This is a genomic window from Janthinobacterium sp. GW821-FHT03A03, from assembly GCF_059421435.1.
Genome location: NZ_JBWKUZ010000027.1, coordinates 1 through 57,339, shown reverse-complemented (window position 1 = coordinate 57,339; position 57,339 = coordinate 1). Strand labels below are relative to the sequence as shown.

Annotated in this window: 51 protein-coding genes and 1 riboswitch (1 of these 52 only partly in view); of the genes, 16 read left to right on the top strand and 35 right to left on the bottom strand. The window is 62.8% G+C overall.

Going from position 1 to position 57,339, the window contains the following annotated elements:
- From thiD to AC07VI_RS27360, 8 genes are all read right to left on the bottom strand, one after another.
- Nucleotides 1-35 carry the 5' end (the start) of a bifunctional hydroxymethylpyrimidine kinase/phosphomethylpyrimidine kinase gene (thiD, locus tag AC07VI_RS27395; RefSeq protein ID WP_492996252.1) on the bottom strand. The gene continues 730 nt to the left of window position 1, outside the view, so the window shows 35 of its 765 coding nt (coding positions 1-35); the start codon lies at nt 33-35; its stop codon lies off the left edge, out of view.
- On the bottom strand, nt 35-829 hold the full coding sequence (locus AC07VI_RS27390) for a thiazole synthase (RefSeq protein WP_086144895.1): 795 nt from the start codon (nt 827-829) through the stop codon (nt 35-37). The genes thiD and AC07VI_RS27390 overlap by 1 nt, the downstream gene beginning before the upstream one ends.
- A 25-nt stretch (nt 830-854) precedes the next feature.
- On the bottom strand, nt 855-1,058 hold the full coding sequence (gene thiS / locus AC07VI_RS27385) for a sulfur carrier protein ThiS (protein WP_071079564.1): 204 nt from the start codon (nt 1,056-1,058) through the stop codon (nt 855-857).
- A 20-nt stretch (nt 1,059-1,078) separates the two neighbouring features.
- On the bottom strand, nt 1,079-2,992 hold the full coding sequence (thiC, locus tag AC07VI_RS27380) for a phosphomethylpyrimidine synthase ThiC (RefSeq protein WP_086144896.1): 1,914 nt from the start codon (nt 2,990-2,992) through the stop codon (nt 1,079-1,081).
- Between the two features lie 78 nt (nt 2,993-3,070).
- A riboswitch (TPP riboswitch) is annotated at nt 3,071-3,186 on the bottom strand.
- A 108-nt stretch (nt 3,187-3,294) separates the two neighbouring features.
- On the bottom strand, nt 3,295-3,549 hold the full coding sequence (locus AC07VI_RS27375) for a hypothetical protein (RefSeq protein WP_086144897.1): 255 nt from the start codon (nt 3,547-3,549) through the stop codon (nt 3,295-3,297).
- Between the two features lie 38 nt (nt 3,550-3,587).
- Nucleotides 3,588-4,394: a response regulator gene (locus AC07VI_RS27370; protein WP_099375340.1), complete on the bottom strand. Its 807-nt coding sequence runs from the start codon at nt 4,392-4,394 to the stop codon at nt 3,588-3,590.
- Between the two features lie 28 nt (nt 4,395-4,422).
- Nucleotides 4,423-6,327, bottom strand: coding sequence for a hybrid sensor histidine kinase/response regulator (locus tag AC07VI_RS27365; RefSeq protein WP_226936256.1), 1,905 nt, complete (start codon nt 6,325-6,327; stop codon nt 4,423-4,425).
- A gap of 47 nt (nt 6,328-6,374) precedes the next feature.
- Complete coding sequence (locus AC07VI_RS27360; RefSeq protein ID WP_492992485.1) at nt 6,375-7,115, bottom strand: Crp/Fnr family transcriptional regulator; 741 nt, start codon at nt 7,113-7,115, stop codon at nt 6,375-6,377.
- A 238-nt stretch (nt 7,116-7,353) separates the two neighbouring features.
- On the opposite strand from AC07VI_RS27360, the gene AC07VI_RS27355 reads away from it, so the two are divergent.
- Nucleotides 7,354-9,450: a putative bifunctional diguanylate cyclase/phosphodiesterase gene (locus AC07VI_RS27355; RefSeq protein WP_226936258.1), complete on the top strand. Its 2,097-nt coding sequence runs from the start codon at nt 7,354-7,356 to the stop codon at nt 9,448-9,450.
- A gap of 7 nt (nt 9,451-9,457) precedes the next feature.
- Here the strand turns inward: AC07VI_RS27355 and AC07VI_RS27350 are convergent, their stop codons facing one another.
- Nucleotides 9,458-10,513: a porin gene (locus AC07VI_RS27350; RefSeq protein ID WP_086144902.1), complete on the bottom strand. Its 1,056-nt coding sequence runs from the start codon at nt 10,511-10,513 to the stop codon at nt 9,458-9,460.
- A 440-nt stretch (nt 10,514-10,953) separates the two neighbouring features.
- On the bottom strand, nt 10,954-14,775 hold the full coding sequence (locus tag AC07VI_RS27345) for a hypothetical protein (protein ID WP_492992482.1): 3,822 nt from the start codon (nt 14,773-14,775) through the stop codon (nt 10,954-10,956).
- A 170-nt stretch (nt 14,776-14,945) separates the two neighbouring features.
- Between AC07VI_RS27345 and AC07VI_RS27340 the strand changes: the two genes are divergently transcribed.
- Nucleotides 14,946-17,765: a valine--tRNA ligase gene (locus AC07VI_RS27340; protein ID WP_492992480.1), complete on the top strand. Its 2,820-nt coding sequence runs from the start codon at nt 14,946-14,948 to the stop codon at nt 17,763-17,765.
- 114 nt (nt 17,766-17,879) lie between these two features.
- Nucleotides 17,880-18,347 (top strand): DUF2147 domain-containing protein, encoded by a 468-nt coding sequence (locus AC07VI_RS27335; protein WP_086144905.1) that lies wholly within the window; start codon nt 17,880-17,882, stop codon nt 18,345-18,347.
- Between the two features lie 42 nt (nt 18,348-18,389).
- Here AC07VI_RS27335 and AC07VI_RS27330 read toward each other — a convergent pair whose 3' ends face one another.
- The 11 genes from AC07VI_RS27330 to tyrS form a co-directional block, all read right to left on the bottom strand.
- Nucleotides 18,390-18,860 (bottom strand): YaiI/YqxD family protein, encoded by a 471-nt coding sequence (locus tag AC07VI_RS27330; protein ID WP_070312433.1) that lies wholly within the window; start codon nt 18,858-18,860, stop codon nt 18,390-18,392.
- A 32-nt stretch (nt 18,861-18,892) separates the two neighbouring features.
- On the bottom strand, nt 18,893-19,948 hold the full coding sequence (ruvB, locus tag AC07VI_RS27325) for a Holliday junction branch migration DNA helicase RuvB (protein ID WP_076568314.1): 1,056 nt from the start codon (nt 19,946-19,948) through the stop codon (nt 18,893-18,895).
- 6 nt (nt 19,949-19,954) lie between these two features.
- A complete protein-coding gene (gene ruvA, locus AC07VI_RS27320) occupies nt 19,955-20,533 on the bottom strand; it encodes a Holliday junction branch migration protein RuvA (RefSeq protein WP_034784779.1) in 579 nt (192 codons plus the stop codon).
- 58 nt (nt 20,534-20,591) lie between these two features.
- Nucleotides 20,592-21,131, bottom strand: a complete 540-nt coding sequence (ruvC, locus tag AC07VI_RS27315) for a crossover junction endodeoxyribonuclease RuvC (protein WP_086144906.1) — start codon at nt 21,129-21,131, stop codon at nt 20,592-20,594.
- A 190-nt stretch (nt 21,132-21,321) separates the two neighbouring features.
- Nucleotides 21,322-22,908 carry a bifunctional phosphoribosylaminoimidazolecarboxamide formyltransferase/IMP cyclohydrolase gene (purH, locus tag AC07VI_RS27310; protein ID WP_492992477.1) on the bottom strand — a complete coding sequence of 529 codons (1,587 nt, stop codon included), beginning with the start codon at nt 22,906-22,908 and terminating at the stop codon, nt 21,322-21,324.
- A 106-nt stretch (nt 22,909-23,014) separates the two neighbouring features.
- The gene (locus AC07VI_RS27305) at nt 23,015-23,248 is read right to left on the bottom strand and encodes a helix-turn-helix domain-containing protein (protein ID WP_008445162.1); all 234 of its coding nucleotides are present in this window, start codon (nt 23,246-23,248) and stop codon (nt 23,015-23,017) included.
- A 168-nt stretch (nt 23,249-23,416) separates the two neighbouring features.
- A complete protein-coding gene (gene dusB / locus AC07VI_RS27300; RefSeq protein ID WP_086144908.1) occupies nt 23,417-24,469 on the bottom strand; it encodes a tRNA dihydrouridine synthase DusB in 1,053 nt (350 codons plus the stop codon).
- Between the two features lie 150 nt (nt 24,470-24,619).
- Nucleotides 24,620-25,264 carry a histidine phosphatase family protein gene (locus tag AC07VI_RS27295; protein WP_492992475.1) on the bottom strand — a complete coding sequence of 215 codons (645 nt, stop codon included), beginning with the start codon at nt 25,262-25,264 and terminating at the stop codon, nt 24,620-24,622.
- A 3-nt stretch (nt 25,265-25,267) separates the two neighbouring features.
- Complete coding sequence (locus tag AC07VI_RS27290; RefSeq protein ID WP_099419649.1) at nt 25,268-25,900, bottom strand: YbhB/YbcL family Raf kinase inhibitor-like protein; 633 nt, start codon at nt 25,898-25,900, stop codon at nt 25,268-25,270.
- Between the two features lie 53 nt (nt 25,901-25,953).
- Complete coding sequence (gene dtd, locus AC07VI_RS27285) at nt 25,954-26,400, bottom strand: D-aminoacyl-tRNA deacylase (RefSeq protein WP_086144911.1); 447 nt, start codon at nt 26,398-26,400, stop codon at nt 25,954-25,956.
- Nucleotides 26,397-27,662: a tyrosine--tRNA ligase gene (tyrS, locus tag AC07VI_RS27280; RefSeq protein ID WP_086144912.1), complete on the bottom strand. Its 1,266-nt coding sequence runs from the start codon at nt 27,660-27,662 to the stop codon at nt 26,397-26,399. Before tyrS ends, dtd begins: the two co-directional genes overlap by 4 nt.
- A 154-nt stretch (nt 27,663-27,816) precedes the next feature.
- Between tyrS and AC07VI_RS27275 the strand changes: the two genes are divergently transcribed.
- Nucleotides 27,817-29,184, top strand: coding sequence for a M23 family metallopeptidase (locus tag AC07VI_RS27275; RefSeq protein ID WP_086144913.1), 1,368 nt, complete (start codon nt 27,817-27,819; stop codon nt 29,182-29,184).
- A gap of 130 nt (nt 29,185-29,314) precedes the next feature.
- Nucleotides 29,315-30,409, top strand: coding sequence for an anhydro-N-acetylmuramic acid kinase (locus AC07VI_RS27270; RefSeq protein WP_492992472.1), 1,095 nt, complete (start codon nt 29,315-29,317; stop codon nt 30,407-30,409).
- Between the two features lie 178 nt (nt 30,410-30,587).
- On the opposite strand, the gene erpA is transcribed toward AC07VI_RS27270, so the two are convergent.
- The 5 genes from erpA to rplM form a co-directional block, all read right to left on the bottom strand.
- Nucleotides 30,588-30,950: an iron-sulfur cluster insertion protein ErpA gene (gene erpA / locus AC07VI_RS27265; RefSeq protein WP_029496047.1), complete on the bottom strand. Its 363-nt coding sequence runs from the start codon at nt 30,948-30,950 to the stop codon at nt 30,588-30,590.
- Nucleotides 30,951-31,044: 94 nt separating this feature from the next.
- Nucleotides 31,045-31,434 carry a bactofilin family protein gene (locus AC07VI_RS27260; RefSeq protein ID WP_034785332.1) on the bottom strand — a complete coding sequence of 130 codons (390 nt, stop codon included), beginning with the start codon at nt 31,432-31,434 and terminating at the stop codon, nt 31,045-31,047.
- Nucleotides 31,435-31,524: 90 nt separating this feature from the next.
- Nucleotides 31,525-32,562 carry an N-acetyl-gamma-glutamyl-phosphate reductase gene (gene argC, locus AC07VI_RS27255; protein WP_086144915.1) on the bottom strand — a complete coding sequence of 346 codons (1,038 nt, stop codon included), beginning with the start codon at nt 32,560-32,562 and terminating at the stop codon, nt 31,525-31,527.
- Nucleotides 32,563-32,740: 178 nt separating this feature from the next.
- Entirely contained in the window at nt 32,741-33,133 is a 393-nt protein-coding gene (gene rpsI, locus AC07VI_RS27250; protein WP_010393285.1) for a 30S ribosomal protein S9, read from the bottom strand.
- Nucleotides 33,134-33,142: 9 nt separating this feature from the next.
- Entirely contained in the window at nt 33,143-33,571 is a 429-nt protein-coding gene (rplM, locus tag AC07VI_RS27245) for a 50S ribosomal protein L13 (protein WP_010393282.1), read from the bottom strand.
- A gap of 225 nt (nt 33,572-33,796) precedes the next feature.
- Here rplM and AC07VI_RS27240 point away from each other — a divergent pair, with 225 nt between their 5' ends.
- Nucleotides 33,797-34,225: an OsmC family protein gene (locus AC07VI_RS27240; RefSeq protein ID WP_086144916.1), complete on the top strand. Its 429-nt coding sequence runs from the start codon at nt 33,797-33,799 to the stop codon at nt 34,223-34,225.
- A 153-nt stretch (nt 34,226-34,378) separates the two neighbouring features.
- Here the strand turns inward: AC07VI_RS27240 and coq7 are convergent, their stop codons facing one another.
- Both coq7 and AC07VI_RS27230 read right to left on the bottom strand, forming a co-directional pair.
- Complete coding sequence (gene coq7, locus AC07VI_RS27235) at nt 34,379-35,023, bottom strand: 2-polyprenyl-3-methyl-6-methoxy-1,4-benzoquinone monooxygenase (protein ID WP_086144917.1); 645 nt, start codon at nt 35,021-35,023, stop codon at nt 34,379-34,381.
- An 86-nt stretch (nt 35,024-35,109) separates the two neighbouring features.
- Nucleotides 35,110-35,541: a hypothetical protein gene (locus tag AC07VI_RS27230; protein ID WP_099375347.1), complete on the bottom strand. Its 432-nt coding sequence runs from the start codon at nt 35,539-35,541 to the stop codon at nt 35,110-35,112.
- Nucleotides 35,542-35,689: 148 nt separating this feature from the next.
- Between AC07VI_RS27230 and AC07VI_RS27225 the strand changes: the two genes are divergently transcribed.
- The 4 genes from AC07VI_RS27225 to AC07VI_RS27210 all read left to right on the top strand — a co-directional run bounded on the left by AC07VI_RS27225 (nt 35,690) and on the right by AC07VI_RS27210 (nt 42,336).
- Nucleotides 35,690-36,469 (top strand): ABC transporter ATP-binding protein, encoded by a 780-nt coding sequence (locus AC07VI_RS27225; RefSeq protein WP_492992470.1) that lies wholly within the window; start codon nt 35,690-35,692, stop codon nt 36,467-36,469.
- A 4-nt stretch (nt 36,470-36,473) separates the two neighbouring features.
- Nucleotides 36,474-37,670: an ABC transporter permease gene (locus AC07VI_RS27220; protein ID WP_086144919.1), complete on the top strand. Its 1,197-nt coding sequence runs from the start codon at nt 36,474-36,476 to the stop codon at nt 37,668-37,670.
- Between the two features lie 183 nt (nt 37,671-37,853).
- Nucleotides 37,854-38,747: an ABC transporter ATP-binding protein gene (locus AC07VI_RS27215; protein ID WP_492992468.1), complete on the top strand. Its 894-nt coding sequence runs from the start codon at nt 37,854-37,856 to the stop codon at nt 38,745-38,747.
- A 10-nt stretch (nt 38,748-38,757) separates the two neighbouring features.
- Nucleotides 38,758-42,336: an ABC transporter permease/M1 family aminopeptidase gene (locus AC07VI_RS27210; RefSeq protein WP_492992466.1), complete on the top strand. Its 3,579-nt coding sequence runs from the start codon at nt 38,758-38,760 to the stop codon at nt 42,334-42,336.
- 49 nt (nt 42,337-42,385) lie between these two features.
- On the opposite strand, the gene AC07VI_RS27205 is transcribed toward AC07VI_RS27210, so the two are convergent.
- The 4 genes from AC07VI_RS27205 to AC07VI_RS27190 form a co-directional block, all read right to left on the bottom strand.
- On the bottom strand, nt 42,386-42,766 hold the full coding sequence (locus AC07VI_RS27205) for a hypothetical protein (protein WP_193068922.1): 381 nt from the start codon (nt 42,764-42,766) through the stop codon (nt 42,386-42,388).
- 184 nt (nt 42,767-42,950) lie between these two features.
- Nucleotides 42,951-44,417: a catalase gene (locus AC07VI_RS27200; protein ID WP_492992464.1), complete on the bottom strand. Its 1,467-nt coding sequence runs from the start codon at nt 44,415-44,417 to the stop codon at nt 42,951-42,953.
- A 93-nt stretch (nt 44,418-44,510) separates the two neighbouring features.
- On the bottom strand, nt 44,511-45,173 hold the full coding sequence (locus AC07VI_RS27195) for a DsbA family protein (protein WP_086144923.1): 663 nt from the start codon (nt 45,171-45,173) through the stop codon (nt 44,511-44,513).
- A 74-nt stretch (nt 45,174-45,247) separates the two neighbouring features.
- Entirely contained in the window at nt 45,248-46,111 is an 864-nt protein-coding gene (locus AC07VI_RS27190) for an MBL fold metallo-hydrolase (RefSeq protein ID WP_172404700.1), read from the bottom strand.
- Between the two features lie 223 nt (nt 46,112-46,334).
- Here AC07VI_RS27190 and AC07VI_RS27185 point away from each other — a divergent pair, with 223 nt between their 5' ends.
- From AC07VI_RS27185 to pcaC, 4 genes are all read left to right on the top strand, one after another.
- Entirely contained in the window at nt 46,335-47,786 is a 1,452-nt protein-coding gene (locus AC07VI_RS27185; RefSeq protein WP_492992461.1) for an alkaline phosphatase, read from the top strand.
- A 29-nt stretch (nt 47,787-47,815) separates the two neighbouring features.
- A complete protein-coding gene (locus tag AC07VI_RS27180; RefSeq protein ID WP_492992459.1) occupies nt 47,816-49,228 on the top strand; it encodes an alkaline phosphatase in 1,413 nt (470 codons plus the stop codon).
- Nucleotides 49,229-49,304: 76 nt separating this feature from the next.
- Complete coding sequence (locus AC07VI_RS27175) at nt 49,305-50,036, top strand: hypothetical protein (RefSeq protein WP_492992457.1); 732 nt, start codon at nt 49,305-49,307, stop codon at nt 50,034-50,036.
- A 59-nt stretch (nt 50,037-50,095) separates the two neighbouring features.
- Nucleotides 50,096-50,494 carry a 4-carboxymuconolactone decarboxylase gene (gene pcaC, locus AC07VI_RS27170; RefSeq protein ID WP_492992455.1) on the top strand — a complete coding sequence of 133 codons (399 nt, stop codon included), beginning with the start codon at nt 50,096-50,098 and terminating at the stop codon, nt 50,492-50,494.
- Nucleotides 50,495-50,566: 72 nt separating this feature from the next.
- Here pcaC and AC07VI_RS27165 read toward each other — a convergent pair whose 3' ends face one another.
- From AC07VI_RS27165 to dprA, 3 genes are all read right to left on the bottom strand, one after another.
- Complete coding sequence (locus tag AC07VI_RS27165) at nt 50,567-53,233, bottom strand: DNA topoisomerase III (RefSeq protein ID WP_086144927.1); 2,667 nt, start codon at nt 53,231-53,233, stop codon at nt 50,567-50,569.
- Between the two features lie 283 nt (nt 53,234-53,516).
- Nucleotides 53,517-53,981, bottom strand: coding sequence for a Smg family protein (locus AC07VI_RS27160; RefSeq protein WP_086144928.1), 465 nt, complete (start codon nt 53,979-53,981; stop codon nt 53,517-53,519).
- A gap of 94 nt (nt 53,982-54,075) precedes the next feature.
- Nucleotides 54,076-55,188, bottom strand: a complete 1,113-nt coding sequence (dprA, locus tag AC07VI_RS27155; RefSeq protein WP_099375351.1) for a DNA-processing protein DprA — start codon at nt 55,186-55,188, stop codon at nt 54,076-54,078.
- A 306-nt stretch (nt 55,189-55,494) separates the two neighbouring features.
- Here dprA and def point away from each other — a divergent pair, with 306 nt between their 5' ends.
- The gene (def, locus tag AC07VI_RS27150) at nt 55,495-56,037 is read left to right on the top strand and encodes a peptide deformylase (protein WP_076568288.1); all 543 of its coding nucleotides are present in this window, start codon (nt 55,495-55,497) and stop codon (nt 56,035-56,037) included.
- Between the two features lie 244 nt (nt 56,038-56,281).
- The gene (fmt, locus tag AC07VI_RS27145) at nt 56,282-57,238 is read left to right on the top strand and encodes a methionyl-tRNA formyltransferase (protein ID WP_492992451.1); all 957 of its coding nucleotides are present in this window, start codon (nt 56,282-56,284) and stop codon (nt 57,236-57,238) included.
- Nucleotides 57,239-57,339: the final 101 nt, after the last annotated feature.

The following is a 57,339-nucleotide window of genomic DNA, read 5'->3' as shown; positions in this document are numbered from 1 at the left end:
GCAAACACCAGCACCGTCGGCAACGTTGGCACCATCACGCCAGGCGGCCCGCCATCGGCGACGATGGCGACGCGGCGAATTTACGCGGCATGCGCCCCGCCAGAAACGCTTCGCGCCCGGCCCGCACGGCCAGCTTCATGGCACGCGCCATGCGCACGGGGTCGCCCGCGCCGGCGATGGCCGTGTTCATCAGCACGCCATCGCAGCCGAGTTCCATGGCGATGGCCGCATCCGACGCCGTGCCCACGCCCGCGTCCACCAGCACGGGCACTTTCGCCTGGTCGATGATCAAGGACAAGTTCCACGGATTCAGGATGCCCATGCCCGAGCCGATCAGGGAGGCCAGCGGCATGACGGCCACGCAGCCGATGTCTTCCAGTATCTTCGCCTGGATGGGGTCATCGCTGCAGTAGACCATCACGTCAAAACCATCCTTGACCAGCGCTTCGGCCGCGATCAGGGTTTCCGGCATGTGCGGAAACAGGGTCTTTTCATCGCCCAGCACCTCCAGTTTCACCAGGTTGCGCCCGCCCAGCAGTTCGCGCGCCAGCTGCAGGGTGTAGACGGCGTCTTTCGCGTTGTAGCAGCCGGCCGTGTTCGGGAGTATCGTGTACTGGTCCGGCGGCACGAAGTCCAGCAGGCTGGGCGCGTTCGGGTCTTGCCCGATATTCACGCGCCGTATCGCCACCGTGATGATCTGCGCCTCGGCCGCGTCCGTCGCTTCGCGCGTCTGCGGCAAGTCCTTGTACTTGCCGCTGCCCACCAGCAAGCGCGATTGATATTGCTTGCCTGCGATGGTCAGCAGGTCGTCCTGTGTTGCGGTATTCATGTGCTTTTCCTTGTCTATTCTCAACTCAGCCGCCGCCGATGGCGCGTACGATCTCTACCTGGTCTTGCACCTGCAAGACCTGTCCTGGCCACGCCTTGCGCGGCACGACGTTGCGGTTGACGGCCAGCGCCAGCGCCTGGTTTTCCAGCGACAGCGCGGCGATCAGTTGATCGAGGGTTTGCCCCGGCGGCACCTGGTGCGGCGCGCCGTTGAGCGTGATGGATATCAATGCAGGCATCACGCTCTCCTTCAGACCTTGCGGTACAGCTCGGCGCCGTTCTTGATGAACTCGATGGCCTTGATTTCCATGCCCTGCTGGAGCGCCTTGTCTTCCGCGATACCCATGCCGGCCGCGTATTCGCGCACTTCCTGCGTGATCTTCATCGAGCAAAAATGGGGGCCGCACATGGAGCAGAAATGCGCCACCTTGGCCGAATCCTTGGGCAGGGTTTCATCGTGGAATTCGCGCGCCTTGTCCGGGTCCAGGCCGATGTTGAACTGGTCGTCCCAGCGGAATTCGAAGCGGGCTTTCGACAGCGCATTGTCGCGGATCTGCGCGCCCGGATGGCCTTTCGCCAGGTCGGCCGCATGCGCCGCGATCTTGTACGTGATGATGCCGTCCTTGACGTCCGCCTTGTTGGGCAAGCCCAGGTGTTCCTTCGGCGTCACGTAGCACAGCATGGCCGTGCCGTACCAGCCTATCATGGCCGCGCCGATGCCCGAGGTGATGTGGTCGTAGCCGGGCGCGATATCGGTGGTCAATGGTCCCAGGGTGTAGAACGGCGCTTCGCCGCACTGCTCCAGCTGCAAGTCCATGTTTTCTTTAATGAGTTGCATGGGCACGTGGCCCGGGCCTTCGATCATCACCTGTACATCGTGCTTCCAGGCAACCTGTGTCAGCTCGCCCAGGGTTTTCAGTTCGCCCAGCTGCGCTTCGTCGTTGGCGTCATAGATGGAGCCGGGGCGCAAGCCGTCGCCCAGCGAGAACGATACGTCATACGCCTTCATGATTTCGCAGATTTCTTCGAAATGCGTGTACAGGAACGATTCCTGGTGGTGCGCCAGACACCATTTCGCCATGATGGAGCCGCCGCGTGAGACGATGCCCGTCAGGCGCTTGGCCGTCATCGGCACGTAGCGCAGCAGCACGCCCGCGTGGATGGTGAAGTAGTCGACGCCCTGCTCGGCCTGCTCGATGAGGGTGTCGCGGAAGATTTCCCAAGTCAGATCTTCGGCCTTGCCGTTGACCTTTTCCAGCGCCTGGTAAATCGGCACGGTGCCGATGGGCACGGGGCTGTTGCGCACGATCCATTCGCGCGTTTCGTGGATATGCTTGCCGGTGGACAAGTCCATCACGTTGTCGCCACCCCAGCGGATGGCCCAGGTCATCTTTTCCACTTCCTCGCCGATCGACGAAGTAACGGCGGAATTGCCAATGTTCGCGTTGATTTTCACGAGGAAATTACGGCCGATGATCATCGGTTCGACTTCCGGGTGGTTGATGTTGGCGGGAATGATGGCGCGGCCGCGGGCGATTTCCTCGCGCACGAATTCCGGCGTGATTTCCGCCGGGATGCTGGCACCGAACGACTGGCCCGGATGCTGGCGGCCCATCAGGTCGGCCAGGCGCTCGCCCATGGGCCCGGAAGCTTTCAGTTCACGCAGATATTCCTGGCGACGCATGTTTTCGCGGATGGCGACGAATTCCATTTCCGGCGTGATGATGCCCTGACGGGCGTAATGCATTTGCGTCACATTCTTGCCGGCAATGGCGCGGCGCGGCTTGCGGTGCAGATTGAAACGCAGCTCGGCCAGTTTCGGGTCCGCCAGGCGGGCGATGCCGTAGTCGGAGGTGGGGCCGGGCAGCTCTTCCGTGTCGGCCCGTTCCATGATCCACGGCAGGCGCGGCGTATCGAGGCCCGAGCGGATGTCGATCTGCACGTCCGGGTCCGTGTACGGGCCGGAGGTGTCGTAGACGTAGATCGGCGGATTCTTTTCGCCGCCGAACGACGCTTCCGTGTCGGACTGGCTGATTTCGCGCATGGGCACGCGGATGTCGGGGCGGCTGCCCTGCACGTAGATCTTGCGCGAATTGGGCAGCGGCGCGATGGCGGCTTCGTCGACCGTGGCGGTGGCGGAGAGGAATTTCGGGTTGGCGTTCATTTTGGCTCCTTGGCTAGCTATTTTTAAGCCTGGAGCCAGCTAAGGAGGTTCGGCTGTGCGCACGCGGAAAGGCGGGGTGCGTTCATCCTAAAGCTTCCCTTCGCTGGCATTATCCAGATCAGGTTCGGAGGGTATTTCTCACCCGCGCTTGCACTGTGTTTCCACAGCGAAAGGCAGGACCCCTAGCGTTTGCCGCCTTGCGGCAGCGAGCCAATTATACGCGCTTCGCGCCGCGTGGCCAGATGATTTCTTGCCGGTGTCGTGTTTGCGCATCTGCTGCAATGCAGCAGACGGCGTCACGATTATTTCTTCTTGCCCCAGCGCCAGCTGGTCGGTTCGCCCTTGCGCTGACAGATGAAAATCAGCGCGGCCACGATGGCCACCTCATAGACGATGTAGCCCACCAGCATGGTTTGCGGCGGGAACAGGAAGGCGCCGCAGGCGAACAGGGCCAGCGCGGCCAGAAACACCAGCCAGCCCTGCCAGGTGATGGGCAAGCCCCAGCCCCAGCCATAGGTCTTGGCAGGGAACCAGTAGGAGGGAGATTTGTCAGTCATGATTTTTCCTGGTCAATATCAATAACACCAAGTATAAATCACGCTCCCCGCTGGCGCTCCGTGACATCGAGGCCGATGCCGCGGTAGCCGATGAAGCGGCTGCCATTGTCGAACATCGGTTCGCCGCTGACCTGCAGATACTGCGTGCTGCCGTCCAGGTTGGCGCGGCTGTAGATGAAATCGAGGAACGGTTCGCGCGCGGCGATCTTGGCGTCGAGCAAGGCGCGCTCGGCGGCGTTCCAGCGCTGCGGTTCTTCCTCGCTGCCGATGCCCAGCATTTCAGCCACGGGGCCGGAAAAGCGCGTCAGGTTGCCCTGCGCATCCTGTTCCCAGTACCAGTCGGACGACAGTTCCGTGAAGCGCTGGAAGCGCGCTTCGCTTTCGCGCAGCTCCGCCGTGCGCTCTTCCACCATCTGTTCCAGCGACTTGTTGTATTCGGCCAGCTTCTGGTACAGCAGGCGCACTTCCAGCATGTTGTGGATGCGCGTCTTGACTTCCACCAGGTCGAAGGGCTTGCTGACGAAATCCTTGGCGCCCGCCTGCAGGGCGCGCAGCTTGTGGCCGGGCTGGGCCGTGATCACCAGCACGGGCAGGTAGCTGCCCGCCTCAAGGTCGCGCAAGCCTTCCATGACTTCAAAACCATCCATTTCCGGCATCTGCAAGTCGAGCAGGATCAGGTCGTAGCGGTGCTGCTGGTGCAGCGCGCGCACGGCCTGCGGGTCCATGGTGGACGTGATGCGCGTGTAGCCGGCATTGCGCAGCACCTGTTCCAGCAGCATGACGTTCGCCTCCTGGTCATCGACGATGAGGATGCTGGCGTTCAGGATCTCGGTGGCTTGAAGCATGGCGGTATTCCTAAAATTGAGTGCTGAATTAGCGTATTGCGTGAGTGTCGTCGGCCAGGCCGTGCGCGGCTGCATGGTGCAGGGCCACGTCGAGCGCATCCATGAACTCGACAACCTTGATCGGCTTGGTCAGGTAGCGGAAGAAGCCCGCCTGCAAGCCTTTTTCAATGTCGCGCGGCACGGCGTTGGCCGACAGGGCCATGACGGGAATGTGGCTGGTGAGGGGATCATCATGCAGGATGTGCAGCGCGCCGTAGCCGCTGATGCCGGGCAGGTTGATATCCATCAAGATCACGTCCGGCTGGTAGGTGCGCGCCAGGTCGATGCCCAGGTGCGCATCGATGGCCGTCAGCAGTTTCAAGTCGCTGCGGCGGGCGATCAATTGCTCGACCAGCGCCAGGTTGGCGGGATTGTCTTCCACGTACAGCAAGGTGCGCAGGCTTTCCTGCGGTTCCTGCACCTGCGGCAGCGCGTCGCCGTCGCCCAGCACCAGTTCCGGCGCGCTGCTGGCGGCCAGCTCGAACCAGAACGTGGTGCCCACGCCGACGGCGCTGTCGACGCCGATGGTGCCGCCCATCAATTCGACCAGTTGCTTGGTAACGACCAGGCCGATGCCCGTGCCCTCTTCCGTGCTGTTTTCCTGTCCCAGGCGGTTGAAGGGCTGGAACAGCTGTGCCACCTGGGCCGCGTCGAGGCCGGCGCCGCTGTCGCGCACACTCACGCGCACCTTGTCGCCATGCCCGCTGCATTCGACGGTGACGGCGCCGCCGCCCTGGTTGTACTTGATGGCGTTCGACAGCAGGTTGATCATCACCTGTTTCACGCGCGTGCGGTCCGCATGCACATAAAAGGCCTTGCCGCAGCGGGGGAAATGCATGCGGATGCCGCGCTTTTCCGCCTGCGGCGCAATCATGGCCTGGCAATCCTGCAGCACGTCGAGCAGCGACATCGCTTCCTGCGACAGGGTGACCTTGCCCGATTCGATCATGGCCAGGTCGAGGATTTCATTGATCAAACGCAAAAGATACCAGCCGCCCTTGAGGATTTGCTCGATCGAGCGCTGCTGCGGCGGGCTGGGCGGCGGCACGTCGGACGCCATCAGCTGGGCGAAACCCAGCACGGCGTTGAGCGGCGTGCGCAATTCATGGCTCATGCTCGACAGGAATTCGGACTTGGCGCGGTTGGCCTTTTCCGCCACCAGGCGCGCCTTCTTCAGCTCGGCATTATTGGTCTCGACCAGCGAGCGCGTGTAGGCCTGCTGTTCGCGCAGGCGCTGGTCCAGCAGCGCCTGTTCCGCCTCGACCTGCTTGCGCACCGTGTTGTCGGTGCCGATCAGCAAATAGCCGATGACCTTGCTCTGCGCGTCGCGCAGGGCCGTCACGGAGACGATGGCGGGAAAACGGCTGCCATCGTTGCGGATGTACGTCAGCTCATAGATGTCTTCGATGCCGCGCGTGGCCTTGAACACGAGCGCTTCCACGCCCGGCGTGATGGGCGTGTCGAGTTCGGCGCTGAGGGCGGCCGCGCGGGCGACGATTTCTTGCGCGTCGGAAATACCTGCCGGCGTCAGCTTGTCGACCACGTCGCTGGCCGCGTAGCCGAGCATGCGTTCGGCGCCCACGTTGAAAATCTGGATCACGCCCTGCGCATCGGTGGCGATGCACGAAAAATTGGCGCTGTTGAAAATCGCATCCTGCAGGGCGCCCGCCTTGAGCAGCTGGCGCGGCAGGCTGGCCGCCACCGTGCGCCGGTACAGCGCCACGAGCAGCATCAGCAGCAGGAAGACCAGTGCGTCGATGACGCAGGCCGTTTCCAACGGCGCGCGCCAGGCCAGCGCGCCGACGGCCAGCAGGGCGACGGCGCTGAACGCGAACGCCAACGCCATGGGCCAGCGCGACGGGGCGCGGTTAGGGTTATTTTCAACTGAGTGCATGGGCAGCCTGGGCGATGACAACAATATAGGGAAGGGAAATGCGGCGCCTAGCGGCCTTGGCGCTGGCGCACGTCCGACAGCAGGCGCGTGAATTCCTTCTTGACGACGCCATAGCATTCGCACACCTGGCCTTCGAGGCCGGCGCGGTCCTGCACGGTGATATGGCCGCGCCGGTAGCTGATGAGGCCGCGCTGCTGCAGGCGCCCCGCCGCTTCCGTCACGCCTTCGCGACGCACGCCCAGCATATTGGCGATCAGCTCCTGCGTCATGGTCAGCTCGCGGTTCGGCAGGCGGTCCATGGTCAGCAGCAGCCAGCGGCATAATTGTTGCTCCACAGTATGGTGGCGGTTGCACACGGCCGTCTGCGACATTTGCGTGATCAGCGCTTGCGTATAGCGCAGCAGCAAGCGCATGACGGGGCCGGCACGGTCGAATTCTTCCATCAGCAGATGGGCCTTCAGCCGGTAGCCGACGCCGCCCGTCTGCACGATGGCACGGCTCGGCGTCGAATTGCCGCCCATGAACAGCGACACGCCCACGATGCCCTCGTTGCCGACGCCGGCAATTTCCGACGAGCCGCCGTTTTCCAGCAGGTAGTGGATGGAAACGATGGCCGTGGTGGGGAAGTACACATGCTGCAGCTTGTCGCCCGAGTCGTAGATCACGTCGCCGAGCAGCATGGAGACTTGCTCCAGGTAGGGGGCCAGGCGCGCGAAATCGGCGTCGAGCATGGCGGCGAGCAAATGGTTTTGATTCGGGTTGTGCAGCTGGGCATGCGGACTCGACATGGGCAGGTTTCCTGGTTTCCAGTCGTCAGCTAGGGGGTAGATGAAAGGCGTCCGAACGAGGGTCGCCATGGTGTGCAGCGTAACACACTGCTTGCACGGTGGACCGACTATATTTCTTGCTGGCATGAATGTCCGTTCGGTAGCGAACGGACGCTGAATCGCCGCCCATCCTACAGTCGGTCACTGCCAGGGCTGCCCGATCATGGGTCGGCGCCGGCGCTGCTCACCGGACGCCATCATGCAATCATTCTTCAAGCGCATCTCCATTTCCGTCTCCACCTCGGCCCTGATCACCCTGGCGGTCGGGCTGTGCCTGACGGCGCTGTGCTACGCCTCGGCGCGGCAAATCGAAACGGAAACCGCCCGGCTGCTGCTGCAGGACCACGCCGGCAGCCATGCGCTGCGTGCTGCCATGCTGCCGGCCCACGGCCTGAGCCTGGACGCCAACCGCCGCGGCTCGCTGTACGTGTTGCTCGGTGGAATGTTATCGAGCCTGCTGGCCACGGCCTATGTGTACCAGCTGGTGTCGCGCAACTCCGTGATTGCCCGCATCACGGGCGAACGCACGGCAGCCTTGCAGTTCGCCAATTTGCGCCTGTCCGAGGATATCGCCGCGCGCATGCGCAATGAAAAGTCGCTGCGTTTGCGCGAACGCATCATCGAAGTGTCGGCCAATGCCATCATCCTGTGCAGCGCCGACGCGCCCGGCTACCTGATCGAATACGTCAATCCCGCCTTCGAGCGCATCACCGGCTATGCGGCCGGCGAAGTCATCGGCCAGCGCCTGGAAGACTTGCAGGGGCCGGAACATGTGCGCCAGGACATGCACGCCATTACCGCGGCCCTGCGCGAACAGCGCGAAGGCAAGGCCATCGTGCGCAATTTCCGCAAGGATGGCAGCACGTACTGGAGCGAGCTGTTCGTCGCGCCCGTGCGCGACGATGGCGATGGCGCCGTCAGCCACTTTGTCGTAGCGCAATACGACATCAGCACCGTCATGCGCTTCGAGCAGGAACTGGAATTCCAGTCGCGCCACGATATCCTCACGGGCCTGGCCAACCGTCTATTGCTGCGCGAGCGGCTGGAACAGGCGATGGCCGTGGCGCGCCGCAGCACCCTGCCCCTGTGGGTGGTGTTCATCGACCTCGACCGCTTTAAATTCGTCAACGACACCCTGGGCCACGACGCGGGCGATACCCTGCTGAAACTGATCGCCGACCGCCTGCGCGCCGCCACGCGCGAAGTCGATACGGTGGCGCGCCTGGGCGGCGACGAATTCGTCCTGCTGCTGCCGCAACATGCCAACAGCGACCCGGGCCAGCTCATCCTGCAGCGCGTGCTGGACGCCGTGGCGCAGCCGCTGCTGGTGGGCGGCCATGAATTCTTTCTCACGTGCAGCATGGGCGTGGCCACCTATCCGCTGGACGGCGACAGCGCGGAAACCCTGATCAAGCATGCCGACATCGCCATGTACCGCGCCAAGGAACAGGGCCGCAACCACTGGCAAAGCTACGCGCCGGCCATGAATGCCAGCATGCTGGCCCGGCTGAACCTGGAAAGCGAGTTGCGCCATGCGCTCGAGCGTGGCCAGTTCCACCTCGTGTACCAGCCGCAGGTGGAACTCGACAGCGGCAAGATCGTCGGCATGGAAGCGCTGCTGCGCTGGCGCCACCCCACCCTGGGCGCCATTGCGCCCGGTGAATTCATCCACCTGGCCGAGGAAATGGGCTTGATCGTGCCCATCGGCGCCTGGGTGCTGCACACGGCGTGCGCGCAAGCGCGGGCGTGGCAACGGGAGGGACTGGGCGGCTTGCGCCTGGCCGTCAATTTGTCTGCGCGGCAATTCCGGCAAAGCAGCTTGCTGCAATCGGTGCGGGAAATATTGGCCGTGACAGGCCTGGAAGCGCGTTTCCTGGAGCTGGAGTTGACGGAAAGCATGATGATGCAGGACGTGGAACAGGCGATCGCCACCATGGGCAAGCTCAAGGCATTGGGCTTGCTGCTGTCGATCGACGACTTCGGCACCGGCTATTCCAGCCTGGCGCACCTGCGCCGCTTCCCCATCGACGTATTAAAAATCGACAAATCCTTCGTCTGCGACCTCACGCACAGCGACGACGACGCGGCCATCGTGCAAGCCGTCATCGCGCTGGCGCACAGCCTGCGCCTGAAAGTGATTGCCGAAGGCGTGGAAACGGCACAGCAACTGGCCTTCCTGCGCCGGCACGGCTGCGACCAGATGCAGGGCTATCTGTTCAGCCGTCCGCTGGCCGCGCCCGCCTTCGAACAATTACTACGCCAGGGCAGCACCTTGCCTGCCCTGGCGATGGTTTGACCAGGCGTTAAAACGCGTGGCGCAAGCCGATGTTCAGCGCGCGGTTGCCCGTGCCCACTTCCGTGGCGTTGCCCACCATGTAGGCGGCGTCGTTGCGGTTGCGGATATGCGCGTAGGCAGCATATACCTTGCTGCGCTTGGACAAGGCATACGTGGCGCCGATGGCCAGCTGCTGCGCGTCGCGGTTGGCCGCGTTGCGGTCATCCTTGCGCACATACGAGGCCAGCAAGGTCGTTGCGCCCAGCGGCACGGACACGCCGACGATGGCGTCGCGGCTGTCGGTCGAAGCGGCGGGCGCCTGCGCCGCGCCATACGGGTTTTCCGCGAAGAACATCGAGCTGCCCTCGCCCGTGTTACGGCCATAGCCGGCGAACGCCGTGGCCACGCCGAAGTTGTAATTACCGGCCAGAATGGTGTTGTTCGCGTCAGCCTTGCCCGGCTCGCCGGCACGGCTCTGGCGCGCCAGGCGCAGGGTCAAAGGACCGTTGACATAGCCCAGGGCCAGGCCCAGCGAACGTTGATCTGCCGCAATACCCGTGTGTTCGCCAAAGCCGTACATGACGGTGGCCGTCACGCCGCGCAGCTCGGGCGAGGTGTAGCGCACGGTATTGTCGATGCGCGTGGCCGAAAAGCCGGCCAGGTTGGTCGCCGCGCCGGCAAAGCCGCCTTCGAAGGGGTCGGCCACGTCCGTCAGCGCCTGGCTTTGCAGGTTGTACTGGCGGCCCACGGTCAGCATGCCCAGCGGGCTGTCGATGCCGACAAAGGCCTGGCGGCCGAACAGCTGGCCCGCCTGGTCGGAGCGGCCCGTGTCGCCCTGCACGCCCGCTTCCAGGGTGAACACGGCTTGCCAGCCATTGCCCAGCGCTTCCGTGCCGCGCAAGCCCAGGCGCGAACCGGCCGAGATGCCGCTGGTGAGCTTGCTGACGCCGCCTTCCTGCACCAGGCCCGCATCCATCAAACCATACATGGTGACGGAAGACGGATCGACGGACGACTGGGCTTGGGCGGCAGGCAAGGCGCCCACGGTGGTGGCAAGAGCGGCAACGATGGCGATTTTTTTCATGCTGATTTCCTTGTAAAAGCGACACCAGGAAAGCGGCGGCCACGGCAAGGCCACAGGCGGCAAGGCGCCATGCGGGGGATGCCGTATCAAAAGACGACGCGCCGGACAACAGATCCTGGCTAAGCTGTGGCGGCAGCGGCGTGCAATGACGAGCCGCTTTGATTCCGCCGTGAATGGTGCACCGCTGGCGGTGCGCGTGGCTCAGGCGCCCGGCCCGAAGGGGACGCACTGAAGGTGGCTGGCATCGCTGATGCGCTGGCCTTGAGACGCGGACGAGTGCTGGATATGAAACGTTATACAACCGCGTCTGCTGGCGCCGTCCGCAAGGATGGGGCTGGAGGCGCCGAGGCCGGCATTATAGCATCGGCAGCGCCCCTCTCCCCGTTCTGTTGCGTGAAAACGACTCGCCAGGCCGCCAAAACACGGTCATGCGGCCGCGTTCACTTCAGCTTGTCGTACAACAACATTTGCCCGTCGCGATCCCAGGCCAGTTTGCCATCCTCGATGCCGATGACGGCGTGGAAATCGCGCATGCCCGGGCGCGGCGGATACAGCGCAAAACGCAACAGGCCTTGCCGGGCCGGCAGTTTCACCGTGGTAAAGCCCGTTTCCGGATGGGACAGCACCAGGTGGCGCAGCGGCCCCGCAATCGGCACCTGCCACGGCTGCGTGCCGCTGATGCCATTGGCAAACGCGGGCGCATCGCCCAGCGCCGCCAGAGCGATATCGGGCACGGCCTCGCCCCGATATTCGACGATGATGCGGGCCGGGCCCGTGGTGGCGTCGCCGGAGCGCGGCGGCAACAGCGCAAAGGACGCATCGGGCGAGGCCCCATCGCCCTGCAGCAGCAATTCGCCGTCCAGCACCGACCAGCGCCCCTGCGCCGCTTGCTCATCGGCGCCGTACAGCATCCGGTAACTGAAACGCCCGTCGGCGCGCAGCACGATGTGCGACGCGACCTCGGCCCTGTGCCCCAGCGCATAGCGTCCCGGCAAGCGCCGTTGCAGCGCCAGGTCGGCAGCCTTGTCCTTGTGCGCGGGTGCAGCGGCAACCTCGGCGGGCGGCACCCGCCAGCCGCCCGCCGCCAGGATGGCCAGCATGTCATCGCGCCCCGCGGCGCGCAGCGCGCTCCAGTCCTGCGGCGCGAGTTGGCGCAGGCTGCCGGCCAGGCGCGGCAGGCGCGCAGCGAAGCGCTGGCCCAGCCAGCCGGCAAGCATGTGCTTCGGTTCGTCGGCAAAGGCGGCAATCAGGCGCGGCGCCATGGCGGGGTCGCACTGTTGCGGCGCGGCGGCAAAGCCATGCTTGAGCAACAAGTTCCAATACGCATCGGACGCGTGCAAGGCAATGTTGACCAGGTTCGACGTGTCCGGCAGGCATACCTTGTCCAGCGACAGCGTCGAGTCGCGCGTGACGAGGGCCAGCATATCGGGATTGAGGCTGGCGGCGGCCAGGTCCAGCGCGCCACCCCATGGGTGATCCATGCTTACCTCGATCCGCGCGCCGCGCGCGAGGAACAGGCGCGCGGCCTCGGTGTTGCCATTGAGAATGGCCTGTTCCAGCGCGCTCTTCTGATTGGCACCGCGCCAGTTCGGGTCCAGCCCCAGGTCCAGCAGGCGCGGCAGCAGGTCGTCGCGCCGCGCGCGCAGCGCCTGCCGCAGCACCACCGCATCGCCCGGCGCGCGCCGCACACTGTCGGCACGCCGCAACATGCCGTGCTCCAGCAACAGCGGCGCCAGTGCGCGCTGCGGCGACTGCACGGCGAGCAGGGCCGCGTTCAAGCCCAACTGGCTGGCCGGCAAGCCGGCTGCCAGCATCAGGCGCACCCGCTCGACGCCGGCCGCATCGCGCACGGCACGCAGCGCCTCGTCCAATGGCGACCACTTGATGTCTGCCAGCGGCTGGCGCGCCGCCACGGCCGCCAGCAGCAATGTCAGCACGGCATTATTGTCCGCCGTCGGCGGCAGTTTCAGCGCCAGCCGCAATACGGGGAACTCGCCGCCCAGCGGATCGGCGCCCAGGCCCAGCAACAGCTTGACCATCGCCGCGTCGCTATTTTCAACGGCCGCCAGCAAGGGCGGACGATAACCGTCGCTGACGACGGGCGCGCCCATCGCGGCCAGGCGCACGACCCAGTCCGGTCGCTGGCTGCGCACCGCATGCCACAGCAGCGTCTCCGTTTCCAGGTGCAGCGCATCGAGCGTCCCCAGCGCTCTCCTGTGCGACTCTTCGGCTGCGGGGCCGACTTGCTGCCATGGCATGCCGGGCTCCACCAGCTGGCGCAGCACGTCTTCGGACGCCGGCTGATGGTTGTACATGGCGCGCATCGCCGCGTCGAGCCAGCGATCCTCTCCCTTTGCATCATGGCGGGGCACGCGCTGCTTGAGCCAGTCCAGCACGCCGGCGTTGCCCGCTTCGGCGGCGTAGGCGTACAGCGACTTGCCCTGGTCGTCGATAGACGGCGTGGTGCCGGTGGCCAGCATTTTATCGAGCACTTCGGTGCCGCGCGTCTGGCCCAGCAAGCGGCTCCAGAGCATGTCATCGGCCAGCGGCCGCTCGGCTGGCCGCGCCGCGCCGTCTTTCTCCGTCTTTTTCTGTGAATGGCGCAGCTCCGCCATGCGCTGGTCGCCCACCAGATAGGGCAGGCCCGAACCGGCGTCCAGCAAGGCGATCATGTTCGCCGTGCGCTCATCCGCGTCGAGCAATTCCGGCAGCGTGCCCGCGGCTTCCTGCTGCAGCGCGTATTCCAGCGGCGCCAGCGTGTCATTTCCGGCGCCGTAGTGCCGGACATCGGCGCCATGGGCCAGCAACAGGCGCACCATCGCGGCGTTGCCATACATGGCCGCCAGGTGCAGGGGCGCGACGCTACTGCCCCCGGTGCCTTCGCCGACCGGCACGCCGCGCTGCAACAGCAGCGTCATCATGCGCAGCCTGGCCGGCAGCAGCGCGGCGTGCCGCCCGCGTTGCGCCTGGCGGTGCGCCCGCCGCTGCACCTGTTGCAACAGAGCGTCGTCCAGACGCGGTTGCGCCTTCTGCCATGCCGATTCGGCTTCGACCAGGCTGTACGCGGGCAAGATCAAGGCGTGCAGCAAGGTGCGCTCGCCGATCCGGTAAGCGCCCGGCTCGGCGACGCCGGCCAGCAGTTTGCCGAAGGCCGCTTCATCGCCCTCGCTGGCAGCGTCGAACAGCGCCGTCACCTCTGGCGTCGGCGGCAGCTTGTCGCGCGCCTCGCGCACATAGTGGATCACGCGTTCCATGCCGTGCACCGAGACCTGCGGCAGCGGCATGCCCACCTTCCACGCCCGCGCCAGCTGATCCGCTTCGGCGTTTTGCGCCGCATTCATCGCCTTTGCCCAGCCGGCCACGCTGGCGGCGGCCCCCTGCTCTCCGCCCGCCGCCGCCAGCTGGCTCAGCATGGAAGCGAGCACATAGTCCTGCGGCACGCCCCGATCCATGCCGTACATCACGGCCAGCTGCAGCTGGGCCTTGGCGTGGCCGCTTTCGGCGGCCTTGCGCAGCCAGCGGGCGGCCTGCTTTTCATCCAGACCGCCCGTGCCTTTCCAGCACAGCAAGCCCAGCTGGTAGGCGGCTTCCATGTTGCCGGCCTCGGCGGCGCGGCGGTACCAGTCCTGCGGCGAACGCTGTCCCGTCAGCGACGTCGCCGGCAGGGGCGCGCCCCGCTTCCAGCTGGCAGCCAGGCGCACGGCTTCATCGACCTGGTCCGGCGACATCCTGCCACGCTGCGCCGGCAGGGACTTCTCCATCGCGGCCGCGCCGCTCCACTCCCTGTCTTGCTGCGCCAGCAGGTTGAGTGCATATGACAGCACCCGGTCGGCCGGCACGCCTTCGCCCCGTTCATACATTTGCGCCAGTTGCGCCATCGGTTTGCCGGCGCCCTGCGACGCCAAGCGGCGCAACCAGGGCAGCGCGCGCGCAGGATCCTTCATGCTGCCCGACCAGCTCGTATATAAGGAAACCAGTTTCTCCTGTGCAAGGCGATCGCCCCCCTTGGCCGCCAGCAGATACCAGCGCCCGGCATCGGCATCGCTGCGCGCCACGTCCGAACATCGCTCCTCGCCCATGTAGATATCGCCGAGAACCTTTTGCGCCTTGATATTGCCGCCCAGTGCCGGTCCGTGCAATTGGGCCACGGCGTCAACGCAGCGCCCGCGCTGGAAAGCCGCCATCCCCTCCGAAACGCCGGCGCACGCGCCTCCGGCAGCCAATCCGGCGCCGAACACGGCCAATTGCCACATTTTTTTCATGATTGCCTGAATATTCAAATAATGTTGCAAAGATGATAGCTTGAAAAAAATACAATGAGGCAATATTGCGCAATCGTGCGCGGCTTTTCGGGCCATCCAGGCCCGCTATTTGCTGCGCATGCTTTATGCACGCCTTATAATGGTTCCTTTTGCCAATCACACGCCAAATCATGGAATTAGCCAAGTCTTTCGAGCCCGCCGACATTGAACAATTCTGGCGCACCGAGTGGGAACAGCGCGGTTACTTCACCGCCACCCTCGATGCGGGAAAACCTTCCTTCAGCATCCAGTTGCCGCCGCCGAACGTCACCGGCACCCTGCACATGGGCCATGCGTTCAACCAGACCATCATGGATGGCCTGACCCGCTACCACCGCATGCTGGGCCACAACACGGCCTGGATACCCGGCACCGACCATGCGGGCATCGCCACGCAAATCGTCGTGCAGCGCCAGCTGGACGCGCAAAAGATTTCGCGCCATGACCTGGGCCGCGAGAAATTCGTGGAAAAAGTGTGGGAATGGAAAGAAAAATCCGGTTCCATCATCACCGGCCAGATGCGCCGCCTGGGCGCCTCGGCCGACTGGCAGCGCGAATACTTCACGATGGATGAACCGCGCTCGAAAGTCGTCACCGACGTCTTCGTGCGCCTGTTCGAGCAGGGCCTGATCTACCGCGGCAAGCGCCTGGTCAACTGGGACCCCGTGCTGGGCACGGCCGTGTCCGACCTGGAAGTGGTGTCCGAGGAGGAAGACGGTTCCATGTGGTACATCAAGTACCCGCTGGCCGACGGCAGCGGCTTCCTGACGGTGGCGACGACCCGTCCTGAAACCATGCTGGGCGACGTGGCCGTGGCCGTCGATCCGACGGACGAGCGCTACACGGCGCTGGTGGGCAAGATGCTCAAACTGCCGCTGACGGACCGCGAAATCCCCATCATCGCCGACGAATACGTCGACAAGGAATTCGGCACCGGCTGCGTGAAGATCACCCCGGCGCACGACATGAACGATTACGCTGTCGGCCAGCGCCACAAACTGGCGCAGATCGTCATCCTGACCCTGGACGCGAAGATCACGGACGACGCGCCGGCCGCCTACCGCGGCATGGACCGCTTCGCCGCGCGCAAGCAGATCGTCGCCGACCTCGACGCGCAAGGCTTGCTGGAACAGGTCAAGCCGCATAAATTGATGGTGCCGCGCGGCGACCGCACGGGCGTCGTCATCGAGCCGATGCTGACGGACCAGTGGTTCGTCGCCATGAGCAAACCGGCCCCGGAAGGCACCTTCTTCCCAGGCAAGTCGATCGCGGAAACGGCGCTGGACAAGGTCGCCAATGGCGAAATCAAGTTCGTGCCGGAAAACTGGAGCACCACCTACAACCAGTGGCTCAACAACATCCAGGACTGGTGCATCTCGCGCCAGCTGTGGTGGGGCCATCAAATCCCGGCGTGGTACGACGACAAGGGCAATATCTTTGTTGCCAAGACGGAAGCCGAGGCGCAAGCCAAGGCCCTGGCCGCCGGCAGCACGGGTCCCTTGAAGCGCGACGACGACGTGCTCGACACGTGGTTCTCGTCGGCCCTGGTGCCGTTCTCGACGATGGGTTGGCCTGAAGAAACACCGGACATGAAGGCCTTCCTGCCCTCGTCCGTGCTGGTCACGGGTTTCGACATCATCTTCTTCTGGGTCGCGCGCATGGTCATGATGACGGCGCACTTCACGGGCAAGGTGCCGTTTGAAACCGTCTACGTGCACGGCCTGGTGCGCGATTCGACGGGGCAGAAGATGTCCAAGTCGAAGGGCAACACCCTGGACCCGATCGACCTGATCGACGGCATCGACCTGGAAGGCCTGATCGTCAAGCGCACCACGGGCCTGATGAACCCGCGCGACGCGGAAAAGATCACCAAGGCGACGCGCAAGGAATTCCCGGAAGGCATTTCGGCCTACGGCACGGACGCCGTGCGCTTCACCATGGCCAGCTACGCCTCGCTGGGCCGCAACATCAATTTCGACCTGGGCCGCTGCGAAGGCTACCGCAACTTCTGCAACAAGATGTGGAACGCCACCCGTTTCGTCATGATGAATACGGAAGGCAAGGATTGCACGGCCAACGATGTTGATCTGTCGCAAGCGGACAAGTGGATTATCTCGCTGCTGCAAAAGGCGGAACTGGACGTGGCCAAGGGCTTCGAAGACTTCCGTTTCGACAACATCGCCGCATCGATCTACAAATTCGTGTGGGACGAGTATTGCGACTGGTACCTGGAAGTAGCCAAGGTGCAAGTACAGCAAGGCACGGAAGGCCAGCAGCGCGCCACCCGCCACACCCTGCTGCGCGTGCTGGAAGTGGTGCTGCGCCTGGCCCATCCGGTCATTCCGTTCGTCACGGAAGCGCTGTGGCAGAGCGTTGCGCCGCTGGCCGGCAAGCTGCCGACGCCAGAAGGCGAGCCCAAGGGCGTGTCCATCATGATGCAGCCGTATCCGATCGCCAACACCGACAAGATCGACGAGTCGGCCGAAGCGTGGATGCAGCAGCTGAAAGCCTTGACGGACGCGACGCGCAACTTGCGCGGCGAAATGCAGATTTCGCCTTCCGTGCGCGTACCGCTGATCGTCGAAGCGGGCAATGCGGCGGAAAAGGCCGCGCTGGCCTCGTACGCACCGTACATCCAGTCGCTGGGCAAGCTGGCCGACGTGCAGATCGTCGATGCGTTGCCGGACTCGCCTGCGGCCGTCGCCATCGTCGGCACCACCAAGCTGATGCTGAAAGTGGAGATCGACGTGGCGGCCGAACGCGAGCGCCTGGGCAAGGAAATCGCCCGCATCGAAGCGGAAATTGCCAAGGTCAACAGCAAGTTGGGCAATGAAAGCTTTGTCGCGCGCGCTCCGGCTGCCATCGTTGCGCAAGAAAACGAGCGTTTGCTCAGTTTTTCGGCGACAATTGAAAAACTGCGCGAACAGTTTGCTAAACTAGCCAGCGCATAAGGCAAGTTTGGAAGGATTGCGCGGCGTTTCCGTGACGCCGCGCAGTACCGCTGGTCTTGCCTTGGTATATAACTGTTCGTGACCCGATCAAAAAAAAACCATTGGAGACTGGCAATGCATAAAATATTCAAAGCGAGCATCACAGCAAGCATCATGATGGCCGCCCTGGCCATCGCCGGCAGCGCCGCCGCGCGCGACGGCAACTTCACCCCCGTGGGCACATGGAAAACCATCGACGACGCCAGCGGCAAGCCGAAATCCCTGATCGTCATCACGGAAAGCAACGGCGTCTTGCAAGGCAAGATCGACAAGCTGTTCCGCGGGCCTGACGAAGATCAAAACCCCAAGTGCGACAAGTGCACGGGCGCCAAGAAAGACCAGCCCATCATCGGCATGGTGATCCTGTCTGGCCTGAAATATGATGGCAAGGAATGGACGGGCGGCGAAATCATGGACCCTGCCAATGGCAAGACCTACAAGAGCAAGGCCGAGCTGACGGAAGGCGGCACCAAGCTGCAAGTGCGCGGCTATGTGGGCGTGCCGATGTTTGGCCGCTCGCAGACGTGGGTGCGCGAAGAGTAAGCAAGCCCCTGCCCTGTCGAAGCCGGCCTCGCGCCGGCTTTTTTACGTCTGCGGCGCTGCCGGCTTGCGGTGATGCTTGCTCAGATGCCGGTCCAGGCTGTTGGCGAACTGCTGCCGGTCGGACTGGCTGAAGGCGGCCGGGCCGCCCGTGTCGACGCCGCCGCTGCGCAATTCTTCCATGAAGGCGCGCATCGTCAGTTGCTGGGCGATATTGTCTTTCGTGTAAAACTCGCCGCGCGGGTTCAGCGCAAAACCGCCCTTGGCCAGCACGTCGGCCGCCAGCGGGATGTCGCCCGTGATGACCAGGTCGCCGGGATTCAACAGCCGCACGATTTCCTGGTCGGCAACGTCGGCACCGGACGGCACTTGCACGGTGCGGATGAAACGCGAGGGCGGCACGCGCAAGCCCTGGTTCGCCACCAGGGTGAGCGGCAACTCCAGGCGGTCGGCCACGCGGTACAAGATTTCCTTGATGACGACGGGGCAGGCATCGGCGTCGATCCAGATCTGCATGTCCGGCACGGCCTGCTGGATGCCTTCCGCCATCACAGTTCCCACGCTTCGCCGCCCGGGCCCATGCGCGGCGCGCTGACGCCGAAGTGCAGGTAGGCGGCCGGCGTGGCGACACGCCCGCGCGGCGTGCGCTGCAAAAAGCCTTGCTGGATCAGATACGGTTCCAGCACGTCTTCGATGGTGTCGGCCGCCTCGCCGATGGCGGCGGCCAGATTGCCGATGCCGACGGGGCCGCCGCCGAACTTGAACAGCACGGCTTCGAGCAATTTACGATCCATCACGTCGAAACCGGCGGAATCGACGTCGAGCATGGCCAGCGCGCGGTCGGCCACCACCTTGGTGATGTCGCCATTGCTTTTGACTTCGGCGAAATCGCGCACGCGGCGCAGCAGGCGGTTGGCGATGCGGGGCGTGCCGCGCGCGCGCTGGGCGATCTCAATCGCGCCTTCCGGATCGATCGGTGCTTTCAGCAAGGCGGCGCTGCGCGTGACGATCTTCGTCAGTTCGCCCGTGTTGTAGAACTCCAGCCGCGCGACGATGCCGAAGCGGTCGCGCAGCGGGTTGGTCAGCATGCCGGCGCGCGTGGTGGCCCCCACTAATGTAAACGGCTGCAGATCGAGTTTGACGGAACGGGCGGCTGGGCCTTCGCCGATCATGATATCGATTTGATAATCCTCAAGGGCCGGATACAAAATCTCTTCCACGACAGGCGACAGGCGGTGGATTTCATCGATGAACAGGACGTCGTTCGCTTCCAGGTTCGTCAAAATCGCCGCCAGATCGCCCGGACGCTCGAGCACGGGGCCGGAAGTCTGGCGCAGATTGACGCCCATTTCGCGCGCGATGATGTGCGCCAGGGTCGTCTTGCCCAGGCCCGGCGGGCCGAACAGCAAAGTGTGGTCGAGCGCTTCCTTGCGCTGGCGCGCGGCCGTGATGAAGATCTCCAGCTGGTCGCGGATCTTTTCCTGCCCCACGTACTCGTCGAGCTGCTTCGGGCGCAAGGCCCGTTCGATCGCCTCTTCATTGTGCGAGATGGGCGCCGCGTCGATGATGCGCTGTTCCGTGAAGCTGTCGGTCTGGATGCTCATGCCCTATCAGCCTTTCGACAGCGCTTTCAGCGCCAGTTTGATGCCGTCCGACACGCCGCTGCCAGCCGGCACGTTTTTCACGGCCGCCAGCGCTTCCTTGTCCGAATAGCCGAGCGCGACCAGCGCGTTCAAGATGTCCGATTGCGCGTCCGGCGCCGCGTGCGCGCCCAGCGGACCGAGATCCGCACCGATCTTGCCCTTCAATTCCAGCAGCAGCCGTTCCGCCGTCTTCTTGCCGATGCCCGGCACTTTCACGAGGCGGCCCGAATCCTGCAGCGTGATGGCCTGCGCCAGGTCGGCGATCGTCATGCCGGAAAGAATCGACAGCGCCATGCGCGCGCCCACGCCCGTGATCTTGATCAACTGGCGGAACACGGCCCGCTCGGCCGCATTGCCGAAGCCAAACAGCAGATGCGCATCTTCGCGGATGGCCTGGTGCGTGAACAGCACGACTTTTTCGCCCACGTGGGGCAAGTTGTAAAAGGTACTCATCGGCACGTCGACTTCATAGCCGACGCCCTGGCAATCGACCAGCAATTGTGGCGGATTTTTTTCGAGCAAAATACCGGAGAGACGGCCTATCATCGCGTGTTCCTAATGTTGTGTATCGTAGTTTTTATTGATTATGAGGGCCATGCCGCAGTTAACCAACTAAACGGCCGCGCTTCATGCGCAAGCCTTGCAGCTGGGGTGCCAGCGCACCGATCATGGCCAGCGCATCGACGCTGTTGGCGTGGCAAATGGCCACGCCCAGGGCATCGGCCGCATCCGTGCCGGGCAAGCCGGGCAAGGACAACAGCCGGGAAACCATCTCCTGCACCTGCTCCTTGGCCGCCTTGCCGTGGCCCGTGACGGCCTGTTTTACTTGCAGGGCCGTGTATTCGGCTACCGACAGGTCAGAATTGACGAGTGCGCAAATGGCCGCGCCCCGTGCCTGGCCCAGCAGCAAGGTCGATTGGGGGTTGACGTTGACAAACACTTTTTCGATGGCCGCGCAATCGGGCCGGTAGGTGCCGACGATTTCGCTCACGCCCTGCAGGATGATCTTCAGGCGCGGCGGCAATTCCCCTTCGGAACCCGTCTTGACGGTCCCCGACGCAATATAGCGCAGCTTGTTGCCGTGTTTTTCAATGACCCCAAAGCCGGTCGTGCGCAGGCCAGGATCGATGCCAAGAATAATCATCGCCAGATTCTATAATGAATACGGCAGGCACCGGTGAATAACCGGTGCCTGCCGTTTTGTCACATTCAAAGAAGGTGGAATAAACCGTGGCGAGCGGCGATGCGGCGTGGCCGAGAAGCGCAACTGTGCTGGAGCACAGTGAGCATCGCAGGCCGCGCCCCGCGCCGCGCAGTAGGTTTAGACCGCCTTCTTAATGACGGAAGTGACGCGTGCCCGTGTACAACATCACGACGCCGCGCTCGTCCGCCGCATCGATCACTTCCTGGTCGCGCATGGAGCCGCCCGGGTGAATGACGCAGGTCGCGCCCGCGTCGACGACGACGTCGAGGCCGTCGCGGAAGGGGAAGAAGGCGTCCGACGCCACCACGGAACCCGTCAGCGACAGGCCCGCGTTCTGCGCCTTGATCGAGGCGATGCGGGCCGAATCGATACGGCTCATCTGGCCGGCGCCCACGCCCAGGGTCATGTTATTGCCGCAGAAGACGATGGCGTTCGACTTGACGAATTTCGCCACTTTCCAGGCGAACATCAGGTCGGACAATTGCTGCGGCGTCGGCTGCAGCTTGCTGACGACGCGCAAGTCGCCGATGCCGACGTTTTTCGCGTCCGGCGATTGCACCAGCAGACCGCCGCCGACGCGCTTGAAGTCCATGGCGTTGACGCCGGCGCCCAGCGCAATTTCCAGCATGCGCACGTTTTGCTTGCTCGACAGAATCTGTTTCGCTTCGGCGGAGAACGACGGGGCGATCAGCACTTCCACGAACAGCTTGGCGATTTCGCCGGCGGTGGCGCCGTCGAGCTCCGTGTTGAAGGCGATGATGCCGCCAAATGCCGAGGTCGGGTCCGTCTGCAGGGCGCGCGCATAGGCTTCGGCCGCGTTCTCGCCCAGGGCGACGCCGCACGGGTTCGCATGCTTGACGATGACGCAGGCCGCGCTTTGCTCGAAGCCGCCCAGGCTCTTCACGCATTCCCAGGCCGCATCGGCGTCGGCGATGTTGTTGTACGACAATTCCTTGCCCTGCAGCTGGCGGTAGTTGGCCAGTGCGCCGTCGGTGGTGACGAGGTCGCGGTAGAAGGCGGCGCTCTGGTGCGGGTTTTCACCGTAGCGCATGTCTTGCACCTTCTCAAATGCAACGTTCAGGATTTGCGGATAGGCGCCGCGCTCGGCGTGCACTTTCGTCGGGCCCAGGCTGGTCAGGTAATTGGTGATGGCGCCATCGTATTGCGCCGTATGCGCAAAGACTTTTTTCGCCAGCATGAACTTGGTGTCGTAGCTCACGTCGCCCGCCTTGCCGTCGGCCGAGCGCAGCTCCGCCAGCACCGCGTCGTAGTCGGTCGGATCGCAGATGACGACCACGTCCTTGTGGTTCTTGGCTGCCGAACGCAGCATGGTCGGACCGCCGATATCGATGTTTTCGATCGCGTCTTCCAGGGTGCAATCGGCCTTGGCCACCGTGCCCTGGAACGGGTACAGGTTGACCACCACCATGTCGATGGTCGGCATGTCGTGCTCGACCAGTTTCGACATGTGCTCAGGGAAATCGCGGCGCGCCAGGATACCGCCATGCACTTTCGGGTGCAGGGTCTTCACACGGCCATCGAGCATCTCCGGGAAACCCGTGTAGTCGGCAACTTCCGTGACGGGAACACCGTTGTCTGCCAGCAACTTTGCGGTGCCGCCGGTGGACAGGAGGTTGACGCCGAGGGCAGACAGGGCGCGGGCGAATTCGAGAACGCCGGTCTTGTCGGAAACGGAGAGGAGAGCTTGTTTGATCATGGCTGTGGCTAGGTGGTTAAGTGTTCTTGGCGAATGGCGCAGCGCTCAGCTATCGGGCTGGCCCGCTGCGGCGGATTCAAATCTTGGCGTCACTTGCATGCCGGCATTACAGCAAACCGTGCTCCTGCAATTTCTTGCGCAGGGTATTGCGGTTGATGCCCAGCATCTGCGCGGCGTGCGACTGATTGCCATCGGCGCGTGTCATCACGACTTCCAGGATGGGCTTTTCCACGGTCAGCACGACCATGTCGTAGATATTCGATGCTTGCTGTTCGCCCAGGTCATTGAAGTAATCTTCTAGACTTTTCTGTACGACTTCCTGAATGCTTTCTTTGCTCATTTTTATGCTTCAACCGGCTGAACACCTGGCCATCCGGCGCCGCGCCGCTCATGCGGTCCGCGTGCTGCCCTCTGGCCTCGGTGTTGTAATTAATATTGCATGACGCTCTGTATAGGCGCTCGCCCTTGTATTACTTATAACTTATTACCTGACTTCCCTGCTATCTGCTCATGCTGCCGTGGCCATAGGTTGGATCACATCGATCAGGCCACTTTCACTGGATTCGGCGAGGCGGTATTGTAACCGTTCGCCAAATTTCCATTGCGACTCAAAAAATTGATCGACAGCCAGCAATTGCGCTTCCGTCGACTCCAGCAAGTTCATTTGCTGGCGGAACGCCTCGCCGCCTTCCAAATCCTTGACATACCAGCCGATGTGCTTGCGCGCCGTGCGCACGCCGAGGAATTCGCCGTAAAACGCGTAATGGGCGCGCAAATGCTCGTCCATCAGGTTGCGCACTTCATCCACATAGGGCGCCGGCAACAAGGTGCCGGTACGCAAGAAATGGTCGATCTCACGGCAAATCCACGGCCGGCCCTGCGCCGCGCGGCCGATCATGACGGCATCGGCGCCCGTTTGATCGAGCACAAAGCGGGCCTTCTCCGGACTGGTAATGTCGCCATTGGCCACCACGGGGATGCCTACCGATGCTTTCACAGCGGCAATAGTTTCATATTCGGCATCGCCCTTGTAGCCATCGGCGCGCGTGCGGCCGTGCAGGGTCAGCATCTGGATGCCGGCTTGCTCGGCGACGCGGGCGATTTTCAGGGCGTTCTTGTTTTCGCGGTTCCAGCCCGTGCGAAATTTCAGGGTGACGGGCACGTCAACGGCGTTGACGACGGCGTGCAGGATCTTTTCGACCAGGCTTTCGTTTTGCAGCAGGGCCGATCCGCACCAGCTGTTGCACACCTTTTTGACGGGGCAGCCCATGTTGATGTCGATGATCTGCGCGCCCCGGTCCACATTGAACTTGGCGCAATCGGCCAGGTCTTGCGGATCGGCGCCGGCGATCTGCACGGCTTTCGGCTCCATTTCGCCTGCGTGGTCCGTGCGGCGCGAACTTTTTTCCGTCGCCCACAGGCGCGGATTCGACGCCGCCATCTCCGACACGGCGTAACCGGCACCGAGCTGCTTGCACAACTGGCGGAAAGGCCGGTCCGTCACGCCCGCCATGGGAGCGACGAAAACGTTGTTGCGCAGAATGTGAGGGCCGATTTGCACTGAAGAACCTGGAATGGACGGAGGAACCTGCTATTTTAACCGATTCCCTGCCTATTTAATAAGCACTATTTTTTTGCTTCAGTGCGCCAGAGCGGGCGCCGCGCTTGTGCAGCACAGCAAAACTGGCCGCCCGGGGAGTGAAGTAAGGACTTAGCCCAGTTCGTCCATCGCGGGCGCGCTCAGGTGTTCGATATTTCCCCAGTGCACTAAATGCAGCTTGCCGTCCGCATACGAAAAACGGTTGACGCTGGCATTCCTGACCTGGAAGTCGCGCGGACTGTCGAGCGCCATGCCGACCGCCTCGCGGTAGGCGCACTCGAGCACGCCGCCGTGGGCCACGATGGCGATCGTCTGGCCGTCATAGCGTTCGGCCCAGCGGGCGATGGCGCCATTCGCGCGCGCATAGAACTGGCGGAAGCTCTCCGCGTCGCGCTCGCCCGACGGCATCACGGCGTCGATCTGGCGCGATTGCCATTGCGCATACTCGTGCGGATAGCGCGCGGCAATATCGGCATACAGCAAGCCTTCGAAGGCGCCATAGCAGCGCTCGCGCAGCAGGGGGTCCGTCTGCACGGGCAGATTTTTCAATTGAGCAATGGCTTGCGCCGTCTGCTGCGCCCGTTGCAGATCGCTGGCGAGGATGGCGGCCAGCGGCTCATCCGCCAGCGCCTGCCTCAGCGCGCAAGCCTGCGCCAGGCCCGCCTCGTTCAGGGCGATGTCGATATGGCCCTGCAGGCGGCGGCCCGCATTCCAGGCCGTCTCGCCATGGCGTATCAGTAAAATCGTGGTGCTCATGCTTTATTTCTTCAGGGTAAGTGCCAACTCGGGGTTGAGCGAGTAGGCGACGACGAGCTGGGCTTCGTCGAGGATGTGGCCGTACATGGCGGCATGGGCTTGCTGTCCCGTAAAACGCTCGGGCAGCGTCAGGCGCGGCACGTCGAGCGCATACAGGCGGAAGATGTAGTTGTGGATGCGTTCGTCATTCCACGGCGGGCACGGGCCATCGTAGCCGTAATAGTCGCCGGCCATGGCGGCATCGCCGGCAAACCAGCCCGTGTAGTCGTTGAGGCCCTGGCGCAGCCCATTAGCTGCAGCCTTGCCGCGCGGCGTGATGCCGCTGGAAAATTCCCCGGCGGCAATGGAGCGCAGAGCGGGCGGCAAATCGAGCAAGCTCCAGTGATAAAAATCGCCGCGCGGCGCCGCCAGCGGCACGACCTGGCCTTCAACATTGACGCGGCTGGCATCCTGCGGCGCATCGGGGTCGATGCAGAACAGCACCAGCGACTCGGTGCCGTTGGGCACCTCGTCCCAGGCCAGGTGGGGATTGCGGTTGCCGGCAAGGCGCACGCGGCTGGCCGGATCGATCTCGGCAAAGGCATAGTCGGCCGGCATCAGGCCGCCGTCACGAAACGTCTCGCTCCACAATTTCATCTGCTGTCCCCTTGTTATTAGTTACTTGTCAGTTAGTGATGCAGCTACCGGCACTATTTGGCGTTAACCTGCAGCCAGAAAGTCACCGGCCCGTCATTCGTCAGCGACACCTGCATGTCGGCGCCGAACTGCCCCGTTTGCACGCTCGCGTGGCGGCTGCGCGCCTGCTCCACGAAATGCGTGAACAGGCGCAAGCCGTCCTGCGGCGCGGCCGCCGGCGTGAACGACGGGCGCGTGCCGGACTTGGTATCGGCCGCCAGCGTGAACTGCGGCACCAGCAGCAAGCCGCCGGCCACGTCCGTCACGCTGCGGTTCATCTTGCCCGCCGCATCGGCAAACACGCGGTAGCCGAGCAGCTTGGTCAACAGGGCATCCGCTTCCTTCTCCGTATCGCCGCGCTCGGCGCACACGAGCACCATCAGGCCGGCGTCGATGGCGCCGACGGTGGCGCCGCCGACGTCGACCTTGGCCTGCGTGACTCTTTGCAGCAGCGCGATCATGCCGTCAAGGTGACGCGCGCGAAACTGCGCTTGCCAACTTGCAACACGAACTGACCGGCTTCCACTTGCAAGCCCTTGTCGCTGATGACGGTGCCGTCAATGCGCACGCCGCCCTGGTCGATCTTGCGCATGGCTTCCGACGTGGACGGGCACAGGCCAGCCTGTTTCAGCAATTGCGGGATGCCCAGCGGCGCGCCGGCCAGGGTCACTGCCGGGATATCGTCGGGAATGCCGCCCTTCGAGCGGTTGACGAAGTCGGCCAGCGCATCTTCGGCTGCCTGCTGCGAGTGGAAGCGGGCGACGATTTCTTGCGCCAGCGCAACCTTGGCGTCGCGCGGATTGCGGCCTTCCTCGACTTCGCGCTTCAGCTGTGCCAGTTCGGCGATCGAGCGCCACGACAGCAGCTCGTAGTAGCGCCACATCATGACGTCGGAAATGCTCATCAGCTTGGCGAACATGGTGTTGCCCGGTTCCGTGATGCCGATGTAGTTATTCTTCGACTTGGACATTTTTTCCACGCCGTCCAAACCTTCCAGCAGCGGCATGGTCAAAATACACTGCTGTTCCTGTCCGTACTGCTTTTGCAGTTCGCGGCCCACCAGCAGGTTGAACTTCTGGTCCGTGCCGCCCAGTTCCAGGTCCGATTTCAGGGCCACCGAGTCGTAGCCCTGCATCAGCGGGTACAGGAATTCGTGGACGGAAATAGGAATGCCGCCCTGGAAGCGTTTGGTGAAGTCGTCGCGCTCGATCATGCGCGCCACCGTGTAGTGGGAGGCGAGCTGGATGATGCCGCGCGCGCCCAGCGGATCGCACCACTCGGAGTTATAGCGGATTTCAGTCTTGCTGGCGTCCAACACTAAAGATGCTTGCGCGAAATACGTCATCGCGTTAATCTCGATCTGTTCCTTCGTCAGCGGCGGACGCGTGACATTACGGCCCGAAGGGTCGCCGATCATGGAAGTGAAGTCGCCGATCAGGAAAATGACTTGATGGCCGAGGTTTTGCAGCTGGCGCATCTTGTTCAGTACCACGGTATGACCCAGATGCAAGTCTGGTGCAGTCGGGTCCAGGCCCAGTTTGATGCGCAGCGGAACGCCCGTCTTCTCGGAGCGGGCTAATTTTTGCGCAAATTCGCTTTCGATCAAGAGTTCGTCGACGCCACGCTTGGTAATCGCGAGGGCTTCTTGTACTCTGTCCGACAGCACAAGCGCGGTCTGAGCGGCGTTAGCCTTTGTAGGCGATGCGGTGGTGTTGATTTCCATAAAATTTGACTATAAATCTCAAAATGGTGGTAGGTTTGCGGAGTTTGCTATAATGCTCGATCCCATCAATCTTGCCGTATGAAAACGAACCAAAATAACAATAACAAAGAGCACTAGTTCAGGTCACGTTCAAGGGCAAATTTTAACTGATTGCATGAACCCTATACATAAAATCACAGGCTCGCGCTTGTACACACAGCTGACGACGACACGCAAGGCACGCATTATCGGCGCGTCCGCAGTGCTGCTCGCCGTGGCCGCGTTCGGCGCGGTCGCTGTGTCGCCCATGGCGCCCGACGCATCGGACTTGCCGGTCACGTCCATCGCCCAGAACCTGGAAATGCCGGATATCACCTCGCAAATTTCCGCGATGGAACAGGTAGACCAGAATTTCACCCACGAAGAAAAAGTCCGCGCCGGCGATACCCTCGCCACCCTGCTGACCCGTCTTGGCGTGGATGATGCGGCGGCCGTCAATTTCATCAAGACCGACAAGATTGCGCGCGGCGTGATGTTGCTCAAATCGGGCAAGCGCGTGCAAGCGCAAACGTCCGAAACTGGCGAACTCAACTGGATGCGCGCCACCCTCGTCGACAGCAACGACAAGTCGGTCAAGAACATCCTGATCACCCGCAAGGGCGACAAGTTCGTGGCCACGGAAGTGGCAGCCCAGCTGGAACGCCGCGTTGAAATGCACGCGCGCAAGATTACTTCCACCCTGTTCGCCGCCACCGACTCCAGCCTGGACGGCACCCGCCTGCCAGACTCGATTTCCGCGCAAATCGTGGAAATGTTCTCCACCAATATCGACTTCCGCTCCGACCTGAAACGTGGCGACTCGTTTAATGTTGTCTATGAAACATTCTGGCAAGATGGCGAATTCGTCCGAGCGGGCCGCATCCTGGCCGGTGAATTCACCAACCGCGGCACGACTTACCAGTCCGTTTGGTTCGAAGACCCAGCCAGCAAGCAAGGCGGCGGTTACTACAGTTTCGACGGCAAGTCCCTCAAAAAAGCCTTCCTGAAATCCCCCCTCGAATTCTCCCGCATCTCGTCCGGCTTCTCCATGCGCGTGCACCCGATTTCCGGCAACTGGAAAGCACACAAAGGCATCGATTTCGCTGCAGCAACTGGCACGCCTATCCGCGCTTCCGGCGACGGCGTGGTCGATTCCGTCGGCAGCCAGAACGGCTACGGTAATGTTGTTGTGCTGAAACACTGGGCCAACTACACCACCGCCTATGCCCACATGAGCCGCTTCGCTTCGGGCCTGAAAAAAGGCCAGAAAGTGAGCCAGGGCGATGTGATCGGCTATGTCGGCACGACGGGCTGGTCCACGGGCGCCCATTTGCACTATGAATTCCGCGTCGGCGGCGTGGCACAAGACCCAAGCAAGCTGAACGTACAAGCCCAGGCGCCGCTGACGGCCGCCGAGCTGAGCCGCTTCCGCATGGTGTCGGCTGACATGATGCACCGCTTCACCCTGCTGCGTCCGAACGACACGGCACTGGCTTCGCGCTAAGCAATACCGCCTTCGGGCAACATACAAAGGCACCGCCCATGCATTGGCCGGTGCCTTTGTTTTTTCCCGCGTGCGTACGGCGCAAATGCGGCACAATGCCATCCATCACTGACGCATTCAAGGAACACCCATGCTTTATATCGGTCTGATGTCCGGCACCAGCCTGGACGGCGTTGACGGCGCGCTGGTCGACTTTGCCGACGATGGCGGCGTACGCAGCCTGGGCGACGCCTATATTGCCTTTCCCGCCAGCCTGCGCGCCGACCTGATGGCGCTGCAAAGTGCTGGCCAAAATGAAATCGAACGCGAGGCGCTGGCGGCCAATGCGCTGGTGCGCCATTATGCCGACTGCGTCGCCACGCTGTTGCGCGACGCGGGCATCGGCCCGGACGCCATCGCCGCCATCGGCGCGCATGGCCAGACCATCCGCCATCGCCCCGAACTGGGTTTTACGCGCCAGCTGAACAACCCGGCCCTGCTGGCCGAACTGGCGGACATCGACGTCATCGCCGACTTGCGCAGCCGCGACGTGGCGGCCGGCGGCCAGGGCGCGCCGCTGGTGCCCGCTTTTCATCAAGCCATCTTCAACGAGCCCGGCCATACGCGCGTGGTGGCCAATATCGGCGGCATCAGCAATATCAGCGTGCTGCACGGGGACGGCAGCGTAACGGGCTACGACACGGGCCCCGGCAATGCCCTGATGGACGGCTGGACCCTGCTGCACCAGGGCCAGCCCTACGACGCCGACGGCGCCTGGGCCGCCACGGGCAAAGTCTTGCCTGCCCTGCTGGCGGATTTGCTCAATGACCCGTATTTTGACTTGCCGGCGCCGAAAAGCACGGGCCGCGACCTGTTTCACGCCGACTGGCTGCAAGGCAAGCTGGCCAATTATCCGGCCGCCCTGCCCGCCGACGTGCAGGCAACCTTGACGCAATTAACGGCCGCCAGCCTGGCGCAGGCCATCGCGCGCGACGGGGCGCAGGCGGAAAACGTGTATGTGTGCGGCGGCGGCGCGCAGAACGCCACGCTGATGGCGGCGCTGGCGCGCGAATTGCCGGGCATGGCCGTGGCATCGACGGCAGCGCTGGGCGTGGCGCCCAGCCAGGTCGAGGCGCTGGCGTTTGCCTGGCTGGCCTGGCGTTTTACACAGCGCAAGCCGGGCAATTTGCCGGCCGTGACGGGTGCGCAGGGCTTACGGGTACTGGGCGCGCTGTATCCACGTTGATGTGAAACAATTGCTCCAGAAACACAAATAGCGGATCGATGATCCGCTATTATTATGCTGCGCGTGGAAACCGGCGCGCGTGAAAAACGTTCAGGGCAAGGCGCATTGCCGAAGACAGTACGAATAGTACGGCAAGGCAATGCAACGCCGCCATGGACGTTTTCTCAGGTGTGCCAGCTTAGACGGAGAACGACGAACCGCAACCGCAGGTAGACGTAGCCGTTGGGTTTTTAATCACGAACTGCGCGCCTTCCAGGTCATCCTTGTAGTCGATTTCCGCGCCGACCAGGTACTGGTAGCTCATGGAATCGATCAACAGCTGGACGCCGTTCTTGACCATGGTGGTGTCATCTTCGTTGACGATTTCGTCGAAGGTGAAGCCGTACTGGAAGCCGGAACAGCCGCCGCCCTGCACGAACACGCGCAATTTCAGGTCGGGATTGCCTTCTTCCTCGATCAGCTGCGCGACTTTTTCGGCGGCGCTATCGGTAAAGATGATAGGCGAAGGGATCACATCTTGCATTTCAGCGACTGCATTCATTTCAGACTCCTCAGAAAACATAGCCTCATTATAGACTGTTGGCACAACTCGCGCTGCGGCGGCCGCAGAGGCGGCTGGCCGGTGTTGTTCCTGCTCACATTTCCGACACGGCCAGGTGCAGCACGGGGTCGGCGCTGTCGTGGCGACTGAGCTTGCCTTGCACCAATGCGCCGCTGTGCATTTCCAGCACTTTGTAATACACCTCTCCCACAATGCGGGCTTTGGGCTGGATTTCAAGCATTTCGGACACGTACACGGGGCCGTTGATCTCGCCGCTGACGACCAGGCTCGAGCAGCGCACCTCGCCGTCGATGCGGCCCGCCTCGCCCAGCACCACATACGTGGGCTCGCCCGGCTCGCCCGTGACGTTGCCGCGCACATGGCCGTCGATGCGCAGGCCGCCGCAAAACAGCAAATCGCCCTCGATCCGCGTCGAGGCGCCGATCAGGGTGTCGATGGGGTTTTTCGCGTTGCGCTCGAACATGAACGTCATCCTGTTGGTGTACGTGGCAGTCCAATCTATCACAGGTCCGGCAAAAAGGCGCCGGACCTGCGCAAGCACGGCTGCCTATTTTTATGGCAGCAAGGCGATGTGTTGCAAACCGGCAGTTTCTTTCAAGCCAAACATCAAGTTCATGCATTGCACGGCCTGGCCCGAAGCGCCCTTGACCAGGTTGTCCTGCACCACCAGCACGATGACGGTATTGCCGCCTTCGGGACGGTGCAAGGCCAGGCGCAGCATGTTCGAGCCGCGCGTGGAGCGGGTTTCCGGGTGCGAGCCGAACGGCATCACGTCGACGAAAGGCTCGTCCTTGTATTGCTCTTCAAACAATGCCTGCAATTCTTCATTGCTGACATCCTTGTTCAGCTGCGCGTACAGGGTCGAATGCATGCCGCGGATCATCGGCACCAGGTGCGGCGTAAAGGTCAGCGCCACTTTTTCTTCGGTGAAACGCTGCAGTTGCGCCGTCGTTTCCGGCAGGTGGCGGTGGCCGGCCACGCCATAGGCCTTGAAGCTGTCGCTGCTTTCCGAGAACAGGATGCCGATTTCCGCCTTGCGGCCGGCGCCGGAAACGCCCGACTTGCAGTCGGCGATCAGGCCGCCCGCGTTGACGAGGCCCGCCTTGAGCAGCGGATAAAAACCCAGCTGCATGGTGGTCGGGTAGCAGCCGGGGTTGGCGATCAGGCTGGCCTTTTTAATATCTTCACGGTTCAGTTCCGGCAAGCCGTACACGGCTTGGGCTATCAGCTCGGGGGCCGTGTGGGGAATCTTGTACCATTGCTCGAACTTGGCCTGGTCTTTCAGGCGGAAGTCGGCGGCCAGGTCGATGACTTTCACGCCGGCGGCCAGCAGGGCTGGTGCTTGCGCCATCGCAACACCGTGTGGCGTGGCAAAGAAGACCACGTCGCACTGTTCCAGATTCGCCTTGTCCGGCGAGGAAAACGCCAGTTTCACGTGGCCACGCAGGGAAGGATACATGTCAGCAACGGGCAAGCCATCTTCCTTGCGCGACGTAATCGCCGTCAACTCGACATCTGGATGGGTTGCCAGCAAGCGCAGCAATTCCACGCCCGTGTATCCAGTGCCGCCGACGATGCCAACTTTGATCATTTTCTTTCCTTGTGTGTAGGGTACAGATGCAATATGCGGAAGTACGCAGGCTGCCCCGCAGGGGCAATGCGCGTATTTTACAGCGCAACGCCGAGTCACGCTGAAATGCAAAAAAGCCGCGGAACCGAAGTCCAGCGGCTTTTCGACCAGCGCCCCGAAAGGCGCTGTAGCGTAGAAATTAACGCTTCGAGAATTGCTTTGCGCGACGTGCTTTGCGCAGACCAACTTTTTTACGCTCGACTTCACGTGCATCGCGGGTCACGAAGCCGGCTTTCGCCAGTTCCGGTTTCAGCGCTGCATCGTAGTCGATCAGAGCGCGGGTGATGCCGTGACGAACTGCACCAGCCTGGCCCGACTCACCGCCGCCATGGACGTTGACTTTGATGTCGAAACGCTCGACATTGCCGGTCAGTTCCAGAGGTTGACGGATGACCATCAGACCCGTTTCGCGCGAAAAGTATTCGTTTGCTGGTTTGCCGTTAACAACGATCAAGCCTGTGCCAACTTTGATAAAAACCCGAGCCACTGCACTTTTGCGACGGCCGGTTCCATAATTGTAATTACCGATCATGTCAGTTCCTTAGAGAACAAGTGCTTTAGGTTGCTGAGCAGCGTGCGGATGGGAACCTTCCGCGTACACTTTCAGCTTCTTGATCATTGCGTAGCCGAGTGGGCCTTTAGGCAGCATGCCCTTGACCGCTTTCTCAAGCGCGCGACCTGGAAAACGCTGTTGCATTTTCTGGAAGTTGGTCTCGTAGATGCCGCCTGGATAGCCAGAGTGACGGTAGTAAATTTTCTCAGTAGCTTTGGTACCGGTCACACGCAGTTTGCCTGCGTTGATGACGACGATGAAGTCGCCGGTATCGACGTGAGGAGTAAATTCTGGTTTGTGTTTGCCGCGCAGTCGGAGTGCCACTTCGCTGGCAACACGTCCGAGGACTTTGTCCGTCGCGTCAACCACGAACCAATCGCGCTGGACTTCATGTCCTTTAGCGGAAAATGTTTTCATGTTGACTTCCTAATAGATTACACGCTCAAATGGTGGTTCCGACTATGCTGCTGTGCGGACTCTGCCTTATTTACTTTTCCTGAGCGAACGGAAAGCCGACAAGTATAAGCGGCTTTGCCGTGCTGAGTCAAGCCGCGATGCAGAGCGGCTGCGGGCTGGCGGGCGGCACATGGACAGGCGTTCCTCTATTACAATACAAAACGCTTACAATTTTCGGAGAGTACGATGGAATGCAAAGTCAGCTGGAATGGCCCGTCGGGCATGAGTTTTCGGGCAGAAACCGGTTCCGGCCACATGGTGACCATGGATGGCGCGCCCGATGGCGGCGGCCACAACCTGGCGCCACGCCCCATGGAAATGGTCTTGCTGGGCACGGGCGGCTGCACCGCCTATGACGTGGTGCTGATCCTGAAGCGGGGCCGCGAAGCCGTCAACGGCTGCGAAGTGACCCTGAAGGCCGAGCGCGCCGACACCGATCCGAAAGTATTTACCAAGATCCACTTCCACTTCACCGTGCGGGGCAAGGCATTGAAACCGGCGGCCGTGGAACGGGCCGTGACTTTGTCGCATGACAAATATTGCTCGGCGTCCATCATGCTGGCAAAAACGGCGGAAATTACGCATTCCTTCGAGATCATCGAAGAAAGCGCCTGAGCCAACCTCCTGCGCGCCGGCGTAGGCGGCCTGCGATGCTCACCGTGCTCCAGCACGGTTGCGCCTCTACCACCTCTCCCTTCCGCTCGCTACGGTTTTGCCAGGCGTTTCACGTCTCAGGCATGCATAGGCGCTCTTCGGAGCGCCTTTGTTTTAAATATAATACGCCGTCTTTGTCATCACTTTCCCCATGATGCCCATCAACGCCTTCACAGGCGCCGGGGTGTCGATGGCGCCCAATCGCTGGGCCGCGGCGCCGTGTTCCACCTCGTCGATGGCCATCTGCTTGACGATGGCGCGCGATTTCGCATCCTGCGGCGGCAATTCCTGCAAGTGGCTGGCCAGGTGCGCTTCCACCTGGCGCTCCGTTTCCACGACAAAACCCAGGCTGCGGCCGTCGCCCATGCGCGCGGCGATGGTGCCCAGCGCAAACGACCCCGCATACCACAGGGGATTGAGCAGGCTCAAACGCGAGCCCAGCTCCGTCAGGCGCTGCGCCGTCCAGGCCAGGTGGTCTTCCTCTTCGCGTCCCGCCTCGTCGAACTGGGCGCGGATGGCCGGGCTGTGCGCATAGCGGGCCTGCGAGTTGTACAGCGCCTGCGCGCACACTTCGCCGACATGGTTGACGCGCATCAAGCCGGCGCTGTGGCGCTGTTCGGCCGGGCTCAGCTCCGCATCGGGCGCATGCGCGGCCGGCGTGGGGCGCGAGGCCGAGGCCACGCCCGCCATGACGCGCAAGGCCTTGTCGGCGCCGACAATCAAACGATCCAGGGGGTGAAAATGGCGGTTCGCGGTCATCGTGGGCTATTCATGTAAGGGAAAACATGAATTATAGGACGATCAGGGCCAGCCGTACCCGCGCGGCGCGCAGGGCGAACGGGGCTTTATTGACCTGTGCGCGCTTTTTCCTGCTCGATCCAGTCCACCACGGGGCCGACTGCATCGAGGCCGGACAGGCTTTTCGCCACGCCCAGGTTCAGCGAAATCAGGAAGGAAATGCTGTCGACGGGGATATCCGGGCAATGCTCGGCAAACGCGGTACGAAAACGCTCCGATTGCAATACGCGCAAGACTTTCTCGCCGCTCATGAATTGCAGCACGCTGGCAATGCTGTGCCCGCCTCCTATCGAGTGGTAGATAAAGCGGTTGTAGCGCGCATCGATCTGCTTGAAATCGAGCGTTTCCTCCGTCATCAGGCCCGCCAGGTAGTACAGGCCCAGGCTGACGCGGAAAAAACCGATGGCTTCGGCGCTGGTCATGCCGGCGCGCGCCACCGCCAGTACCTTGTCCTGCATCGCCTGATCGATCGTTCGCATTGCACTCTCCCGCGCCGTCCGCCGGCGCCTACCGGGCCAGCTTGCATGAAGATGCTGTTTTTTTCAATAGACCAAACGATATTTCCATCTTGCAAGTTACATTTTTTGCATGCTACCCTAGCTCCTCCCTATCGAATGGATGAACTACATGATTGAGGTCAAGCACCTGGCAAAACGTTTTCGCATGCCGCCCCACAAGGGCAAGGCCGTGCGGGTCAGCGATCCGCGCGAACACGATGGCTGGTTCCACGCCGTGCGCGACGTCAGTTTCAGCTGCGCCCCCGGCGAAGTGCTGGGCTTGCTTGGGCCTAACGGCGCCGGCAAGACCACCACCCTGCGCCTGCTGTCGACGGCACTGCAAGCGGATGCGGGCAGCGCCCTCGTCAACGGCGTCGACGTGCTGCAGCAGCCGCTGGCGGCGCGCCAAAGCATCGGCTTTTTGTCCGGCTCGACGGGCTTGTACGGCCGCCTGACGGCGCGCGAGAACGTGGAGTATTTCGGCCGCCTGCACGGCATGCCGGCCGACAAGCTGAAACGCCGCTGCGACGAGCTGTTTGCGCTGCTGCACATGGAGGAATACGGCGGCAAGCGGGCCGATCAGTTGTCGACGGGCATGAAACAGAAATGCGCGATCGCCCGCACCGTCGTGCACGAGCCGCAGGTGGTGATCCTCGACGAGCCGACGACGGGCCTGGACGTGATGTCGGCCAAGATCCTGCTCGACTTCATCGCCAGCTACAAGGCGCTGCGCGTGCCGCTGATCTTGTCCACGCACCACCTGCACGAGGTGGAAAAGCTGTGCGACCGGGTCTGCATCATCAACCGCGGCACCACTGCCTTCAACGGCACCATCGACGAGCTGCGCCATCTGGGCGGCAGTACCGATCTGTACGACGCCTTTGTCAGCGTCATCAACCAGGAAGCCTGAGACCATGTGGACCATCTACCTGAAAGAATTGCTGGAACTCACGCGCGACCGCAAGACGCTGATCTTCACCATCCTCATCCCGATCTTTGCCATGCCGCTGATCTTTGGCGGCTTCGCCTATGTTTCGAACAATATGTTCAAGAATGCGAAGACGGCGGAAATGCGCTACACCCTGTTCGGCAAGGACCATTCGCCTGGCCTGAGCGCGCGTTTTGCCCAGCAACACAACTTGCGCGAAGTACCGCTGGCCAGCGAGGGCGACATCCGCCGCGCCATCGGCGACGACACCATCAAGTTCGCCGTCGTCATCCCGCCCCGGTTTGAAGAGGCGCTGCGGCAGCACCGGCAAGCCAAGGTGACCCTGCATTACAACAGCGCCAGCACGGTCGATGTGACCCAGCAGCGGGTGCGCGACATCGTCGACGCTTACAACGCCAGCCTGCGCGAAGGGGCGCTGTCGGCCCTGAACCTGAGTCCGGCCCAGCTGGCCTTCGCCCTGCACCCCATCGTGCTCGACAAGCAATCGACGGCCAACGAGCGCGAGCAGATGGGTGCCATCATCGGCGGCATGGTGCCCTATCTGCTGCTGATGGTGTGCCTGACGGCGGCCATGTACCCGGCCATCGACCTGGGCGCCGGCGAAAAGGAGCGGGGCACGCTGGAAACCCTGCTGCTGGCGCCCGTGCCGCGCAGCGCCATCGTGCTGGCCAAGTTTCTCGTGCTGTTTACGGTGGGCATGACCTCGGCCGTGCTGATGGTGGGCAGCATGGGCGCCCTGCTGGCCATCTTCGGCAGCTCGCTCGAAGGCCACATGGCCGTCATGGTGCACAGCATCGGCTTGCCCGACCTGGCCATGGTGACCCTGATGCTGGTGCCGACGGCCGCCATCTTCGCCTCGCTGCTGCTGTCAATCTCGATCTACGCGAAAAGCTACAAGGAAGCGGCGGGCATGATCACGCCGCTGATGCTGTTCGTCATCCTGCCCACCGTGGCGGCCATGCTGCCCGGCGTCGAGCTGAACTGGATCTGGGCCATGGTGCCGCTGACGAATGTCTCGCTGGCCATGAAGGAACTGGTGAAAGGCACCATGGATTACCGCATGTTCGGCGTGATCCTGGCCTCGACCACGGTCATCGCGGGCGCCCTGCTGATGCTGTGCCGCTGGTGGTTTAACCGGGAATCGGTACTGTTTCGTAACTGATACTTACGTGGCGCGGCCGGAAGGGGCGCATCCGGCGCGCCGTCCACCCCATCGAACTGCGCTCTGGGCACGCGAAAATGCCGTGCATCGCATGCAACTGCCCAGTACGTCCTAAATTCAATACAATGCCAGCATAGATTAGCCCTGCAGCACGGGGCTGCAACAGCATGAGCAAGGAGTTGTATGGAATTGCAGATTCGCAAATTGTCGAAAACCTACGCGAATGGCGTGGTGGCGCTGGACAACGTTTCGCTGACGATACCGCCCGGGATGTTTGGCTTGCTGGGTCCGAACGGCGCCGGCAAGTCGACCCTGATGCGCACCCTGGCCACCCTGCAGGAATGCGATTCCGGCTCCATCTTCTTCGGCGACTACGACGTGCTCGACGACAAGGACGACATCCGCCGCATGCTGGGCTACCTGCCGCAGGACTTCGGCCTGTACCCGAAAGTGACGGCCTATGAACTGCTCGACCACTTCGCCACGTTGAAAGGGCTGTCGCAGCGGGCGCGCCGGCGCGAAGTCGTCGACGGCCTGCTGCAGCAAACCAATCTGTTCGACGTGCGCCACCAGCGCCTGGGCAGCTTTTCCGGCGGCATGCGCCAGCGCTTCGGCATCGCCCAGGCCCTGCTGGGCGACCCCAAGCTGATCATCGTCGACGAACCGACGGCCGGACTCGACCCGCAGGAGCGCGTGCGCTTCCACAACCTGCTGTCCGACATCGGCGAAGACAAGACGGTGATCCTGTCGACCCACATCGTGTCCGACGTGGCCGACCTGTGTGCCAACATGGCCATCATCAACAAGGGCCATTTGCTGCTGTGCGGCAAGACCCAGGAACTGATCGATGAAGTCAGCTGCAAGATCTGGGCGCGCTTCGTTGAAAAAAAGGAGCTGGCCAGCTTCCAGCAGCGCCACGCCGTCATTTCCACGCGCCTGCTGTCGGGCCGTACCCTGATCCACGTCTACAGCGACGAGGACCCGGGCGACGGCTTCGAGGAAGCCATCGGCGACCTGGAAGACCTGTATTTCGCCACCATTGCCGGGCGCCACCGCGTCGCCCCGCAGTGCGACTGAGGGGGCGGCCATGTTTGCCATCGCCCGCTTTGAAGCGTGGCAGCGCCTCAAGCTGCTGTCGACCTGGGTGTACTTCGCCATGTTCCTGGCCCTGGCCATGCTGTGGATGGCGGCCGCCGGCGGCGTCTTCAAGGAAGCGAGCATCAGTTTCGGCGGCAAGTTCCTGATCAACGCGCCCCGTTCGCTGGCGTTCAGCTGCAGCCTGCTGGGCTGTTTCGGCGCCGTGGTGGTGGCCGCCATGATGGGCCGCTCGGTGCAGCAGGACTTCGAATACGGCATGCAGCATTTCTTCTTCAGCGCGCCGATCAAGAAATACCAGTACGTTTTCGGCCGCTTCCTCGGCGCCTGGCTGGTGCTGGCCGTCGTGTTCTCCAGCATCGTGATCGGCGCCTGGCTGGGCGCCTGGCTGCCCGGCATCGATCCAGAACGGCTGGGGCCGCAACGCGCGCTGGCCTACCTGATGCCGTATGTATTTACCCTGCTGCCGAATCTGTTCATCTTCGGCGCCATCTTCTTCATCATCGCCGCCCTGACGCGGCGCATGCTGCCCGTGTACATCAGCTCGGTAGTCATGCTGATCGGCTACCTGGTGGCGCCCTCGCTGGCGCGCGACCTCGACTACAAGACGCTGGCCGCCCTGATCGACCCCTTCGGCACGACGGCGCTGATACGCCTGACGGAATACTGGCCGAATGCGGAGCGCAACACGCGCCTGGTGAGCCTGGAAGGCGTGTACCTGCTGAACCGCGCCATCTGGTCCGGCTTCGCCCTCGTGACCTTGCTGCTTGGCTACTGGCGCTTCCAGTTCCACGCCACGATGGACGCGGGCGCGACCAAGCGCCGCAGCGACGGCGACGCCCCCCTGCGCCTGTCGAACGCCTCGCTGGACACGCAGCAAGCGCCCGACTTCGCGCAGCGCAGCCTGGCCGTCCTGCTCGTCAAGATCAGCTGGCTGAACCTGCGCGAAACCGTCAAGAACATTTATTTTGTCGTCATCGTGCTGGCCGGCGTGCTGACCATGTATGCGGGCGCGCTCGACATGGGTTCCATCTACGGCACGAATACCTATCCGGTGACGGAAAAAGTGCTGGAAATGGTCAGCGCCTCGTTTGCCCTGTTCATGCTGGTCATTACCACCTTCTATGCGGGCGAACTGGTATGGCGCGAACGCGAGACCAGCATCCACCTGATGCTCGACGCCCTGCCCGTGCCGAACTGGCTGCCGCTGCTGTCGAAGCTGTTCGCGCTGATCGGCCTGCAAGCCTTGCTGAGCCTGGTCATCATGCTGTGCGGCATGTCGATCCAGGTCTTCAAGGGCTATTACCGCCTCGATCCGGGCCTGTACCTGGAATCGCTGTTCCTGTCGCACCTGCCCTACTACGCGCTGGTCGCCGTGCTGGCCATCTTCTTGCAGGTATTGATCAATCACAAGTACCTGGCGTATTTCGCCATGATCCTGTACTACATCGCCAGCGTCAGCTTTGCCTCGCTGGGCCTGGGCGACCCGCTGCTGCTGTACGCCAGCACGCCGGACTTCGTGTATTCGGCCATGAACGGCGCCGGCCACTATGTGTTGCGCGAACGCTGGTACCTGCTGTACTGGAGCGGCGCGGCCGTGATGCTGACGGTGCTGTCGCTGCTGTTCTGGCCCCGCGGCGCGCAGGACAGCTGGCGCATCCGCCTGCGCCTGGCGCGCCACGGCCTCACGCAAGGCGTGCTGGGCAGCTTTGCCATCGGCGCCGTGATCTTCCTCGGCGCCGGCGCCGTGCTGTTCTACGTCTTCCATGTGGCCAACGACTACAAGTCCGACTATGCGCGCGACGCGGACCGGGCCAGCTTCGAGCGCCAGTACCGCAAGTTTGCCGCCACGCCGCAGCCGAGAATCACCGACGTGAAACTCGATGTGGCCATCTACCCGGCGCAGCGCCGCCTGGCCGTCACGGGCCGCTACATGCTGCAAAACAAGACCAGCTTGCCGATCAGCCACATTTTTGTGCAGCAGGACCCGACGGCCACCATGCGGCTGCGTTTCGATACGCGCGTGCATCCCGGCCTCGATGACGGCAAGCTGGGCTTCTACAGCTACCGGCTGGCCGCGCCGCTGGCGCCGGGCGCCACCCTGGGCCTCGATTTCGACATTGCGTATGCGCCGCGCGGCATCTTCGGCCTGGGCCAGGACACGCCCGTGGTGGCCAACGGCACCTTCTTCACGAATGCCGTGCTGCCGCATGTCGGCTACCAGGCGCAACTGGAACTGACGGACCCGCGCGACCGCAAGAAACACGGCTTGCCGCCCCGCGAACGGGCCTTGCCGCGCGACGACGCGCGCGGGCTGGCCGACAATTACGTCAGCAGCGACGCCGACCGCATCAATTTCGACGCCACCGTCAGCACCGTCGACGGCCAGACGGCCATCGCGCCGGGCACGCTGGACAACGACTGGATCGCGCATGGCCGCCATTACTTCCATTACACGATGGACCAGCCCATCCTGAACTTCTACGCGTTCCAGTCGGCCCGCTACGCCGTCAAGCACGAGCGCTGGCAGGACGTGGCCATCGACGTGTATTACCACCCGGGGCATGAATACAACCTTGAGCGTTTCGTGCGCGGCAGCAAGGAAGCGCTCGATTACTACACGAAGCACTTCGGCCCCTACCAGCACAAGATCCTGCGCATCGTCGAATTCCCCCGCTACGCCACGTTTGCGCAATCGTTCCCGAACACGATACCGTACTCGGAAGGCCTGGGCTTTATCGCCAGGGTCGACGACAAGAACCCGAAGGACCTCGACTATCCGTTCTACGTCACGGCGCATGAAGTGGCGCACCAGTGGTGGGCGCATCAATTGGTGGGCGGCAACACGCGGGGCGCCACCGTGCTCAGCGAAACCCTGGCCGAGTATTCGGCCCTGATGGTGATGAAGAAAACCATGGGGCCGGCCAAGATGCGCCGCTTCCTGCGCTATGACCTGAATCAATACCTGATGGGACGCAGCGAAGAGCGCAAGAAGGAGTTGCCGCTGGCCGAGAATGAAAACCAGGCCTACATCCATTACCACAAGGGCAGCCTGGCCATGTATTTGCTGCAAGACATCATCGGCGAGGACAAGGTCAACGGCGTGCTGCGCGATCTGCTGAAGACTTACGGCCAGAAAGGCCCGCCGTATGCAAGCGTGACGGCGCTGATAGCCGGCTTGCGCCAGGTCACGCCGCCCGAGCAGGCTTACCTGATCGACGACCTGTTCGAGAAAATCGTGCTGTTCGACAATCGCGCCCTGTCGGCCACGGCCACGAAACGCAGCGATGGCAAGTACGCCGTCACCATCAAGGTGCAGGCGGGCAAATTGACGGCCGGCGAACAGGGAGACGAACACGACGCCCCGCTGCACGACTGGATCGAGATCGGCGTCGACGATGCGAATGGCCATCCGCTGCTGCGCGAACGGCTGCGCATGACGGCGCGACAAGCGAGCTACACCGTCATCGTCGGCAGCCGGCCCGGCAAGGCGGGCATCGATCCCGACAACAAGTTGATCGACCGCAAGCCGGACGACAATATGGTCACCGTCGAGCTCGACGAACCGTGACGAAAAATGGCCGCCTGATCAGGCGGCCATTTTTCTATGCATCAATGCATCAGGCGGCGACGGGACGCGTGATCAGGCTCAGGCTGATACCCATTTCCGTCAGGTGCTGCATGTCGGCCAGGCTCAGGTCCAGGGGCGCGTCGACCGTGTCGTCACCGTTCAGTTCCAGTTGCAACTCGGCCACGATGCGCGGCATGGTGAAGGTCACGCCGCGCGAACGGCATTCGGCCAGGTAGCTGCGTATGCGCGAGGGCAAGACTTGCGACTTGGGCGCTTGCGCGATCAGCACTTCGAAGCCCGAATCGAGATGCACGCGACCCGCCGTTCCCTTCGGCTCGCCCTTGCGCCAGGCACGCTCTGGATCCGTGGGCAAGACTTCCAGGATGGTTTTGAGCGTGGGGTCATCCCCATGCACCGACAGCTTCGCCATATTCATATTGCAGGACTTTCTAGTCAGGACGCCGCCAGGACGGCGGCGCAATCATCAGACCGACAAGTCTACGCATGGAAGGCAAATATGTCCATACGGCAATATTTGGCATCAAGCACTAATAAGCTCTAGTTTGTGCTGCATCAAACAGGCGGAACAAACTTGTTCCACCTGCAACATGTCATTACACGCTCACGCCGCGTGCCCGCAAGGCGGCCCGCACGCCCGCGCCGTAGGCGGCATCGGCACGGTCGAAATGGCCCAGCTGGCGCTGCAAGGTTTCCGCGCGCACCTGGCTCAACGGTCCAGCCAGATTGTCGAACAGGTTTTGCTGCGCCTGGGCCGGCATCAGGCGGAACAGGTTGCCGGCCTGCGTGTAATCGTCTTCCACGCCGCGCCCGTCGTAGCGCGCCGCGCCGCCCGACAGCGCCAGCGCCGGCTCGCCGTGGCCCAGCCCCTGCGGCGCGCTGCCCGCCGCCGCCACGTTCGCGTAGTTCTGCGCCGAACTGCCATTGTGGATGGCCATGCCGCCGTCGCGCTGCTGGTTATGGAAGGGGCAGCGCGCCGCATTCACGGGCAGATGCTGGTGGTTCGTGCCGACCCGGTACAGCTGGGCGTCATGGTAGGCAAACAGCCGGCCTTGCAGCATCTTGTCCGGCGAATACCCCATGCCGGGCACGGCATTGGCTGGCGAAAACGCGGCCTGCTCGACTTCCGCGTGGTAATTGTCCGGGTTGCGGTTCAGCTCGAAAATACCGACCGGCAGCAGCGGGAAGTCCGCGTGCGGCCATACCTTCGTCAGGTCGAACGGGTTCCAGCCAGTGCGCTGCTCCCAGGCATCGAGCTGCTCCTGCGTCGCCACCTGCAGCTTGACTTCCCACTGGGGGAAATCGCCGCGCGCGATGGCGCCGAACAGGTCGCGCTGGGCGTAGTCGGGATCGGCACCGGCCAGGCGGCCCGCTTCCGCCGCAGGCAGGTTCTTGATGCCCTGGCGCGTCTTGAAGTGCCATTTCACATACACGCGCTGGCCGTCCGCATTGATCAGGCTATACGTATGGCTGCCGAAGCCATCCATGTGGCGGTAGCCGTCCGGCGTGCCGCGGTCCGAGAACAGCATCGTGACCTGGTGCAGGCTTTCCGGCGCATGGCTCCAGAAGTCGAACATCATTTCCGCCGATTTCAGATTGCTTTGCGGATCGCGCTTTTGCGTGTGGACAAAATCGGGGAACTTGATCGGGTCCTTGATGAAGAACATGGGCGTGTTGTTGCCAACGAGATCCCAGTTGCCCTCTTCCGTATAGAAGCGCACGGCGAAGCCGCGCGGGTCGCGTTCCGTGTCGGCGCTGCCGCGTTCGCCGCCGACGGTGGAAAAACGGGCGAACGTGGCCGTCTGCTTGCCCACTTCGGCAAATAATTTAGCCTTGGTGTAGCGGGAAATATCATGCGTGACGGTAAAGGTGCCGTAGGCGCCCGAACCTTTCGCGTGCACGACGCGCTCGGGAATGCGCTCGCGGTTGAAATGCTGGAGTTTTTCGATCAGGTGGAAGTCTTGCAGCAGCAGGGGACCGCGGGGGCCGGCGCTGACGGAATTCTGGTTGTCGGCGACGGGAATGCCCGACGCGGTGCTGAATGGTGGCTGTTGACTATTCATGGCTGCTTTTCCTTCGTTGTTGACTGATGGAATCAGTGTAACGAGTGCAACAACAAAGGAAAAGCTAATTGATTTTATCGAACTGATAGTTATTTACAATGAACAGCCATGGGCGTCGCATACGCCACCGAGTTGCGCCTGCAACTGCGCCGGCTGGCCCAGGAAGCCGCCGATGTCGATGACGGACAGCTTGCCGCTGCCATCGTCGAGGACGAAGGTGGGAAAGCCCTGGCCGCCCACCTGCGCCAGCAGGGCGCGGCTGGCGTCGATATGCCGCTGCGTGGCCGCGCCCGCCTGCTGCGCATGCGCGGCTTCGAAGGCGCCGGCGTCCATGCCCAGCTCTTGCGCCAAAGTTAGCAGCACGGGCAGGTCGGCGATGCGCAAGCCGTCCACGTAATGGGCGCGCTGCACGCGCTGCAGCATGTCCAGGCCCTTGCCGGCCAGCGCCTCGGCCGCCAGGATGGCCGTGATCGGCGGCTCGGAATCCATCATGGCGGTGGTGTCGTTCAGCAAGCCGTTCAGGTAGGCATCGCCGAAGGGCTGGCCCGACAATTGCTCGATGCGCCGGTCATGCGGCAGGACGTAGCCGCGCCATTCGGGCGTGATCCGGCGGCGATTGCTGCCCGTCATCATGCCGCCGCCGTGGAAGGCCACCGTCAGGCCGGGCACGGCGCGCGCCGCCTCGACCAGCGGCGCGGCGCCGTAGCACCAGCCGCACAGGGGATCGAAAATGTAATGCAGTACAGGGTTGGCCATGCTGGCTCCTTTGATTCTTGCGTGCGTTTCAACTTGGGCCGCGCGGCCCGTGCAGGCGCCGCGCGGCAGGCTTGTTACCACTTCATCTCGCCCTTGGCCACTTTCGCGCTCGTTTCCAGCGCGCCATCGAGGCCCAGGCTCGGGTAATGGCGCTTCATCGCGTCGATCAGCGCGGCCGAGTTGGCGGCCTTCGCCGTTTCCCCTTCAAACGTCACCAGGTAGTCGCGCGTAAAGCCGATGCTGTCGGGCGTCAGTGGCGAACCGACCTTGAAGTGCCCGGGCACGACGGTGACAGGTTTCAATGCTGCAATGCCGTCCAGGGTCTTGAGCCAGTCCTGGCGCGATTGCACGCTTTGCGTGTCGGCCGTCCATACGTGCAAGTTGCCAAACAGCACCACGCCGCCGACGACGGCCTTGATCGATGGAATCCACACATAGGTGCGCGACGGCGTCGGGCCCGAAATCGTCAGCGACTGGCCTTCCAGGCTGATGCGCTGGCCCTTCAAGGCTTCGGGAATGACGATGGCCTGCGGCGCATTGTCCTTCAAAATCGGCCCCCAGTAGGCGACCTTGGCGTCCACCTTGCGGCGGATTTCCGCGACCGTTTCCGGCGTGGCGACGATTTTTGCCTGCGGGAAAGCTGCCTTGATCACATCGAGGCCAAAGTAGAAATCGGGGTCGCTGTGGCTGATGTACACGGTCGTCAGTTTCTTGCCGCTGGCACGGATCTTTTCCACCAGTTTTTGCGCTTCGGCGCGCGAGAACTGCGCATCGATCAGCACGGCGTCATGCTTGCCTGCCACCAGGACGGAAGCGACGGGGAAGATGGCCGCTTCGCCCGGATTGAACACCTCCAGTGTCAGCGGAGCGGCGGCCGAGGCGGCGCCGGCGGCGAAGACGGTGGCAACGAGAATGCTGGTAATGGATTTGGAGAACATGATGCGCCTTCACAAGATGATTGGGATGCACGCATCTTACGTTGCTTGATTCGGTAGAAAAACCCGATAAAACGCAATGGTTTATTTCTTATTTCGATGCAATCAAATACTGGCATGCACGCTGCCATCCACATCGTCGTATCCAAATGTGTCACAGCGTCATGATGTTGTCACATTGAATTGTTATCTTGCCAGCTCTTTCAAACCTAGCCGGATGAACCACATGACTCGCAGAAAAATTTCCGTCGCTGGCTGCAGCGTCGCAATCTCCCTGATGCTGGCCGCCTGCGGCAGCGACGCCAAAAAAGACGAGGTGGTGGTCGAAGCCCCGCCGAAAAACGTCATTTTCTTCCTCGGCGATGGCATGGGCCTGACCACCATGACGGCCGCGCGCATCTACTCGGTGGGCGAAGACGGTGCGCTGACCATGGACACGCTGCCGGAAACGGCCTTCGTCAAGACGTTCTCGAACGATGCGCAAGTCACCGACAGCGCGCCGTCGATGGCCGCCTACATGACCGGCGTCAAGATGAACAATGAAGTCATTTCCATGTCGGCCAACACGGTCGCCATCGATCCGGGCAAGGATGCCAACGGCAACAAGCTGGTCAACAAATGTGGCACCGGCAACGGCACGCCCGCCACCACCCTGCTGGAACTGGCCAAGGCCAAGGGCTTTGCCGCCGGCGTCGTCAGCACGGCGCGCGTGACGCACGCCACGCCGGCGGCCACCTACGCGCACATCTGCCACCGCGACCTGGAAAACGATATCGCCGCGGCCCTGGTGCCGGGCGGCACCGGCTACAACAGCGCCCTTGGCACCACCGGCCTGGAAGTGGTCCTGGGCGGCGGCGCGCAATTCTTTACGCCATTCAAGAACGGCGGCAAGCGTTCGGACGACCGCGACCTGGTGGCCGAACTGAAAGCGAAAAGCTACACCATTGCCAACAACGCCACCGACTTCAAGGCCGTCGACGGTACCAAGACGGACCGCCTGTTCGGCGTGTTCACGTCCAGCCACATGAGCTACGACCTGGACCGCGATGCGGCCAAGGAACCTAGCCTGGCGGAAATGACCACCAAGGCCATGGACGTGCTGGCCAAGAACAAGAAGGGTTACTTCCTGATGGTCGAAGGCGGCCGCATCGACCATGCGCTGCACGAAACGACGGCCAAGAAGGCCCTGCAGGACACGGTCGCCTTTGACAACGCCATCAAGGCCGCCATCGAAAAAGCCAAGCTGACCGACCCGACCCTGGCCAATACCCTGATCGTCGTCACGGCCGACCACGACCACACCCTGGTGCTGAACGGCTACGCCAAGCGCACGGGCAAGACGGCCGCCGGCAACCCAGGCGTGCTGGGCCTGGTGAAGAACTACGTCACCGGCGCGGTCGAGAAAGACCTGGACGGCGCACCGTACTCGATCATCGGCTTCGGCAATGGCGAAAACCGCACGCAAGCCAGCCGCGCCGCCATGGCCAGCCTCGACGAAACCGTCACCAGCGCCAACACCTACCATCAGGAAGCGGTGATCCGCACGTCGGCCGGCAATGAAACGCACGGCGGCACCGACGTCTTCCTGGGCGCCATCGGCAAGGGTTCGGAAACCTTCCTGGGCACCATCGACAACACCACAGTATTCGGCCTGGTCAAGACCGCCGGCGGTCTGTAATCCCCAAGACACAAGAATTGGACACGCATATGAAACTTGCACTGAAATCCACCCTGAAACTGTCGCTGCTGACCACGCTCGTGGCAGCCAGTGTTGCCAACGGCGCCTACGCCGCCGACGCCAAGAACGTCATCTTCTTCCTCGGCGACGGCATGGGTCCTTCCGTCGTGACGGCGGCGCGCATCTACAAGTACAAGGAAGAAGGCAGCTTGAACATGGACAAGCTGGAACGCACGGCGCGCATCAAGACGTTCTCGAACGATGCGCAAACGACGGACAGCGCCCCATCGATGGCCGCCTACATGACCGGCGTCAAGATGAACAATGAAGTCATCTCGATGGCGCAGGACACCATCGCCAAAGAACCCGGCCGCGACGCCAACGGCAACCTGGGCCTGGATAACTGCCCGGCCGGCGGCAAGAGCGTGCCGACCATCCTGGAACTGGCGAAAGCCAAGGGCAAGGCCGTGGGCGCCATCACCACCACGGAACTGACGCACGCCACGCCGGCGACGACCTTCTCGCACATCTGCAACCGCAATGCGCAATACGCGATCGCCGCGCAGACGGCGCCGGGCGGCGCCGGCTACAACACGGCCCTGGGCGACGGCGTGGACGTGCTGATGGGTGGCGGACGCAACCACTTTACGCCATGGTCCGCCAGCAACAAGGGCGGCCGCGCCGACGGCCGCGACCTGCTGGCCGAATTCGCGGCCAAGGGCTACACCGTGGCCGCCAACAAGACGGAAATGGCGGCAGCACCGAGCGGCAAGAAATTCATCGGCCTGTACAGCGCGAAGAGCCACCTCGACTATGAACTGGACCGCACCTCGTCCAAGCCATCGGCCGACGGCGCCAACCAGCCTAGCCTGTCGGAAATGACGCTGAAAGCCATCGACTTGCTGTCGAAAAATACCAATGGCTACTTCCTGATGGTCGAAGGCGGCCGCATCGACCACGCCTTGCACGGCATCAATGCCAAGCGCGCGCTGGTCGACACCATCGCCTTCGACGACGCCATCAAGGCCGCCATCGACAAGGTCAGGGAAACCGATCCGAAGCTGGAAAACACCCTGATCGTCGTCACGGCCGACCATGACCATACGCTGGCGTTCAACGGCTACGGCAAGCGCGGCAATCCTATCCTCGACATCAACCGCGGCTACAAGGATAACCAGCCAAGCAAGGATGAAGACGGCAATACCTACACCACCCTGGTGTTCGGCAACGGCCCGAACCGTCCTGACCTGCGCGCCAATGTCGACAGCGCCACGGCCCTGTCCGACAACTACCTGCAAGAAACAGGCGTGCGCCTGGCCAGCGAAACCCACGGCGGCGGCGACGTCAAGCTGCTGGCCACGGGCGCCGGCGCCAAGGCCTTCAAGGGCACCCTGGACAACACCAAGGTGTTTGACCTGCTGAAGGCGGCCTTCGGCTTTTGATGTAGCACAACAAGCGTAACCCCAAGGGGCGGAAGGCAATCTTGCCCTCCGCCCCCTTTGCACATAAAGGCAACACATGAAATCGACCCTGATCGCCGTCCTCCTCGCCGCCGGCTTCGCTGGCACCGCGCAGGCGGCCGCCGCTGCCGCTCCCGCCGACCTGGACCTGGGCATCACCTATTACAGCCGCGTGCTGACGCCGGAAGGCGTGACGCGCGAGAGCCGCTACGAGGAAAAAATGCTGCGCCGTCCCGGCCACGTGTGGGTCGAACGCGTGCTGGCGCCGGCGACCGACGCGCACGCGGGCCACAAGCATGGCGAAAACACCAAGGTGGCGCTGAAAACGTCGACTGCGGCCACGCAGCATGAACACAAGCACTTCAATCCCGTGCTGATACCGCGCCATGTGATGCTGGAAAAGAACACCGTGCGCATCGAATACATCGACGCCCACGACAAGGTCGTCGTCGCCATTCCCAAGGCCGAGTACGAAAACGTCAATTTCGACGGTTCCTGGGAAAACAGTTTTTACCTGCTGGACCCGAAACTGGTGACCGCCATGCCGCTGTCGAAACAGGCATCGAACGTGCCGGGCGCGCGCTGGCGCGAAGTGGAAAAGAATGGCGTGTTCCAGCGCATCCTGTGGGATGAGCAAAAACAGATTCCGCTGGTCATCGAAAGCGGCGACCGCGCCGACACTTTCTACCGCCGCGTCGACGTCAAGCTGCAGCCGACCGTCAGCAAGGTCCAGCCATGGGCCAACCTGCAGCATTACGCGCAGCGCGAATACTCGGACTACCTGGACTAAACTTGACCGCCCCATGCCCGCTCGCTAGTATCGAAAGCATACAGCAACGGGAGCGCGGCATGGATGAACAATTCGAGAACGGTTTGCGCATGCGCAAACAAGTGATGGGCGACGCCTTTGTCGAGCGCGCCTTTGCCCAGGTGGACGCCTTCACGGCGCCCTTGCAGGACTTCGTCACGCGCAACGCCTGGGGCACGACCTGGTGCCGCGACGGCCTGGATTTAAAGACGCGCAGCCTGGCGACGATCGCCATGCTGACAGCCCTCGGCCGCGCCCAGGAGCTGCGCGGCCATGTGCGCGGCGCCGTCAACAATGGCGCGAGCATGCAGGAGATCCAGGAAGTGCTGCTGCATTCGGCCGTGTATTGCGGCATGCCGCTGGCCATCGACGCGTTTCGCTCGGCGCATGACGTGCTGCGGGAAATGAGCCTGGTGGCGCCGGCCGCGCCGCCAGCCTGACCATTGCCCCATCAAATCGGGACGTAAAAAAAAGCCAGGGACATCCCTGGCTTTTGTCTGGCTGATGCAGGATTACTCCGCCGCTGCCGCCTTCTTCGCCGGCGCCTTTTTGGCGGCCGGCTTTTTCACGGCCGCAGCCTTCTTCGCCGGTGCCTTTTTGACGGCTGCCGCTTTCTTGACGGCCGTTTTTTTCGCTGGCGCCGCGCCTTCTTCGCCTTCGACCTCGGCGGCTGCTGCCTTGGTTTTCGCACCCGGCTTGGCCTTGCGCTCTTCAAACTCGAAGCTCACCTTGCCATCCTTGCCGCGCACGAGGAAAGCCTTGAACGGACGACGCGTGCGCTGGGAAACAAAGCCCGGCAGCAAGTCGGTCTTGCCATCGTTGAGCAGTTTTGCCATTTGTTCCGGCAAGATTTCCTGCTGCAAGATGATGCGGCCGCTGCGGAAGTCGCACGTCTTCGGCTTGGCCACGCTGTGTTCGCACACATAGGCCAGGCCCATTTCGTACACGCCGGCATGGCACTTGGGGCAAGGTCCCACGGGCGTCTGGCCCGTGAAATCGACGCCTTCGCCATCTTCGCTCTCGTCGTTCTGACCGAAATCAAATTCCAGCTTGAAATTCTTGATCTCTTCATCGCGCACGATGCGCAGGATGGCGGCGAACGGACGGCCCATCTTCGAGCGGAAGCCTTGCAGCGGGCCGATGGTGCGGTCCTTCAGCAATTGTTCCACTTCGGCGATTTCGAACTGGCGCGAACCCGGCGTCTTGCTCATCGAGAATTCGCACTTGGTGCAGGCGAAACGGCGGTAGTTTTCCTTCACCACGCCGCCGCAGTTCGGGCATGGCGTTACCAACGTCGCATAGTCGCCGGGAATCGTGTCGTTGTCATATTCCTTGGCGCGCTTGACGATGATTTGCGTCATCTGCGCGATTTCGCGCATGAATTCTTCGCGCGAAATCTTGCCTTTTTCCATCTGCGACAGCTTGTATTCCCACTCGCCCGTCAGCTCCGGCGCCGTCAATTCATTGACGCCCAGGCCTTTGAGCAAAGTCATCAGCTGTGACGCCTTGGCCGTCGGAATCAGTTCGCGGCCTTCGCGGATCAGGTAGCGCTCCGTCAGCAAGCCCTCGATGGTGGCCGCGCGCGTGGCCGGGGTGCCAAGACCCTTGCCGGCCATCGCATCGCGCAGCTCGTCGTCGTCGATCAGCTTGCCGGCGCCTTCCATGGCCGACAGCAAGGTCGCTTCCGTGAAGCGCGCGGGCGGCTTCGTCACCAGGCCGTTGGCGCTGACGCTTTCCGTCTGCACTTTCTCGCCCTTGGCGACGGGCACCAGGTTGCCGTTGCCATTGCTTTCCTTGTCGGCGTCCGTCGACGCTTCCTTGCCGTAGATGGCCAGCCAGCCCGGATTGGTCATGACCTTGCCTTCGGTCTTGAACTGATGGCCGGACACTTCCGTGTAGCGCGTGGTGACCTGGAATTCCGCAGGCGGGAAGAACACGGCCATGAAGCGGCGCGTGACGAGGTCGTACAGCTTCTGCTCCGGCTCGGACAGGTTCTTCGGCGCGATCGTCGTCGGGATGATCGCGAAGTGATCCGAGATCTTGGCGTTGTCGAAGATGCGCTTGTTCGGCTTGACCCAGCCCTTGTCGATGATCTGCTTGGCGAACTGGTGGTAGTTGCTGTTGTCCTTGACCGTTTCCAGCGCCTGCAGCACGGTCGGCATGTAGTCTTCCGGCAGGTGGCGCGAATCGGTACGCGGATACGTCAGTACCTTGTGCTTTTCATACAGGGCCTGGGCCAGGCCCAGCGTGTTCTTGGCGGAGAAGCCGAAACGCGAGTTCGCTTCGCGCTGCAGGCTGGTCAGGTCGAACAGGCCCGGCGCCATCGAGGTGGTCGGCTTCGATTCTTCCGTGACGATGCCTTGGCGGCCGCGGCAGGCGGTGGCGATCGAGTCGGCAGCCGTCTTGCTCCACAGGCGCTCGGCGCGCTTCTCGGGGTCGTTCTCGTCCTTCTTGAACTTCGTGTCGAGCCAGCGGCCTTCATAGATGCCGGCCGCGCAGACGAATTCGGCGCGCACTTCCCAGAAGTCGCGCGGCACGAATTTTTTGATCTTGTCTTCGCGTTCGACGACGATGGACAAGGTCGGCGTCTGCACGCGGCCCACGGTGGTCAGGTAAAAACCGCCTTCTTTCGAATTAAACGCCGTCATGGCGCGCGTGCCATTGATGCCGATCAACCAATCGGCTTCCGAACGGCAGCGGGCCGCGTCGGCCAGCGGCAGCATTTCCTCGTCGCTGCGCAGGTGCGAGAAACCGTCGCGGATGGCGCCCGGCGTCATCGACTGCAGCCACAGGCGCTTGACCGGTTGCTTGGCCTTGGCGTTTTGCGCGATCAGGCGGAAAATCAGCTCGCCTTCTCGCCCCGCATCGCATGCATTGATGAGGGTGGTCACGTCTTTGCGTTTGATCAGCTTGTTTAATACTTTGAGGCGCGCTTCCGTCTTGGCGATCGGGTTCAGCGCGAAATACGGTGGAATCATCGGCAAGTGCGCGAAACTCCATTTGCCGCGCTTCACGTCGAATTCTTCCGGTACGGCGATCTCCAGCAGGTGGCCGACCGCCGACGACAGGACGTATTCATCCGATTCAAAGTACTCATCGTGCTTGGTAAAGCCGCCAAGCGTCTTCGCGATATCGTTCGCGACAGAAGGCTTCTCGGCGATGATGAGGGTTTTTGTCATATTTTTTAGTCTCGAAAAATGCTCTAGGATAGTTTCAGCATGCGCATCATACAGTGCATTGCCAGGCGCCGACGCTTTTGTCTGCGCAAGGCCTTGTGACTTGTGGTCTTGTCAAGCGGCCAATGATAAGCGCCTATTGAAGAATTCGGCAAGTTATCTGCAAGCAAGAATGCGCAAGCGCAAACACAATGCTCAAGCGTGTGCCGCTGAGGCGGCGCTCAGGCGCCAAAGCTGGATAAACATGGTCAGGGCAAGGCGCTGCCACGCCGCCATGACCGTTTTATCAGTGTAGCAGGCGGGGAGAAAGATCTTCGTCGTCGACGAACAGGTCATCGAACATCAGCGCGTCCGGTTCCTTGCCCTGGCTCCACAGCAGCATCAGCACGATGACCTTCAGCTTGCCCAGCGAGACGGGCGCCTCGTCGAGCGCCAGCGCCCGTTCGATGACGATTTCGCGCTGCAGCGGCGACAGCACCTTGGCGCTTTCGAGGAACTGGATGAAACCGATGGCGGCCGTGCCCAGCACGTCGCTTTCCTGCTGCACATAGAAACGCGTGCCCGTGGATGCGGCCGTCAGGGTTTGCTCGACGCCGGCCATGGCGTTCAGGTCCGTCAGCCAGACGAGGGCTTCGGAAATCTCCACGTCGTCGAAACCGACGGCCGACAGTTTGCGCGCCAGGACTGCCGGCTCGGGGCAGGCATCGGGGCGATAGTAAGTCTCGTAGAGGTACACCAGGATATCGAACATGGCTCTACTCTAGCAGCTAAGTTCGCTGGGGCACAAGGGCGCACGCCGACAAAGCCACCCCGTGCGGCGTGGCCGCCACATAAGTGGCAAGCTGTCATTTGCAGCGTTGAAACAGTCCTCCCGGCAAGCGTTCCACCCGCCCTTCCAGTTCCAGCGCCAGCAATTCGGCCATCAGCGCGCCCATGGCCAGGCCGCAGCGCGCGGCCAGGGTGTCGGCGTCGAGGGGATCGTGGCCCAGCGCCGCCAGCAGCGGCGTTTCCCCGTCCTGCCGCGCCGCTGGCGCCGGTGCGCCGTGGGCCACGCCCAGCCACTGCAATTCCTGCAGCACGTCATCGGCCGACTCGACCAGCTTGGCGCCCTGCCGGATCAGCGCATGGCAGCCCTTGGCCAGGGTGGAGTGGATGGAGCCGGGCACGGCATACACGTCGCGTCCCTGCTCGCCGGCCAGCCGCGCCGTGATCAACGACCCCGATTGCGCTGCCGCCTCGACCACCAGCACGCCGCGCGCCAGGCCGCTGATCAGGCGATTGCGGCGCGGAAAGTTCCCCGGCATGGCAGGCAAGCCCAGAGCGTATTCGCTGACGATGCAGCCTTGTTCGGCAATTCTTTGCGCCAGATCAAGGTTGCGTCGCGGATACACGAGATCGGCGCCCGTGCCGATCACGGCCACCGTGGCGCCCTCGCCGCGCAAGCCGCCCTCGTGCGCGTGCGTGTCGATGCCCAGCGCCAGGCCGGAAATGATGGTCAAGCCCGCCGCGCTGAGCGCGTGGGCAAAGGCGGCCGCATTCTGCATGCCTTGCGCGCTGGCATTGCGGCTGCCGATGATGGCCACGCCGGGCCGCGACAGCAGTTCCGCCCGTCCCCGCACATATAACAACAGCGGCGGATCGGCAATTTCCAGCAGCAGCGGCGGATACGCGGCGTCGGCCAGGGTCAGCACGGCGTTGCCGGGCCGCTGCAGCCACCGCAGGGTCAGTTCCAGCTGGCTGTTGGCCAGCCGCCTGGGCGGCTGCGCGATGGCGCGCGCCACGCCGGCCGGCACCACCTCGCGCAAGGCCTCGAATGGGGCGGCGAAGATTTGCGGCGGCAAGCCGAAGCGGGCCAGCAAGGCGCGCGCCGCCACCGGCCCCACGCCCGGCGCATGCTGGAGACGCAGCCAGCCCGCCAGTTCCGTGACCGTGTCTGCCAACCCAACCATTGCATGCATGACAACCTCGCTGAGTAGTGTGCCCCTCCCATGCTAGCGCCATGGCGCGCACGCGATGCCGACGCGCGCAAGGATGCGTGCAATGGCGGCGCAAAACGGCCCGCATCCACAGGGCCATGGGCGTCTGTGATAAAATTTCCCTTTGCAGCAGACGAATAGCGCACTGGCAAACGCATCTGCCGCGCCGTTGCGCCCTACGCGCCCAAGCTTGGCGTACTCACAATAGAAATAGCCCTGCCATCGTCCGCATGGCCCTGGCATGAATAATCAGGCGCACCGGCGCCCACCTTAACCAGTCGAATCCGTATGTCCATATTAAATATCCTGCGTTACCCCGATCCTCGCCTGCACACGGTCGCCAAGCCCGTCACCGAATTTGACGCGCGCCTGCAAACCCTGATCGACGACATGGCAGAAACCATGTACGACGCCCCCGGCGTCGGCCTGGCCGCGTCGCAAGTGGACGAGCATATCCAGATGATGGTGATCGACATCACCGAAGAAAAAAACCAGCTGCAAGTGTTCATCAACCCGGAAATCACCTGGGCCAGCGAGGAAAAGCAGGTCTACGACGAAGGCTGTCTGTCCGTGCCTGGCGTCTACGACGGCGTCGAGCGCCCGGCCCGCATCAAGGTGCGCGCCCTGGACCGCCACGGCAAGCAGTTCGAACTGGAAGCCGATGGCTTGCTGGCCGTCTGCATCCAGCATGAGATGGATCATCTGCTGGGCAAGGTATTCGTCGAGTACTTGTCGCCGCTCAAGCGCAACCGCATCAAGACCAAGATGATCAAGGAAATCCGCGGTCTCGAGCGCGAAGCGAGCTTGCGCGCACAAAATCGCCGTTTCTGATAACACCTGACCAAACCTACTGCGCGTCGCGACTTGCGGCCTGCGATGCTCACTGCCTCGGCGGCCCCGTGCCCAGCACAGTTCCGCTTCTCAGCCACAATTCGCTTCCGCTCGCTACGGTTTTGTAAGGTGTTAAAGGAGTTTTTGCAGTACTGCTGATAGACTAAGCAACAACAGTAGTCGTAATACCACGCCAGCCTGGCGCCTCCGGCGCGGGCCTGCGCACCTCACGTCAAGGAACCATATGAAAGTGATCTTCGCAGGCACGCCTGAATTCGCCGCCACGGCCCTGAAAGACCTGCATGAAGCGGGTTTCGAGATTCCCCTCGTGCTGACCCAGCCCGACCGCCCTGCCGGACGCGGCATGCAGCTGCACGCCTCGGCCGTCAAGCAATATGCATTGCAGCACGGCATCGAGGTGCTGCAGCCGCTGTCCTTGCGCATGGACAGCAAGGACCCGCAGCGCGCCGCCGAGGCGAAAGCGGCCCACGAACGCCTGCTGGCCACCGATTACGACGTGATGGTGGTGGCGGCCTACGGCTTGATCTTGCCGCACAGCACGCTCGACATCAAACCCTGCATCAATATCCACGGTTCATTGCTGCCGCGCTGGCGCGGCGCCGCGCCGATCCACCGCGCCATCGAGGCCGGCGACGATGAAACGGGCGTGACCATCATGCAGATGGAAGAAGGCCTCGATACGGGCCCCATGCTGGCCATCGAGCGCACGCCCATCGAAGCGGGCGACTCCACCGCCACCCTGCACGACAAACTGGCCAGACTGGGCGGCAAGATGATCGTCGAGACCCTGCGCAAGATGCAGCAGCAGCCGCTCGAAGCCGTGCCGCAGCCGGAGGCGGGCGTGACCTACGCGGCTAAGATCGCCAAGGAAGAAGCGGCGCTCGATTTCAGCTTGCCGGCACTGGAACTGGGCCTGAAAATCCGCGCCTTCAACCCGTTTCCCGGCGCCTGCGGCCAGGTCGACGGCGTCACCATCAAGATCTGGGCCGCCGACGTGCTGGAAGCGGACAGCAAGGAAGCGCCTGGCCAGGTGCTGGCGGCCGACGCCCAGCACGGCATCGTCGTGGCCTGCGGCAATGGCTCGCTGCGCCTGACGGAGCTGCAAAAACCGGGCGGCAAGCGCCTGCCCGCGGCTGAATTCATCAAGGGTTTCCCCCTCGAAGGCAAGCATTTCGTGTAAGGGCGCAACGCTGGCGCATCGACGGTGTCCAGTCCTAAAATAGGTTGACAGTATTTATTGCTGCACAAACGCCCGATGCACCGCATCGGGCGTTTTGTACT

Coding starts and splice junctions, on each gene's coding strand:
- rpsI (WP_010393285.1), bottom strand. CDS start 33,133: ATGATCGGTAATTACAATTATGGAACCGGCCGTCGCAAAAGTGCAGTG.
- coq7 (WP_086144917.1), bottom strand. CDS start 35,023: ATGACCGCGAACCGCCATTTTCACCCCCTGGATCGTTTGATTGTCGGC.
- AC07VI_RS27260 (WP_034785332.1), bottom strand. CDS start 31,434: ATGTTCGAGCGCAACGCGAAAAACCCCATCGACACCCTGATCGGCGCC.
- AC07VI_RS27340 (WP_492992480.1), top strand. CDS start 14,946: ATGGAATTAGCCAAGTCTTTCGAGCCCGCCGACATTGAACAATTCTGG.
- AC07VI_RS27295 (WP_492992475.1), bottom strand. CDS start 25,264: ATGAGCACCACGATTTTACTGATACGCCATGGCGAGACGGCCTGGAAT.
- AC07VI_RS27195 (WP_086144923.1), bottom strand. CDS start 45,173: ATGGCCAACCCTGTACTGCATTACATTTTCGATCCCCTGTGCGGCTGG.
- AC07VI_RS27215 (WP_492992468.1), top strand. CDS start 37,854: ATGGAATTGCAGATTCGCAAATTGTCGAAAACCTACGCGAATGGCGTG.
- AC07VI_RS27345 (WP_492992482.1), bottom strand. CDS start 14,775: ATGAAAAAAATGTGGCAATTGGCCGTGTTCGGCGCCGGATTGGCTGCC.
- argC (WP_086144915.1), bottom strand. CDS start 32,562: ATGATCAAAGTTGGCATCGTCGGCGGCACTGGATACACGGGCGTGGAA.
- def (WP_076568288.1), top strand. CDS start 55,495: ATGTCCATATTAAATATCCTGCGTTACCCCGATCCTCGCCTGCACACG.
- AC07VI_RS27390 (WP_086144895.1), bottom strand. CDS start 829: ATGAATACCGCAACACAGGACGACCTGCTGACCATCGCAGGCAAGCAA.
- AC07VI_RS27355 (WP_226936258.1), top strand. CDS start 7,354: ATGCAATCATTCTTCAAGCGCATCTCCATTTCCGTCTCCACCTCGGCC.
- AC07VI_RS27220 (WP_086144919.1), top strand. CDS start 36,474: ATGTGGACCATCTACCTGAAAGAATTGCTGGAACTCACGCGCGACCGC.
- AC07VI_RS27305 (WP_008445162.1), bottom strand. CDS start 23,248: ATGAGCAAAGAAAGCATTCAGGAAGTCGTACAGAAAAGTCTAGAAGAT.
- AC07VI_RS27230 (WP_099375347.1), bottom strand. CDS start 35,541: ATGCGAACGATCGATCAGGCGATGCAGGACAAGGTACTGGCGGTGGCG.
- ruvC (WP_086144906.1), bottom strand. CDS start 21,131: ATGATTATTCTTGGCATCGATCCTGGCCTGCGCACGACCGGCTTTGGG.
- ruvB (WP_076568314.1), bottom strand. CDS start 19,948: ATGAGCATCCAGACCGACAGCTTCACGGAACAGCGCATCATCGACGCG.
- purH (WP_492992477.1), bottom strand. CDS start 22,908: ATGATCAAACAAGCTCTCCTCTCCGTTTCCGACAAGACCGGCGTTCTC.
- ruvA (WP_034784779.1), bottom strand. CDS start 20,533: ATGATAGGCCGTCTCTCCGGTATTTTGCTCGAAAAAAATCCGCCACAA.
- AC07VI_RS27240 (WP_086144916.1), top strand. CDS start 33,797: ATGGAATGCAAAGTCAGCTGGAATGGCCCGTCGGGCATGAGTTTTCGG.
- AC07VI_RS27370 (WP_099375340.1), bottom strand. CDS start 4,394: ATGCTTCAAGCCACCGAGATCCTGAACGCCAGCATCCTCATCGTCGAT.
- AC07VI_RS27210 (WP_492992466.1), top strand. CDS start 38,758: ATGTTTGCCATCGCCCGCTTTGAAGCGTGGCAGCGCCTCAAGCTGCTG.
- tyrS (WP_086144912.1), bottom strand. CDS start 27,662: ATGGAAATCAACACCACCGCATCGCCTACAAAGGCTAACGCCGCTCAG.
- AC07VI_RS27270 (WP_492992472.1), top strand. CDS start 29,315: ATGCTTTATATCGGTCTGATGTCCGGCACCAGCCTGGACGGCGTTGAC.
- dprA (WP_099375351.1), bottom strand. CDS start 55,188: ATGCATGCAATGGTTGGGTTGGCAGACACGGTCACGGAACTGGCGGGC.
- AC07VI_RS27160 (WP_086144928.1), bottom strand. CDS start 53,981: ATGTTCGATATCCTGGTGTACCTCTACGAGACTTACTATCGCCCCGAT.
- AC07VI_RS27180 (WP_492992459.1), top strand. CDS start 47,816: ATGAAACTTGCACTGAAATCCACCCTGAAACTGTCGCTGCTGACCACG.
- dtd (WP_086144911.1), bottom strand. CDS start 26,400: ATGATCGCGCTGCTGCAAAGAGTCACGCAGGCCAAGGTCGACGTCGGC.
- AC07VI_RS27190 (WP_172404700.1), bottom strand. CDS start 46,111: ATGTTCTCCAAATCCATTACCAGCATTCTCGTTGCCACCGTCTTCGCC.
- AC07VI_RS27205 (WP_193068922.1), bottom strand. CDS start 42,766: ATGGCGAAGCTGTCGGTGCATGGGGATGACCCCACGCTCAAAACCATC.
- AC07VI_RS27330 (WP_070312433.1), bottom strand. CDS start 18,860: ATGCAGATCTGGATCGACGCCGATGCCTGCCCCGTCGTCATCAAGGAA.
- AC07VI_RS27275 (WP_086144913.1), top strand. CDS start 27,817: ATGAACCCTATACATAAAATCACAGGCTCGCGCTTGTACACACAGCTG.
- fmt (WP_492992451.1), top strand. CDS start 56,282: ATGAAAGTGATCTTCGCAGGCACGCCTGAATTCGCCGCCACGGCCCTG.
- thiC (WP_086144896.1), bottom strand. CDS start 2,992: ATGAACGCCAACCCGAAATTCCTCTCCGCCACCGCCACGGTCGACGAA.
- AC07VI_RS27365 (WP_226936256.1), bottom strand. CDS start 6,327: ATGCACTCAGTTGAAAATAACCCTAACCGCGCCCCGTCGCGCTGGCCC.
- AC07VI_RS27360 (WP_492992485.1), bottom strand. CDS start 7,115: ATGTCGAGTCCGCATGCCCAGCTGCACAACCCGAATCAAAACCATTTG.
- AC07VI_RS27175 (WP_492992457.1), top strand. CDS start 49,305: ATGAAATCGACCCTGATCGCCGTCCTCCTCGCCGCCGGCTTCGCTGGC.
- AC07VI_RS27335 (WP_086144905.1), top strand. CDS start 17,880: ATGCATAAAATATTCAAAGCGAGCATCACAGCAAGCATCATGATGGCC.
- AC07VI_RS27165 (WP_086144927.1), bottom strand. CDS start 53,233: ATGACAAAAACCCTCATCATCGCCGAGAAGCCTTCTGTCGCGAACGAT.
- AC07VI_RS27375 (WP_086144897.1), bottom strand. CDS start 3,549: ATGACTGACAAATCTCCCTCCTACTGGTTCCCTGCCAAGACCTATGGC.
- erpA (WP_029496047.1), bottom strand. CDS start 30,950: ATGAATGCAGTCGCTGAAATGCAAGATGTGATCCCTTCGCCTATCATC.
- pcaC (WP_492992455.1), top strand. CDS start 50,096: ATGGATGAACAATTCGAGAACGGTTTGCGCATGCGCAAACAAGTGATG.
- AC07VI_RS27350 (WP_086144902.1), bottom strand. CDS start 10,513: ATGAAAAAAATCGCCATCGTTGCCGCTCTTGCCACCACCGTGGGCGCC.
- AC07VI_RS27200 (WP_492992464.1), bottom strand. CDS start 44,417: ATGAATAGTCAACAGCCACCATTCAGCACCGCGTCGGGCATTCCCGTC.
- AC07VI_RS27290 (WP_099419649.1), bottom strand. CDS start 25,900: ATGAAATTGTGGAGCGAGACGTTTCGTGACGGCGGCCTGATGCCGGCC.
- AC07VI_RS27225 (WP_492992470.1), top strand. CDS start 35,690: ATGATTGAGGTCAAGCACCTGGCAAAACGTTTTCGCATGCCGCCCCAC.
- rplM (WP_010393282.1), bottom strand. CDS start 33,571: ATGAAAACATTTTCCGCTAAAGGACATGAAGTCCAGCGCGATTGGTTC.
- AC07VI_RS27185 (WP_492992461.1), top strand. CDS start 46,335: ATGACTCGCAGAAAAATTTCCGTCGCTGGCTGCAGCGTCGCAATCTCC.